This window comes from Glaciihabitans sp. INWT7 (assembly GCF_014217685.1).
Lineage (GTDB): Bacteria > Actinomycetota > Actinomycetes > Actinomycetales > Microbacteriaceae > Lacisediminihabitans.
Genome location: NZ_CP043653.1, coordinates 2380077 through 2437747 on the forward strand (window position 1 = coordinate 2380077; position 57671 = coordinate 2437747).

Sequence of the window (57671 nt, forward strand, 5' to 3'; positions counted from 1 at the left end):
ACGTGACCCGCAACGCCGTGCTGGGCGCCGGGTTCCCCGATCACGTTCCCGCCGTCACCATCGACCGCCAGTGCGGATCGAGCCAGCAGGCGGCGGTGTTCGCCGCCCAGGGCATCATGACCGGCAATTACGACATCGCCATCGCCTGCGGAGTCGAGTCGATGAGCAGCGCGCCGATCGGCTACTCGATCATGGGCGAAGACATCTACGGAGAACAGGTTGCCGCGCGCTACCCCGAGGGTCTCGTCGGGCAGGGGATCTCTGCAGAACTCATCACGAGCAAGTGGGGATTCTCCCGTGCGCAGCTCGACGACTTCTCGGCGCGCTCGCACCAGCTCGCCGCCGAAGCGACTGCCGGCGGCTTCTTCGCCAACGAACTCATCGCCGTCGGCGACGTCACCACCGACGAGACCGTTCGCCCCACCACGACCGCCGAGGGCCTGGCCGGTCTGAAGCCGGCCTTCTACACCGAGCGTTTCGCGGAGCGGTTCCCCGAAATCGGCTGGAACATCACCCCGGGCAACTCCTCGCCGCTCACCGACGCGGCCGCGGCGACGCTCATCATGAGCGAATCGAAGGCGGCAGAGCTCGGGTTGAAGCCCCGCGCCCGCTTCCACAGCTTCGCCGTGACCGGCAGCGATCCCCTGTTCATGCTCACCGGGGTCATCCCTGCGACGGCGAAGGTACTCTCCAAGGCCGGTCTCACCGTCGACGACATCGACGCCTTCGAGGTGAATGAAGCCTTCGCCCCGGTTCCACTGGCCTGGCTCGCCGAGACGGGAGCGGATGCCGCGAAGCTCAACCCCCGCGGGGGTGCGATCGCCCTCGGGCACGCGCTCGGGGCATCCGGTGCACGCCTGCTCGCCACGATGGTGAATCACCTCGAGGCCACCGAGGGCCGTTACGGCCTGCAGGTGATGTGCGAGGGCGGTGGCATGGCGAACGCCACGATCATCGAGCGACTCTAGGCGCGGACACCGCCGAGTCGAACCGCTCGCAGTGCCGCGTACAACTCGGAGGCCTCGGCCGGGCGCGCCACTGAGCGTCCGGTGAGCTCGGCAATGCGGCCGAGACGGTAGAGCACGGTGTTGCGGTGGCAGTGCATCCTTTTGCCTGCATCGGAGGTCGACCCCTCGGCGTCGAACCAGGCTTCGAGGGTGTCGAGCAACACGGCACCATCGGTGCAGTCCGGGCCGAACAGCCGACCGAAGACGCTGTCCCGCAGCTCGGCACCGTAGCCGGGTTGCGCCACGAGGAGCAGGTCGAGGGGGGCCGATCCGTAGCGGTGGATCCCCACGCCCGGGGAGGCGATGCACTCGACAGACATCCGCGCCTGGTCGACGGCACCCGGGGAGGCCGAGAGCTGGGTGAAGGTTCTGCTGACACCGACCCTGGAGGTTGCTGCCGCCGCCACGATGGAAACGGCACGGTCGATCTCCGCGTGCCGCGGCACTCCGACGAGGCCGACGTATTCGCCTTTCCAGGCGGTCCAGGCAGACGAAATCCCGACGGCGCTCAGTCGACCGTGCACTTCCGGCACCGGATCCGCGCCACTGCTGCTGCGCTCGGCCGCGATCACCAGGTAGCGGGCGTGCTCCGGCAGCTCGAGCGCACGGAGCAGCCGACCGACCTCCCCGGGAGTCGCGCTCCCATCGAGCAGGCTCAGCAGCATGACGCTGCGCGCCTGCTCGTCGCGGCGGTCCCGCTCGTCGACGAAGGCCCGGTAGGACTCCGCGGCCGCGCCGGAGAAGAGGTCGATGATTCCCCAGACATCCGAGGAGAGGTGCAGCAGCGTCTCGGCCCGCTGGCTGCCGACCGACCTCGCCATCATCTCGTCCCACAGCTGCAATCCGGCGAGCCGGTACGCGTGAAGGAGACTCGCCATCGGGATGCCGTGCTCGGCTTTGATGCGACCGGCCCGACGAGGAGCGGCAAGCGAGTCCGTCGCGCCGGCGAGAGTGGCGAGCAGTGCGGCGATGTTCTCCCTCACGATCGACTGCAGGAGCTCCCGCGGCATCGGATTCTCGGCGTACTCGTTCTCCCCCGCGATGATCTGGTCGACTACGCCGTCGGTGATCGGCCCGACGGCGTCCACGAGCTCTAGGAAGAAGTCGGCGGATTCGGCGTGCGCCGCCCGGTGCTCCGGCGCGATCACTCGCCGCGCATGCTGATCGATGGACATGGGGGGACTGTAGCGCCGTATTGTGCGAGCGCACAATGGTATTCAGGGAACAGACGGCGTTCGCCTATCGCACTCGGGGGGTTAGTGGGCGATACTGAAATCTCCTTGGTGAGGCGTGGTCGGTTCGACTATGCCCGTGACCAAGACGGCAGCGATCAAAGGAGATTGATGACCACCACAGACCCGACCGTGCCCGCCACGGCCGCTCCCGCCTCCCCGTCACTCGACGCGGAGGTTCGCGCCGAACTGGATGCAGCGGTGAGCCAGCTCGCCGAGGGCGAGTCCCGCTGGGCGAAGATGCCGATCCCGGCTCGCATCGCCCTGCTCGGCAAGGTCCATTCCACCGTCGCCGCCGCCGCAGACCAGTGGGTCGATGCCGCCGTGCGCACCAAGAATCTTGATCCGGACTCGGCCTACGTCGGTGAGGAATGGATCTCCGGACCGTACATCGTGCTCTCCTCACTCCTCGCCCTCCAACACACTCTCGGTGCCATCGCGCAGGGAAAGAGCCCCATCGCGGATGCAAAGCTCGGCAGCGCCCCGGGCGGGCGCGTGAGCGTTCCAGTGCTGCCCGCCAACCCCTACGAGGCGCTGCTGCTCCACGGCTTCAGCGCAGAAGTGTGGATGAAGCCGGGCGATTCCGAGAAGGCGGTGCGCGCCTCGGCCGGTCTCGGAGCCCGCACGCCGACGGAGACCGACGGTGTCGGCCTGGTGCTCGGCGCCGGCAACATCACGTCGATCCCACCGCTGGATGTGCTCTACGAGCTCATCGCCCACAATCGCGTCGCCCTGCTCAAGCTCAACCCGGTGATGGATCGGATGCTCGCGCCGTACTCGGCCGCGTTCAAACCGCTTATCGACCTCGGCCTGCTGCGCATCGTGACCGGTGCCGGAGATGTCGGCGGCTACCTCGCCAACCATCCCGGCATCTCGCACGTGCATATCACCGGCAGCGCAGCGACCCACGATGTGATCGTGTGGGGCACCGGACCGGGTGCGGCCACGCGCCGCGCCGCGGGAACCCCCCTTCTGACGAAACCCATCACGAGCGAGCTGGGTGGCGTCGCGCCGATCATCGTTCTCCCGGGAGCGTGGTCGAAGGCCGACCTCCGGTACCAGGCAGAGCATGTGGTCACTCAGCGGCTGCACAACGGCGGCTACAACTGCATCGCCGGCCAAATCGTGGTGCTCAGCTCGCAATGGCCGCAGCGCAAGGCCTTCCTCGCCGAGCTCCGCAGCGCCCTCGCCCGCACCCCCGACCGTGCCCCGTGGTACCCGGGCAGCGACGTTCGCGTCGGCCAGGCATCCACCTCCTACCCGGCAGCCGAGAAGTTCGGAGCGAGCGGCGGTCGACTCCTCGTCGACATCCACGCCGACGACGACGCCTCGACGCTGCTCACCACCGAATACTTCTCCCCGGTGCTCGGAGTCATCGAACTCCCGGGCACCGGCCAGGCGTTCCTCGACACGGCGGTCGATACGGTGAACCGCGACTTCGTCGGCACGCTCGGGGCCAACATCCTCGGCATGCCGAGCACCATCAAGAGCCTCGGTGCCGGATTCGAGAACGCCCTCGCGAAGCTCGACTACGGAACGATCGCGGTCAACACCTGGACCGCCCTCGGCTTCCTCACGCCGGGAGCCCCCTGGGGCGCATTTCCCGGGCACAGCCTCGACCACGTGCAGAGCGGCATCGGGGTCGTTCACAATGCGCTGCTTCTCTCCGAGACCGAGAAGACGATCGCCCGAGGTCCATTCCGTCCGTTCCCGCGGTCTGCTCTCCACGGTGAGTTCGCCCTGTTCCCGAAACCCCCGTGGTTCGTGACCGCCCGCAGTGCGAAGAAGACGGGGCGTCTGCTGGCCGGATTCGCTGCGGCGCCCTCGTGGCTCAAGATGCCGGCGATATTCATCTCCGCATTCAGAGCCTGACCGGGTAGGTTTTTCGCAACGCTCACCCGCACCATCCACCACACGATCAAAGGAGATTCACGTGGTTTTTCGAGGACCCCTGCCCGATGTCGAGATCCCGAACCTCAGCATCTACGACTTCCTGTTCGCGAGCATCGATGAGGCCGATCTCGACCGCATCGCCATCGTGGATGGCGGGTCCGGAGCGGAGACGAGCTATCGTCAGCTGATCGGCCAGATCGACCTCGTTGCGGGCGCCCTCGCGGCCCGTGGCATCGGACTCGGGGATGTGGTGGCGCTGCACTCCCCCAACGTGCCGGCCTTTGCCGCGGTGTTCCACGGCATCCTGCGGTCGGGAGCCACAGCCACCACCGTCAACGGGCTCTACACCGGGGAGGAGATGGGCACGCAGCTCGTCGACTCGAAGGCGCGATTCCTGTTCACCGTCTCGCCGCTTCTCGCCTCCGCGCGGGACGCGGCATCACGGGCGGGCATCGCCGACAACCAGGTAATCGTGCTGGACGGAGCCGAGGGTTTCGCCTCGCTGCGCGACCTGATGATGGAGAACAATCCGGCGCCGGCCGTGAGCTTCGACCCTGCCGAGCAGATCGCGGTGCTGCCGTACTCCTCCGGCACCACCGGGCGGCCGAAAGGGGTGATCCTCACCGATCGCAACCTGGTGGCGAATGTCGCTCAATCCCTTCCACTGCTCGGGGCGGATGCCGATGCCCGCGTACTCGCGGTGCTTCCGTTCTTCCACATCTACGGCATGACCGTGCTGCTCAACATGGCATTCCGCAGTCGGGCACGACTGGTGACGATGCCGCGATTCGACCTCGCGGAGTTCCTGCGCATCATCCAGGACTTCCGCATCAACTGGGCGTTCATCGCGCCCCCGATCGCGGTGGCTCTGGCGAAGCATCCGCTCATCGACCAGTACGACCTCTCGAGCATGGAGGTCATCGTCTCCGGCGCCGCGCCCTTCGACGGCGCACTCGGCAAGGCGGTGGCGGATCGCCTCGGGTGCCTGGTGCGTCAGGGGTACGGCATGAGCGAAATGAGCCCGGTGTCTCACAGCATCCCGGTGAGCCGGGCGGACATCCCCCTCAGTTCGGTGGGGATCACCCTGCCGAACATCGAGTGCAAGCTCATCGACCCGGCAACAGGTGACGAGATCGAGATGCCCGCTGAAGGCACGAGTGCGCCCGGAGAGTTGCTCTGTCGCGGCCCGAACATCATGCGTGGCTACCTCGGCAACGACGAGGCCACGCGCGCCACCATCGACGACGACGGGTTCCTCCACACGGGTGACATCGCGACGGTGTCGTCAGAGGGCATCGTGTCGATCGTCGACCGGCTGAAGGAACTCATCAAGTACAAGGGCTATCAGGTGGCTCCGGCGGAGCTCGAGGCGCTTCTGCTCACCCACGCCAGCATTGCCGATGCCGCAGTGGTCGGCGCCCACGATGCCGAGGGAGAAGAGGTGCCGAAGGCATTCGTCGTGGTGCAGCCGGGCGCCGAGATCACCTCAGAAGAGGTGATGGCCTTTATCGCCGAGCACGTGGCCCCGCACAAGAAGATCCGCCAGGTTGCTTTCATCGACACGATTCCGAAGTCCACCTCTGGCAAGATCCTGCGCAAGGATCTCCGCAGCCTCGAGGTGCGCGCGTGAGCGCAGACACCGAGTTCGATTTCGTCGTGGTCGGCGCCGGGGCATCCGGGGCGGCATTGGCGGCACGGCTCACCGAAGACGGCACCCGCTCGGTGCTGTTACTCGAGGCCGGCCCCGTCGACAAGAAGACGGAGGTGCACATCCCCGCCGCATTCTCGGCGCTCTTCCGTTCGGAACTGGACTGGAACTACGACACGACCCCCCAGCCGCAGCTCTCCGGTCGCACGATCTACTGGCCGAGAGGCAGGATGCTCGGAGGATCATCGTCGATCAACGCCATGATGTGGGTGCGCGGATTCGCTGCCGACTATGACGGCTGGGCGCAGACCGCCGGGCCGGGATGGTCGTATGCGGCACTGCTGCCGTACTTCCGGAGTGTCGAGCGGGTCGAGGGGAACACGGATCCCGACCAGGGATCCGGGGGTGCCATCAGCATCGAGCACCAGCGCAGCCCTCGGTCGCACACGGCGACCTTCCTGAAGGCCGTCGTGCAGGCGGGGTATTCGCTCGTCGCACCGAACTCCGCGCGGCCGGACGGCTTCAGCCAGACCATGGTGAGCCAGAGGAAAGGCAAGCGATTCTCCAGTGCGGACGGCTACCTGGTGCCCGCGAAGGATCGACCGAATCTCACGGTGCGAACCGGAGCGCAGGCCACCCGGGTGCTGTTCGACGGCACCCGCGCCATCGGCGTGGAGTACGTTCTCGACGGCCTGACCACTCGAGCACTGGCGCGTCACGAGGTGGTGCTCTGCGGCGGGGCGGTGAACACCCCGCAGCTCCTGATGCTTTCGGGGATCGGCGCGAAGTCGCAGCTCGAGAAGCACGGGATCCCGGTGCTGGTCGACTCACCGGAGGTCGGCGAGAATCTGCGCGACCATCTGCTCTCGGGGCTCATCGTCGAGACCTCGGGCGACACCCTCTTCTCCGCGAAGAAGGCACCGGAACTGGTGAACTTCCTCGCCAGGGGGAGGGGCATGCTCACCTCGAATGTCGCGGAGGCGTACGGCTTCGTGCGTTCGGATCCCGCCATGGAACTCCCCGACATCGAGATCATCTTCGCCCCGGTCGCCTTCATCGGCGAAGGTCTCGTCCCCGCCCCGGCCCACGCGATCACCATCGGAGCCATTCTCCTCACGCCCCAGAGCACGGGAACGATCACCCTCGCCTCTGCCGACCCGCTGGAGAAGGCGATCATCGATCCGCGCTACCTCAGTGACGCGGCGGGCAGCGACCGGGCGCGGCTGATCGCCGGCCTCGGAATCTGCGAGGACATCCTGCAGGCGCCCGCACTGAAGACGACCACCGGACCGCACTTCCTTGCTCCGGAGGGAACGGATGCCCTCGAGCGCGCCGAGCGGGACACCGTCGCGCTCGAAACGGCCGCCCACACGCTGTACCACCCGGTCGGCACGGCCCGCATGGGCACGGACGAGGCCTCCGTCGTCGACGAAGAGCTTCGGGTGCGCGGGGTGGAGGGTCTTCGCGTCGCGGACGCCTCGGTGATGCCCGACATCATCCGCGGCCACACCCAGGCCGTGTCGATGGTGATCGGCGAGAAGGCGGCCGACCTGCTGTTGCAGTCAGCGAAGTCGGGTTCGCTGGCTGCGACGTCACTCCGCTGACCCGGCGGCACCCAACACCTCACCTGAAGCGCAGGAGATTCGCCATCGAAAGCGCCTTCCGGCCGCGATCGACGGCATTTCGGGGCGAATCTCCTGCGTTTTCGGCACGGGGGCCCGATACGGAGCGTCCGCGGGTCAGCCGGCGACCCGGCGCACCGCTCGGTCGAGTACCGCGCGCATCGCCACGATCGCGGGCCTCGTGCTACTCGCCTCGCGCACCGAGGTGAAGATAGTGCGCTGCGGATGTTCCGGCAACAGCAGCAGTTGAGCCGAGGTCCCCCGGCCGATCCAGACCAGGTCGGGGAGGAGGGCGACGGCATTCCCCGACTCGACGAGACGGATGTGCGACTGCAGGTCCGCCGTCTCGAACCGCACATCGGGTTCGAACCCGGCGCGGCGACAGGCCTGCTCGGCCCAGTGCCGGGAGGCTGTTCCGCGGGGTTCCATCACCCAGGCGGCATCCGCTGCCCCTTCGATGGAGGCAGGATGCAGCCGCCCGCGGTCGGTCGGCGGCGTGGCGAGGCGGATCGCATCGGTCGTGAGGGTGCGCCGATCGAGTTCCGGATGCCGCGGGGCCGCGTGGCCCGGGTATTGCTCGGCTATCACGAGGTCGAAGTCCCGCGCCCAGGTCTCCCGCAGGGCCGACTCCGGCTCGCGCTGCACCATCTCCACCCGCACCTCGGGATGCTCCGACTCCATGATGGCGAGCGCATCGGGCATGATCGCGAGCGCTGCCGACTGGAAGACCGCCACGCGCACGGTGCCGGTGATCGTCGTGAGGGAGGAGGCGAGCTCGGCTTCGGCACGTTCGAGCGTGCGCAGCACCTCCGCCGTGTGACTCACCAGGATCTCGGCGGCCGGCGTGAGCACCACGCGGCGGCCTGACGATCGCAGCAGCTCGACACCGACATCCTTCTCCAGCTGGCTCAGCTGCTGGGACACCGCGGAGGGGCTGAAATTAAGTGCTTCCGCGACCCCCGCGAGGGTTCCACGGATCTGGAGTTCGCGCAGAAGCCGCAGCCGGCGCACATCCAGCATCGGGTCTCCCATCAATCATTTGCGCTTAAGAATACTCGTCAGAAACGGTCGCTTTACCTAACTGGATGCCGCGATAAATACTGAGATCAGATCACCCCGAAAGGATTCCCGTGACCGACACCGCCACGTCCACCTCTCTCGACGACGCCCTCTCCCCCGAGCTTGCGGAGCGCTGTGTCGCGCTCGTGCGCCGGTGGCTCGAAGAGGGTGCACAGGCGCCGGTCAATGCCTCCGCGCAGCGCCTCGCCGGAGTGCTGAAGGACCCACAGGGGCTCGACTTCACGGTGGGCTTCGTCGACGGTGTCATCCGCCCGGAGGATCTGACGGTCGCGGCGCGCAACCTCGCCGCGCTCGCGCCGCGTGTGCCTGCCTTCCTTCCCGGCTACCTGAGGGCGGCGGTGCGTCTCGGTGGTGTCTTCGCGCCGGTACTACCCGGCATCGTCGTTCCCCTCGCCCGTCGGGTGTTGCGAGGCATGGTCGGCCATCTCATCGTGGATGCCACACCTCGACGTCTCGGCGCGGCGATCGGCTCTCTCCGAGCCGGCGGAGCGAAACTCAACGTCAATCTCCTCGGCGAAGCGGTGCTCGGCGAACGAGAAGCCGCTCGCCGCCTGGCCGGCACCCATGCGCTGCTGGCGCGAGACGACGTCGACTACGTCTCGATCAAGGTCTCTTCCACCGTCGCCCCGCACTCGCCCTGGGCATTCGAGGCGGATGTCGAGCACGTGGTCGCGAGCCTCACCCCGTTGTTCGAACGAGCGGCCTCCTCGACCCCGGCCAAGTTCATCAACCTCGACATGGAGGAATACAAAGATCTCGACCTCACGGTCGCCGTCTTCACCCGCATTCTCGACCAGCCACGCTTTGCCAAGCTCGAGGCGGGAATCGTGCTTCAGGCCTACCTGCCCGACGCGCTCTCCGCGATGGTGACCCTCGCCGACTGGGCCGCGCGGCGCCGCGCCGCCGGGGGCGCTTCGATAAAGGTGCGCCTCGTCAAGGGCGCCAACCTGCCGATGGAGCAGGTCGAGTCGTCGCTTCGCGGTTGGCCGCTCGCCACCTGGTCCACGAAGAAAGACACCGACACCAACTACAAGCGCATCCTCGACTACGCCCTGCGGCCTGACCGAATCGATGCGCTGCACCTCGGCGTCGCCGGCCACAACCTCTTCGACGTGGCCTACGCCTGGCTCCTCGCGGAGCAGCGTGGTGTGCAACACGGCATCGAGTTCGAGATGCTGCTCGGCATGGCCACCGGCCAGGCGGAGGCCGTGAAGAAAGATGTCGGCGGCCTCCTGCTGTACACCCCGGTGGTGCACCCCCAGGAGTTCGACGTCGCGATCGCCTACCTGATCCGCCGACTCGAGGAGGGGGCCAGCCAGGACAACTTCATGTCGGCGGTCTTCGAACTCTCCAGCAACGAGGCGCTGTTCGAGCGGGAGAAGCAACGCTTTCTCGCCTCGCTCGCCCAGCTCGACCGCGGCATCCCGCTTCCTCGCCGCACCCAGGATCGCGCCGTCGCCGAGGTCGCGCCGCGCGACCGCTTCGAGAACACTGCCGACACCGACCCCTCGCTTCCGGCGAACCGCGCCTGGAGTGCCGCAATCATCGCGCGCGTGCCAGGTTCGAGCCTCGGCGTCGAGGCGGTCACATCCTCGTCGATCACCGACGCAGAGGAGCTCGACCGCCTGATCGCACGCACCTCAGCGGCAGGCGCGGCGTGGGGCGCCCGACCGGCGGCGGAGCGTGCCGCCATCCTGCACCGTGCCGGAGACGCTCTCAGTGCTCGACGTGCGGAACTGCTCGAGGTGATGGCGAGTGAAGCCGGCAAGACCATCGACCAGGGCGATCCCGAGGTCAGCGAAGCCATCGACTTCGCCCACTATTACGCCGAACTCGCCCGCGGCCTCGAGACCGTGGATGGCGCGAGCTTCGTGCCCTCGAAGCTGACGGTCGTGACGCCGCCGTGGAACTTCCCGGTCGCCATTCCCGCGGGCTCGACCCTTGCAGCCCTCGCCGCCGGAAGTGCCGTCATCCTCAAACCCGCAGCGCTCTCGGCCCGCTGCGGCGCCGTGCTGGCCGAAGCCCTGTGGGAGGGCGGTGTGCCGCGCGAGGTGCTGCAACTCGTGCAGTTGAGCGAGCGCGATCTCGGCACGAACCTGGTCTCTCATCCGTCGGTCGACCGGGTGATCCTCACCGGCGGCTACGAGACAGCCGAGCTCTTCCGGTCATTCCGCCCCGACCTCCCGCTGCTCGCCGAGACGAGCGGCAAGAACGCGATCATCGTCACGCCGAGCGCGGATCTCGACCTCGCCGTGAAGGATGTCGTCTCGTCTGCCTTCGGTCACGCCGGCCAAAAGTGCTCTGCCGCCTCGCTCGTGATCCTGGTCGGATCGGTCGCCGAATCCGCCCGCTTCACCAATCAGCTTCGTGATGCGGTCGCTTCGCTCAAGGTCGGCTACCCCTCCGACGCGGCAACGCAGATGGGGCCGCTCATCGAGCCCGCCACGGGCAAGCTGCTCGGCGCCCTGACCACTCTCGGTGAGGGAGAAACCTGGATGGTCGAGCCGCGCAAGCTGGACGAGCACGGCCAGCTCTGGACGCCCGGGGTGCGCGGCGGGGTACGGCGCGGGTCCGCGTTCCACCAGACCGAGTACTTCGGTCCGGTGCTCGGCGTGATGACCGCCTCCACGCTGACCGAGGCTATCGCCATGCAGAACGAGACCGACTTCGGTCTCACCGCGGGCATCCACTCTCTCGACTCCACCGAGCTCGCCCTCTGGCTCGACACCGTGCAGGCGGGCAACCTCTATGTGAACCGCGGAATCACCGGGGCCATCGTGCAGCGCCAGCCCTTCGGCGGCTGGAAGAGGTCCTCGGTGGGTGCCGGCACCAAGGCCGGCGGACCGAACTACCTTGTGGGTCTCGGATCCTGGGTCCCGGCGCATCACTCCGCGGCCGGCGAAGCGATCACCCACCCCGCCGTGAAGGCACTCCTCGCGGTCGACGACTCGCTGTCCGGAGCCTTCGGCAGCGATGCCGCGGCCTGGAACACCGTCTTCGGCCTGACCGAGGATGTCTCCGCCCTGGCGGCCGAGCGCAATGTGTTCCGCTATCTCCCTGTGCCGGTGACCATCCGACTGAGCGACGGTGCGCCCCTCAGCGAACTGCTTCGGGTCGTGGGTGCCGGCCTGCTCGCGGGATCTCGCCTGACCGTCTCGAGCTCCGCGACGAGCGAGGCGCTCGCCGACCTCCCGATGGTCGTCGAGGACGACACGGCCTGGCTCTCCCGGCTCCCCTCCCTCGAGACCGGCCGCATCCGCCTCATCGGCGGAGATCCGGTGGCTCTGGCCGTGGCGATCGGCGGCAGGCCGGATGTCGCGGTCTACAGTGGCCCGGTGACGCCAGCCGGTCGCATCGAACTGCTGCCGTTCCTTCGTGAGCAGGCGGTGAGCATCACCGCGCACCGCTTCGGAACCCCCAATCACCTGACAGACTCACTCGTCTGAGTGCTTTTGGCCCTCGTTCGGGGCACAGAGAGTAGGCTCTTCCGAACGGTGCGTGACAGCGCCGCGGGCAATCGCCCGGTCTGGGGGCCGAAATGATTCTTCATGTCGTGAATTCGGTGATGCGCCCATTGATCGCCTTGTGGTTGCGCCAGTCTGTCAACTCCTGGGAGCGTTCTCCTTCGCCCGTCGACTCTCCGACAGTGCACGGAGCCGGCGTGGATCCCGTGCGAGTGCTCCTGAGCGGTACGGGAATTGCTGCGGGCTACGGCACTGTGACGCACGACCTCGCCTTCGCCGGACAGCTCGCCCGTCGGCTCGCGGTACTGAGCGGTCGGGGCGTCGACCTCGAGATTCGCGTGTCCACCACCATGACGGCCAAGGCCTGCGCCGTCACGCTGTCGGAACTCACTCTCGACCGCTTCGACGCGATCGTCCTGGTGGTCGGGGCGGTCGAAGCCTTCGAACTGAGGTAGACCACGTCGTGGCGAAGAGATATCCGGGAACTTCTCGAGATCGTGCGCAGCAGGTCCGCGGCCGGAACTGAGATCTTCATCGTCTCGATGCCGATAATCGGCTCGGCGACACTTTTCCCCCGCACGTTCAATGCCTTCGTGCAGCGCCAGTCTCGTCAATTCACGGCGGTCACCGCGGAACTCGTGTCGGATGACCCACATTCGACTGTCATCGGTCTCGACGACTTCGAGACCCTCCGCTCAACCGGCACGACCGCTGCGGAACGCTGGGCGTCACTTGCCGCCCCGCTCATGAGTGAGGTGCTTCGCAGGCCCGGTGCGGTTCGACATGAAGCCGTGGTGGTCGACGAGAGGGAGCGGCAACTGTCGCTCGACTCCCTGGCTATCCTCGACACCGAACCCGACGAGGCATTCAACCTGATCGCTTCGATCGCCCGCGACCTCTTCGATGTGCCGATGGCCGCGATCACCTTCATCGACGACACCAGGCAGTGGACGAAGTCTGCCGTCGGATTCATCGGCTCCGTCATTCCTCGCCAGGAAGCCTTCTGCAACGTCACGATCGACGAACCACGACACTTCGTGATCGAGGACACGCGAGACGACGCGCGATTCGCCGACGGTCCCCACGTCACCGGGCCGGGCGGCGTGAAATTCTACGCCGGGTACCCGATCGAAGCGCCCGACGGCCACCGCGTCGGCGCCCTCTGCGTGATGGATGATGCACCGCGGCGCTTCAGCGACGCCGAGGCCGCGCTCCTCAGGAACCTCGCCCTGCGCGTGCAGGAACTGCTCTGGGTCGGAGCGCGGCCGTAGTCGCGTTTGTCAGCAATCAGACGTCGTCGTCGACCCAGTCGAAGGTTTTGGTGACGGCTTTTTTCCAGAGGCGGATTTGGCGGTCGCGTTCGTCGGTGTCCATGTTGGGGGTCCAGCGGGAGTCTTCCTGCCAGTTGGCCCGCAACTCGTCGAGGTCGGACCAGAACCCGGTCGCAAGGCCCGCCGCGTACGCGGCTCCGAGGGCGGTGGTTTCCGCGACGACGGGACGCACGACCGGGACTCCGAGGATGTCGGCCTGGAACTGCATGAGCGTGTTGTTCGCGATCATGCCGCCGTCGACTTTCAGCTCGGTCAGGTCCACGCCCGAGTCGGCGTTGACGGCGTCCAATACTTCGCGGGTTTGGAACGCGGTGGCCTCTAACGCGGCGCGGGCGATGTGTCCCTTGTTCACATACCGGGTCATGCCCACCAACGCGCCACGCGCATCGGAACGCCAGTACGGGGCGAACAGGCCCGAGAACGCGGGCACGAAATACACCCCACCGTTATCGTCGACAGTTTTGGCCAGGTCCTCGATCTCGGGGGCCGTTTTGATCAGGCCGAGGTTGTCGCGCAGCCACTGCACCAACGACCCGGTGACGGCGATCGAACCCTCCAACGCGTAGTGCGGTTTCGCATCCCCCAACTTGTATCCGAGGGTGGTCAGCAGTCCGTTCTTGGAATGGACGATCTCCTCCCCGGTGTTGAAGATGAGGAAGTTGCCGGTGCCGTAGGTGTTCTTCGACTCCCCGGCATCGAACGCGGCCTGCCCGAAGGTGGCCGCCTGCTGGTCGCCCAGAATCCCCGCCACCGGAACCTCCCGCAACAGGGACGATTCCGACACCATCCCGTACACCTCGGAAGAGGACCGGATCTCCGGCAGCATCGACACCGGAACCCCGAAGTCGGCCAGGATCGACTCATCCCAGGCCAGGGTCTCCAAATCCATGAACAGGGTCCGCGACGCGTTGGTCACATCGGTGGCATGAACACCACCCTCGATTCCGCCGGTCAAATTCCACAACACCCACGAATCGGTGGTACCGAACAGCAGGTCCCCGGCGTCCGCCTTCTCCCGTGCCCCCTCGACGTTCTCCAAAATCCACACGATCTTCGTGCCAGAGAAATACGTCGCGAGCGGCAGGCCGACCTTCTGCTTGTACCGATCGACATCCCCATCCGCCAACCGATCCACGATCGACTGAGTGCGGGTGTCCTGCCACACGATCGCGTTATACACCGGAACCCCGGTGGTCTTATCCCACACCACCGCAGTCTCCCGCTGGTTCGTGATCCCCACAGCGGTGATGTTATGCCGGGTGATATTCGCCTTCGACAAAGCCTGCCCGATCACCTCACGCGTGTTATCCCAGATCTCCTTCGGATCATGCTCCACCCACCCCGCCCGCGGAAAAATCTGCTCATGCTCCAACTGACCCGACGAAACAATCGAGCCCGAATGATCAAAAATGATGGCGCGAGTACTCGTCGTACCCTGGTCGATCGACAAAATGTAATCAGTCATGAGAAATAACTCCTTTGTTATCGAACGCGGTGTATCGATAGGCAACCCCGAGGGCTGTCGGCGGCAGTCCGCTCGAATGTCGAGGCGGTGTCGAAACCCAATGTAGAACACGAGGGTCTTTCGCCACAGGCCGATGCACAGATGTGCACGACCCGGCTGACAGCGCCGATCAGGGGCGCACGGAACCGGTTTCGGCAAGGCGACGGGCGAGCCCCTCGTCCACGATCAGGTCGGTGATCAGGCCGGCTGCAATAGCTCCCCGCAGGCTGGGGAGCTTGGCTCGGCCCGAAGCGACACACACCCGCCGCGGCACCCGACGGAGTGTATCGAGGTCGGGACCGGTGGCCCGGGAGTTGAGCGCGATGTCGCGGAATGATCCATCCACCCGGTAGAAGACCGTGGCGACGTCGCCGACAACGCGGGCTTCGGTGAGACTGCGATAGTCCTCGGCCTCCAGGTATCCGCCGATATAGACATGGCTCGGCACCTCGGCGAAGGGAGATCCGAGACCGAAGAATACGACATCCATGCGGGCCTGGATGTCGAGCACCCGCTTCGTGCTCCGCTCCCGCCAGAGCGCCTCCTTGGTTCGAGGATCGTCGAAGAACGCCGGCACGGGGAACTGCTGCACCTGAGCCGAGAAAGCTTCGCCGAAGTGTCGGAGAATCTCGCTCGCGTACAGGATGCCCGTGGTCTGGTTGTTGCCCGCACCGTTGAGCTGCACGATGCGCGAGTTGTGAGTCTCCTTGGGAATCAGCTGGTGGCTGACCGCACTCATCGTCGAGCCCCACGCGACACCGAGGGTCATGTTCGAGTCGAAGAACCGATTGAGGATGCGCGCCGCAGACATCGCCACCCGCTCGAGCCGATCGATGCTGCTGGTGTTGTCGGGTACGGGCACGATGTGGGCGGTGAGTCCGAACTTCGATCGCAGTTCCTCTTCGAGCTGCGAAGCACGGCCGAGCGGGGAGCGGATCTGGATGTCCACCAGCCCTGAGGAACGCGCGTGACCGAGAAGCCGGGAAACCGACGAGCGCGAGGTGTGGAGCTCGCTCGCGATCGCCTCCATTGTGAGGTCTTGCAGGTAATACATCTGGGCGGCCTGTAGGGCACTCTCTGATCGTTCATCGAGGCATTCGTCGGGGTGTGGCATGGGTCCTGATCTCGCACATTCGTGCAGCGTCTCTGTGAAATCGTGCTGGGCAGGGAACATCCTACGAAATCGAGCGCTGCACATTTGTGCAACCTTTCGCACGAGGCACAGCGGCCGCCAGCACCTCCCATAAGTTTCTGAGGAGCGCCTGACAACGACCATCCGGCCGCTGGCGCACTACACAGCCTTGAACCCAACAAAGGAGTCTGGATCAATGAATCGCACCCTGGTGAAACGCAACGGGTTTTGGCTCGTGCTTTCCCTCGCGCTCTGCCTCGTGTCTGCCATCGGAGCCTCGCTCGTGCAGACCTCCGGCGGCTCGGTCACCATCAAGAGTATGAGCTGGGAGACAGAATCCGGGCAGACGCTGAGCGCGTTGCTGCTGAAGCCGGCCGCCGCAAGCGCCGATAAGAAGCTGCCGGCGATCGTGCTCGCTCACGGCTGGTGGAACGAGAAGGAGATGCAGGACTCCAACTACGTCGAGCTTGCGCGCCGTGGCTACGTGGTGATGTCGATCGACATGTACGGTCATGGAAGCTCCTCGTCGATGCCTGAAGGCAAGGAGATGGATGCCGCGACCGGAATGTACGATGCGGTGAAGGAGATCTCGCGTCTCCCCTACGTCGACACCTCGCGAATCGGCATCAGCGGTCACTCCAACGGGGCGAGGGCGGCCAACTGGGCCGTCGGTCTCGACAACGCCGCGGATACCCCTCTGATCAAGTCCGTCTATCTCGTCGACAACGACCCGATCTACGCGGACCCGAAGACCGGCACGTACGTGAACTACTACGGCAACCGGGATGTCGGTCTCATGGCCGACCAGTACGACGAGTTCTTCTTCCGTAGCTACGACAAGAACGGAAAAGCCCTCACCACCCCGCGCCAGTACATCACCACGCCCAACGCGCAGTCGTTTCTGCACTTCGGTGCCGACCCGTCCGGCGAAAGCACTCGCAGCTCTTACAAGCAGTACTCCGAAGAAGTCGACGGCCGCCAGGCGATCCGGGTGATCGAGAACCCGGCCCAGACCCACCCGTGGGGACCGATCTCACAGAGCGAGGTCAGGGGGCTGCTCACCTTCTTCGACAAGTCCCTCGGCGCGCCGAACGCGATCGCACCGGGATCGCAGATCTGGCAGGTCAAGGCGGTCTTCAACGCGCTCGGCCTCGTCGGCTTTGGAATCTTCCTGCTGGCCTTCGCTCGCGCGCTGCTCGGCGCCAGACTGTTTGCTGGACTGCGCTACGAGCGACCGGCTGTCCTCGCTCCGAACACTCGCATCGGGCTCCGGTGGTTCTGGGGCGGACTCGTGGTCTCGGCAGTCTTCTCCGCCGTGAGCTACGTGCTGCTCAGCCAGACGACTGCCCTCTCGACGGCCGTATTCGTCGGCGTACCCCCGCTGATCCCCCAGGGGGCGGTGTTCTTCATCGGTCTGTGGGCTGCCATCAACGGCATCGCAGCCCTCGTCATCATGACCGTGTCTTACCAGCTCTTCGGAAAGCGCAACGGCCTCAGCCTGCGTGAATCGGGTGTTCTCCCCGGGTGGCGCAAGTTCTGGCTGGGCATCCTGCTCGGCCTGATCACCGTGGTCGCCGCCTTCGGAATCGTCTTCGTCGTCGGCTACTTCTTCCAGACCGACTTCCGACTCTGGGTGCTCGCCATCCCCCCGTTCACCGTGGACAAGCTCGGAATCGCGCTGATGTACCTGCCGCTGTTCCTGATCTACTTCGTTGCGAACTCCGTGGCGATCAACAGCTTCAACCGCTTCACCATCCGGGGTCGAGAGTGGGGCAACACCGCGGTACTCGCGCTGTTCAACTCCCTCGCCCCGATCATCCTGGTCGCAGCCCAGTACACGGTGTTCGCCATCACCGGGGAGCTCATCCCCGGTTTCGGCGGCATCTTCTCGATCTGGCTCTTCCCGGTCATCGTGATCCTGTTCGTGACGGCGGTCATCGGACGCAAGATCTACCGCGTGACCAACAACCCCTACATCGGCGGATTCATCAGTGCGGCGGTGGTGACGGTGATCTCGGTCACCAACACCCTCACCTACCGCTGACCTTCCCCGCACACCGACACAGGGCCCGGCTTCTCATGAAGTCGGGCCCTGTGTCGTCGGCCTGTGCCGTCGGCCCGTGCCGTCGGCCTGAGTCAGTGGCCGGAGGGCCGGGGTCGGCGCTAGGCGCCCGCAGTCTCCACCAGGTGGATGAGCACTCCCTGCTCGGGGTTCAGCACGGGCATGGGAAGGCCGACCTCGGCGAGGAATCGCCCGGTCGCGGTGAATCCGTCCGGGATCCAGCTGACGTTGCCTCTACTCCCATAGGGCGAGGTCGCGGAGGGGAAGACCACCTTCACCTCGTAGCTCGTGTCGGGGTTCAATCCGGGGAATCCCGCCCGGCCGGGCACCTCGTCGAAGGAAGTGGCAACACTGACAAAGGAGAAGATCGCCTCCGAACCATCCTGGGCGACCGACCCTTGCAGCAGGTAGGCCGGGTCGACGAGGTCGGCATGCACCGCACGGCCGGAGTGGATGAGCGCGCGGTGTTTCTTGTAGAGCGCGACCGCTTCGCCGAGCTCGAACAGGTCCGACTCGTCGAGGGTGCGCACATCCCACTCGATGCCGAAGTGGCCGAACATTGCGGTGATCGCCCGAAACGACAGTGAATGCGTGCGAGCCGTCGTGTGCGAGGTCGTGGGCCCCACGTGGGTTCCCACGAGTTCCGGGGGCAGGATCGCCTCGGTCCAGCGTTGGATCGTCTGCCTCTCGAGAGCATCGTTGCAGTCGGATGCCCAGACCCGATCGGTGCGTTCCAGGATGCCGAGGTCGACCCGAGCGCCGCCGGAGGAACAGCTTTCGATCTCCACCTCTGGATGGGCTCGGCGGAGCGCATCGATCAGCCGGTAGGCGGCGAGAGTCTGCTCGTGAGCCGAGGGCGCACCGTCGTGACCCATCTCCGTGAGATCTCGATTCTGGTCCCACTTGAGGTAGGAGATCGCGTTGTCGGTGAGCAGAGCATCGAGGCGATCGAAGATGTACGCGAACGCATCCGGATTCACCAGGTCGAGTACCTGCTGGTAGCGCCATTCGACCGGGGTACGACCGAGACCGGCACCGCTGACCCAGTCGGGATGCGCACGGATCACATCGGAGTCCTCGTTCACCATCTCCGGCTCGACCCACAGCCCGAACTGCATGCCCCGGGAGCGCACCGCGTCGATCAGCGGGGTGAGGCCCTGAGGCCAGACGTCCTCGTCCACGTACCAGTCGCCGAGCCCTGCCTTGTCGTTTCGACGGTGACGGAACCAGCCGTCGTCGAGTACGAAACGCTCGACGCCCAGAAGCTCCGCCCGGTCAGCGAGCTCGACGAGACTGTCGAGGTTGTGGTCGAAATACACCGCTTCCCAGGTGTTGAGCACCACCGGGCGCACCCCCGAGGGATGCTGCGCGCGCGACCGCAGCCACCGGTGGAAGGTGTCCGTCACTCCGTCGAGCCCACGGGAGGAGAAGGAGGCGTAGGTCCAGGGCGTCTCGTATGATTCACCCGCGGCCAGCACGATCTCCCCGGAGCCCAGCAACTCGGCGTTGCCGATCAGCGCCGGGCCGGTGGGTGTCTTCTCCACTGCCGTGACCCGGTTGCCGCTGAATCCGAAATGCGTGGCCCAGACGGAGCCGGTACGGTTGCCGAAACCGGCAGTCCCCACCGCCGTGAAAAGCGACGAATCGTGGCCCGGGCGGCCGTGGCGGTACTCGCGAAGCCAGGTGCCCTGGCGCAGTGACTGGCGCTGCGGATGCTGCTCCCGGCACCAGCGACCGGTGAGATCCAGAATCTCCGCGGCACCGAGTCCGGTGGGCAGCGTGGTGCTCAGCGACTGCAGGGCATAGTCATCCGTGCCGACGTTCGTGAGGGTGCTGCGGATTCGCAGCATCCCCTCCTGACCGAGATGGAACTCCACGACGAGCGAGAGTCCCGCGGCAGCGTCAGCGAGCGTGATCTCGTGGCCGTCGGGGGCGATCGCGCGGGCTGCGGTAGTGACGAGCGCAGCAGAGAACGCGCGGCCGCCGGGACGGTGGCCCTCGAGGGCGGGTCGGCCGCGCCATCCGCTCGATGCCTGCGGCACGAGATGTTGGGCGTGCGGATCGTCGAGCGCGGAGTGCGCGACCGGACCGGCGGAAAGCACCGCCGGGATCGCCTCGCCCAGGTCGGCTCCCCAGTGAACGATGACCGGAGTCTCACCCGACAGGTCGAGCACGAACGCCGATCCCCCACCCCTCAGGTTGACGATGTCGCTCACGCGATGGCGCCGTCGGTTCGAAGACGTGACGGGTGAGTGAGCATTCTTATCCCTTACTGGCCCCGAGCGTCAGCCCGGCGACGAATTGGCGCTGGAGAGCCAGGTAGATGATCAGGGTGGGGATGACCGTGATGATCGCGCCGGCAGAGAGCAGGTTGTAGTTGGACAGGAACTGGCCCTTGAGGTTGTTCAACCCGGTGGTGAGGGGAAGCATGTCCCCACTCTGAATGAACAGCAGCGGCCAGAAGAAGTCGTTGTAGATGAAGATGACCTCGAGCGTTCCGAGCGCAGCGAGAGCCGGGCGGGTCAATGGCATGATGATCGACCAGTACTGGCGCCAGATCCCGGCACCGTCGACGAAGGCCGCCTCGGTCATGTCCGCGGGCAGCGCCTTCATGTAGTTGGACAGCACGAAGGTGCAGAAGCCCACCTGGAACGCGGTGTTCACCGCGATCACGGCGAAGTACGTATTGAGGAGGCTTCCCGATCCACTCACGCTGTACGGCAGCTCGAAGTGCTTGAACATCTCGAACAGCGGAGCGGCGAGCACCTGCGGGGGGAGCAGGTTGCCGGCGGTGAACATGATGAGCAGCGTGACGTTGAACTTCCAGGTGAAACGGCTCACCGCAAACGCCATCATCGACGCGAAGAAGAGGGTGAGGATCACTGTCGGCACCACGATGATCGCGGAGTTGAAGAGCAGCTTGCTGAAGCCGCCCTGATTCCACGCGGTCACGAAGTTCGCGAAGTTGAAGGATCCGCCGAAGCTGAAATAGCCGTACTTGTCGGTATCCGCCTTCGGGCGCAACGCGGTGAAGATGGCCCAGCCGAGTGGGATGAGCCAGACCACCGCCATGATCATCAGGAAGATGTGCGTGCCGTAGTGGGGGCGCTGCACCGATCCCACTTTGTTCGGCGATCCCGACCGAGCGGGAGCTTTCGGCGGTCGCGTGGTGACTGTAGACATTAGGCGTCCTTCTTGAAGGTACGGCTGAGGTAGATGACGATCGGCACGAGCGAGACCACCAGCAGGATCACGGCGAGAGCCGAGCCCACTCCGATGACCTGCCCCTCGCCGACGAGGTTCTGAATCACCAGTGCGCTGATGAGCTCCAACCCGTTTCGACCACCGTTGATGATGTAGACGATGTCGAAGGCACGCAGCGACTCGATGATCGTGATCACGACGATCACGATGTTGATCGGGCGCATCACCGGGAAGACGATACGGAAGAAGGTCTGCACCGCGTTTGCTCCGTCGAGCGAAGCGGCTTCGCGAAGAGCCGGATCAACGCCCTTGAGGCCCGCCAGATAGAGGATCATCACGTAGCCCGCATGACGCCAGGTGGCCGCGATCAGCGCGGCCCAGATGTTGATGTTCGGGTCACCGAACCAGTCGATGGCTCGAGGGGTTCCAGAAGTACCGAGCAGGAAGTTGAGCAGGCCGTTGTTCTGGGAGTAGAACAGCTGCCAGATGACACCGATCAACACGAGCGAGAGCATTACCGGAGCGAAGAAGATGCTCTGGTAGATCCGCGAACCGCGAATGTTCTGGTCGAGCAGGATGGCGAGCAACAGACCGATGGGTGTGGCGATCACCGCGAGGAAAACCAGCCACAGGACATTGTGTTGCAGAGCCGGTATGAACGGCGGATAGTCCTTGAACACGAAATCGTAGTTCGCCGTGCCGGCAGGTCGGATATCGGAGAACGCCAAGCCATTCCACCGCACGAACGACAGAAGGATGGACAGCACTGTCGGAATCCAGATGAAGACCAGCTGGATAAGAGTGGGGATCGTCACCATGACGGCGAGCACGATCTTGTCTCGACGAGTGAGCAGGCTGTAGCGGCGACGGAGCCGGCCAGGAGCTTTGACGCTCCTGGCCGGCGCGAACGCGCCGATGGGGGTGTCGGCCATTGTGAGTTCTCTTACTGGGCGGCGTAGAGCGCTTTTGCCTGCGCCTCGAGGTTGGCGGTGTCGATCGTGCCGTCCTTCAGGAAGCCCTGGAGCGCGGGGATCATGACGTTGTTCGCCATGGCCGGCAGCGCATCCCGGTCGAAGAACTGGCTGATCGACTTCGCGTTGCCGATGACATCGGCGAGCTTCTTGTTGAAGTCGCTGTAGCCGGAGGTGTCGGCACCCTTTGCCGTCATGAGGTTCGACTTGTCCACGGAGAAGTATGCCTCCTGGCCGGCGGGGGTCCCCATGAACTGCAGGAGCGCCTTTGCGGCCGGGTTGCTTCCACCCTTCTTCGAGAGCATGAGGCCGTCGATCGGAGCCTCGACCGCGGTCGTGCCCTCCTCGGCGATCTCGGGGAACGGGAAGAAGTCGATGTCTGCGAGCACCGTGGCATCCGTGAACTGCTGGGTCACGAATGATCCGAGCAGGTACATTCCAGCCTTGCCCTCGCCGAGCAGCTGCGCGCCCTCTTGCCAGGTGAGGCCGAGCGCGTTCGTCGACTGGTAGGGCAGTAGCTGCTTCCAGTTGTCGAAGACGTCCTTGACCTTCTTCTGGTCCCAGGACTCTTTGTGAGCCGTGAGGTCCATGTGGAACTGGTAGCCGTTGGTGCGCATGTTGATGTAGTCGAACGTGCCCATGGCGGGCCAGCCGTCCTTGTCAGCGAACGCGATCGGCACGAGCCCATCGGCCTGCATCTGCTTGGAGAGCGCGATCAGGTCGTCGAACTTGGCCGGGACCGTGTAGCCCTTGGCTGCCCAGACGCTCTTGCGGTAGAAGAAGCCCCAGGGGTAGTTGTAGTTCGGCACGAAGTACTTCTTGCCGTCGTCAGCGGTGGAAGCCTTGGTGAGGCCCTCGCTGAAGTTGTCGCCGATCTTGTCCCACACGTCGTCGATGGGGGCGGAGAGGCCCTTCGCGGCGTAGTAGCGCATGCGGTAGCCGGCGAACCAGGTGAACGAGTCGTCCGGGCTGCCCTGAAGGTAGGTGTTGATGTTGTTCTGGAAGTCGTTGTGGGCGACCGTGTTGGTCTTGACGGTGTCGCCGGACTTCTTCTGGAAGGCCGCGACGACTGCCGCGTACGCGCGCTTCGGCACGTCATCGGAGGCGCCTGATCCCAGGGTCGTGGTCTTGGATCCGCTGCCGGAGGGGGTGCTGCCGCCGGGGCTACAGGCTGCCAGCATGCTGATCGCTGCCACACCCACTCCGCCCGAGAGCAGTGCGCGCCGGTTGAGCTGGCTGCTGCTGATGTTTCCGAGAACGCTCAACTTGTCTGAGGTCATCGTTATTACTCCTTTGTAATGTGCCGTGCTGTGAAAATCAGGACAGGTACAGACTGGCCCTCGAGACAGACGTTTCGCTAGGGACGATCTTCCTCACGCGCGTCGGGGACCGGTCGGTGCGTCCAATATACGCCCGCGGCGCCCTCTCGTCTACACCAGTAGATTCAACACGCGAAAACACATGTTTCGGTCGCGTAACGATCGACCTGCACCCGCGTGACGATCGACCTGCACCGTCTCGACGATCGGCTAGAGCGGCACGCAGCCGCACGATTGGCGCACGATCAACTCGGCCGTGAATGACCGGTGCTCGGGTTTCGTGCTGGCTGGCCGCCCGAGGGCGGCGATTGCGGCCTCCGCCATCTCGTCGACGGGCTGACGCATCACCGTGAGGGGCGGCCAGCTGAATTCCGACTCCGAAGATCCGTCGAAGGCGACGACGGCCATGGACCCCGGAACATCGATGTGCGCCTCGTGGAGGGCGCGGAGAAGGCCGATCGCCAGCAGGTCGGAGATCGCATAGACCGCGGTCGGAGGGTTCGGATCGGTGAGAAGCTCCATGCCGGACTGGTATCCGCCGTTACGCCCCCACTCCCCCCGCACGACGGGACCGAGCGGGAGGCCGGCGTCTCGAAGCGCGTCCTCCCAGCCCAGTTCACGGGCGGAGGTGGTCAGCCCACCAGGAAGTCCGGAGATCAAACCGATGCGACGATGTCCGTGCCAGATGAGGTGCTCGACGGCGACCCGGGATGCTTCGCGAAAGTCGACCCCGACGCTGGAGAATCCCGCGAGCGGTTCGGAACGGTCGAGCATGACCACCCGAACGTTCGCCTCCCGCGCGCTGTCGAGGTTCGGCTCGTCCTCGGTGCTCCCGAGCAGAAGTCCGTCCACCTGCCTCGCCACCAGCTTCTGCACCTGCAGGTGCTCCTGGCCCTGCACCAGCGCGGAGTTCGTGAAGATCACCGACAGGCCCTTATCGGTCGCGGCCTTCTCGATCGCCCGCGAGAACTCCGCGAAATAGGGGTTCGCGGTGTCCGACAACACCAGCCCGACGAGTTCGCTCACTCCCAGTTTTAGGGCGCGGGCCGCCGCGTTGGGCCGATAACCCAGACTGCTGATCGACTCGAGCACCCGGGCGCGCGTGGCCGGAGCCACGTTTCGCGGCCCCTCGTTCACCACGTAGCTCACGACGGCGGTGCTGACTCCGGCGTGATCCGCCACGTCTTTGCGCGTGATCGAGGGGCGATCCTCCCGCAGTGAGGGCATGGCATCCATTTCGGCGTCGAGTGAGAGCTTTGGCGCTCGACTTGGCCACATACTACCCTCGCCTCGATTCGGCGCTGGCTTAGGGATCGCCCTCCGCCGAGCAGTCGGTGGCACCCAAAAGTAGATTGTGCCCAATCGAACTGTGCACAATGCACTAGGGTGGGGGTCATGACCACCACTGCCGCCTCCGCCCCTCGGCTCGACGAGCAGATCTGCTTCGCGCTGTACAGCGCGTCGCGCGCCCTCACCGCCCGCTACCGGCAACTGCTGGCACCGCTCGGCGTCACCTACCCGCAATACCTCGTGCTGATGGTGCTATGGGAGCGCGACGCCATCACCGTGTCGGAATTGGGCGAGCGCCTCCAGCTGGACTCCGGCACGCTCTCGCCGCTGCTTCGCCGGCTGGAGAGCACCGGGCTGGTGATTCGCACCCGCCGCAGCGACGACGAACGCGCCGTCGAAGTCACCCTCAGCCCGGCCGGGGAGTCGTTGAAGGAACGATCGACCGGAATCTCCGAACAGATCTGTGCTTCCACGGGTCTCGACCTCGAGCACATCGCGGAGCTGCAGTCGCAGGTCACCGCACTGGCCGCGCAGGTGCGCGGCTCCCACTGATCCCCCTCATCCCCACTGATCCCACTGACGGGGCGGGCGGACTCGCCGCTCGCCATCACGAAAGAGAGAAATCAATGCCCACTCGCACCGCACGCACCGCATGGAATGGCAGTTTCGAGACCGGCGGGGGTCAGGTCGAGCTCACCAGCTCCGGCATCGGCACCTACGACGTCTCCTTCCCGAAGCGTTCCTCCGAGGACGCCAACGGATTCACCAGCCCAGAAGAACTCCTCGCTGCCGCGCACTCTGCGTGCTACGCGATGCAGTTCTCCGCGGTGCTCGGTGCTGCCGGGGGCACCATCGAAGCCCTCGATGTGAAGGCGGATGTCTCCCTCGGTGCCGACCCGGCCGGCGGATTCAAGCTGACGGGCATCCACCTCACCGTCCGTGGAGAGGTGACCGGAATCGACAGTGCGACCTTCATCGCCGCCGCGAACGACGCGAAGTCCGGATGCCCCGTGAGCAAAGCCCTCACCGGCGTCGACATCACGCTGGACGCCCAGCTCGAAGAGTAGCCACCGTTCGCGCCGCCGCGGGGCCGCGTCCAGGTCAGTCCGCCACCCTCACCGGTGCGGACCTGACGCGGTACCCGCGTGGGTCGAACGACCCGACTTCGTCACGGAAGGCGAATGCGAAGTCCGGCCAGAGCAGCGTGAGGCGATCGCTTCGGTCATCCACATACCAGCTGCTGCACCCGCCGGTGAGCCAGACCGTGCTGGCGCTCCGCCGGTCGAGGTCGCGCACCCACGCGTCTTCCGCCTCCCTCGAGACTTCCAGAACCTCGCCATTCACGATCTCGAGATGGTCGAGCGCCCCGAGGATGAACGAGATCTGGGTCTCGATCATGTGCACCGCGGAATTGTGGCCGAGGCTCGCATTCGGACCATCGATCACGAAGAGGTTGGGGAACCCCGCCACCGTGGTCGAGGCGTGCGCCACCATCCCCTTACTCCACCGCTCGGACAGCGCGACGCCGTCTCGCCCGATCACCCGGGTCGCGAACGGCGGTCGGGTGCTGTGGAATCCGGTGGCGAGCACCAGCACGTCGAGTTCGTAGGCCGCACCGCTCGCCCCGGTGGCAGTGTTGCCGTCGAGCGACTCGAGTGCCGATGGCTCCAGTTGCACTGCTCCGGACGCGATCGCCGGGTAGAAATCGTCGGAGAGTGCCACCCGCTTGCAGCCGATCTCATAGGCGGGCGTGAGCCGGGCGCGCAGCGCGGGATCGCTCACCTGCGCGGCGAGGTGGCCGAGCGCGACATCCCGAAACGGCTCCACGGCATCCGGCAGGCCGATGCGCTGGGCGAATCCGGCCTCGGCATCCCAGAAGAGCTGCGATCGCAGTCGTTCGATGGCCCCGGGCACCCGTTCGAGCAGACGTTTGTCGGAATCGGAGTACGCCCGGTCAGCCCGCGGCACGATGTAGGCCGGGGTGCGCTGGAACAACACGACGGAGTCCGCGACCCTGGCGACCTGCGGCGCGATCTGGATGGCGGACGCCCCGGTGCCGACCACTCCGACACGCTTTCCGGCGAGGTCGACGCCATGATCCCAGGCCGAGGAGTGGAACACCGGTCCGTCGAAATCGTCGAGCCCGGGGATCTCGGGGATCCGCGGCTCGGAGAGTCGGCCCGCCGCGACGATGAGCACCCGGCAGAGGTACGAACCGGTTGTCGTCTCGAGGTGCCAGCGCGCGGAATCCGCCTCCCAGCGCATCTGAATCACCTCGGTGCGGAACCGAAGGTGAGGCAGAAGGCCCTCCTGGCGCGCGGAATCCTGCAGGTACCGCTGGATCTCCGAGCCGTCGGCGTAGAACTGCCCCCAGTCGGTCTTCGGGCGGAACGAGAACGAGTAGAGGTGCGAGGGGATGTCGCACGCGACACCGGGGTAGGTGTTGTCGCGCCAGGTGCCCCCGACGTCATCCGCCCGTTCGAGGATGAGGAACGACCGCTCGGTCTCGCGCGCGAGCCGGATGCCCATGCCGAGACCGCCGAACCCCGATCCGACGATGATGGTATCGACCTCGACCGTCTCGATCCCGTTCACGGGTGAGCTTCTTCACGCACTGAGCCGGCGCGGAGCCGCGAGGGGTGCGAGACGAAGTCGCGGATCATCGCGAGCACCTCCGCCGGTCGCTCGGCAAGCACCGCGTGTCCGCTGTCGATCTCGGCGTAGCGGGAGTTCGAGAGCGAGGCGAAGACCTCGCGCGCCCGGTCCACGCCGGCGATATCGTCCTGGGTGCAGCCGATCACCAGCGTGGGTGCGGAGATGAGCGGGAGCACCTCCGTGAGGTCGGAGTCTGCGAACAGCGCGATCTGGGCGGCGGTGGCCCGGTCCGCCGGGAACGGCTCGGGGCTGTGCCGCTGCAGGAACGTGGGGCTGTGGGCGGAGAAGATGTCGAGGTCTCGCAACGCCACGTCGCCGGTGGCGTCGAGCTGCTCCCGCAGCGACGCGAGCATCCGGTGCCGACTCGACGCGCTGACGAGAGGAGTCACCAGTACCAGGGAGGCGACCACCGGGTTGTCGGCTGCGAAGGCCGCCGCGACCGTGGCACCCACCGAGAAGCCGATGAGCGACACACGACGGTCGGGCAGCACCGTGTTGAGCACCCCTGACAGCTGGTCGACCAGTCGACCGCGGTGCGCTGGTCCACTGACGTAGTCCAGATCCACCGCCATCACCGGGCGCGTGCGGGCCAGGAGGGGCAGAAGGAACGAGAAGTCTCTCGCGGCGGTGCCCCCGATGCCGGCAAGGAGGACCACCGGGTCGACGGACCGCCCATCGAAGCCGTGCTCGTCGAAATCGTGCTCCTCGAAATCGTGCTCGTCGAAACCGGAGAGGGTGCAGGCGATGTCCACGCCTCCGACGTTGACCGTGCGAAGCGTCGTTCCGGTGCTCATGGCACAGCGCTCGGCAGCGGCGCTTCCGAGCGGGGCTCGAGGGTCAGCATCCGCGCGCCACGACGGGACTGCCGGGCAGGGATGTGCCGCACCGTCGCGTATCCGGTCGTGCGCTGGCGGAGCGGGCGACCGAGTTCTGCCGCGATCGTCTGCACCTCGGCGAGAGAAAGCTCACGATGGGCCTCGGCTCCGGCCGTGCGTGCGAGGGTGCCGCCGAGAAGCAGGCCGCCGAGGTCGTCCGCTCCCCCGCGGAGCACCGCTTCCGCGCCGGCCAGGCCCAGCTTGGTCCAGGCCGCCTGGATGTGGTCGATGCGACCGGTCAGCATCAGCCGGGCGACGGCGTGGAGTGCACGGCTCTGGCGCAGGCTGGGGCCGGCGCCGGCCACCGCCGCCACAGTGGGCGATGCCTCGAGCGGCAGGTACGGCATCGGGATGAACTCGGTGAACCCGCCTGTCTCATCCTGCAGCCGGGCGAGCAGGCGCAGGTGTGCCACCTGGTTTGCCGGCGACTCGATGTGGCCGTAGACCATGGTCGCGGTCGTGCCGAGACCGAGCGAGTGGGCTGTGCTGATCACCTCGATCCAGGACTGCACCGGCGGATCGGTGCTGTCGCTGAGTACGGCACGAATGCGGTCGTCGAGGATGCGTGCCCCGGTGCCGGGGATGCTGTTCGCACCGGCAGCGCGCATCCCCGAGATGAATTCGGCGACACTCTTCCCTAACCGGCCAGCCGCATTCGCGATCTCGACCGGCCTCAGGGAGTGGATGTGCAGGTCGGGCTGGGCCGCGCGGATGGCCCCGATGATCTCGAAGTATGCCCCGTCTTGTCCCTCTGGCACGGCTCCCTGCAGGCAGAGTTCTGTCGCGCCGAGGGCCTTCGCCTCGTCGGCGAGCGCGCGGATCAGGGCGAGATCGAGCGAATCCACCGTCGACCGCTCCGGGTCGTAGAGCGAGAGGTCGAGATTGCGATTGATCACGAAAGACAACTCGTCACCGACAGTGGATGCGCGCAGCGCATCGGCGATGCCGGCGAGACGTTCGAGGTCGGCACCGTCGGCACCGAGAAGGGCGGCATAGTCGGCGTCGGCGAGCGAGTCCGGGGCGAGCTCTGCGGCATCCAGAAGCGCGGTGAGAATGCCACCCTCCCCCTCGGGTTCGGCGACCCAGGGCCGCCCCACTACCGGGGCATCCTCCCGGGCGAGCCCGCTGTTCGGGTCGGTGAGGGCACGCACCGGGGTGCGCAGTCGCGAATCGAGCCAGGTCTCCTCGTCGCGGATGTAGTCCGGATGCGCCGTCAACCGCTCGCGCAACTCGAACCCGCCGTCCCGCGTGAGCCGAGCGAGCGCCTCGAGTTCCGGCCAGGGACGCTCGGGGTTCACGTGGTCCGGGGTCAGCGGACTCACGCCGCCCCAATCGTCGATCCCGGCCCGCAGCAGCAGGCCGAGTTCCTGGGCGTCGGTGAGGTTCGGGGGCGCCTGGATGGTGGCATCCGGTCCCATCACGATGCGTGCGACGGCGACGGCCGCGACATACTCCTGGAGGGCGAGATCCTCCTCGTTCTGCATGGCCGTGCGCGGTTTCGCCCGAAAATTCTGAACGATCGTCTCCTGGATGTGCCCGTGACGTTCGTGCGACCGGCGGATCTCGAAGAGCGCCTCGGCGCGCTCCGCATCGTTCTCACCGATACCGAGCAGCACGCCCGTGGTGAAGGGGATGCGGGAGCGACCCGCATCCTCGAGCACCCGGAGCCGGATGGCCGGATCCTTGTCGGGCGAGCCGTAGTGCACCCCGCCCTTCTCCGACCAGAGGCGGGTCGCCGTGGTCTCGAGCATCATGCCCATGGAGGGCGCGACCGGGCGGAGGCGTTGCAGCTCCGACCACGACATAACTCCCGGGTTGAGGTGGGGAAGGAGGCCTGTCTCTTCCAGCACGAGAATCGCCATGGCCCGGATGTAGTCGAGCGTCGACTCGTAGCCGTGGTCGTCGAGCCACTGGCGCGCGCTCGGCCAGCGGTTCTCGGGCCGGTCGCCGAGCGTGAAGAGCGCTTCCTTGCAGCCCATGGCCGCACCCTGCCTCGCCACCTCGAGGATCTCCTCCGGTGACATGAACACGGGGATGTTGCGCTTGGCGAGACCCCCCGGGGTGTCGACGAAGATGCAGTAGTGACAGCGGTCCTGGCACAGCTGAGTCACCGGGATGAACACCTTTTTGGAATAGGTGATGATTCCGGCGCGGCCCGACCGCGCGAGGCCCTCGTCGCGGAGGCGCGAGGCCACGACCAGCAGCCTCTCCAGGTCGTCACCGCGCGCGCCGAAGAACAGTTCGGCGTCGGGCTGATCCGTGACCTCGGAGTTCTCGAGGCGGAGCAGAGCCGCAGCGAGCTCGGAAGAACGGGAGGGTTGTGGCATGGGAGACCTTCAGAAGAGTGAGGTGTACCAGCGCTCAACAGAACGCACACAGCCCAAATCCAGGCCCGATGATGACTCTCTGCCAGCCTACGCGCCCGGGATGCTCATCGTTTCAATCCCTCTCTCCGCGGGTGCCAGAATTGATCCCGTGCGACGTTCGGTCGATGACCACGATGTGAAGGAAAGACAATGACGCTCTCCCCCGCCTATCTCACGGATCGCTCACCCGGATTCGGTGGACGAACCCCGCGGTCATGGCTGCATTCGGATGCCCCGAGGATCGACCTGACCGGAGAGTGGGCGTTCCGCCTGCTGCCGACGGCGAATCCGGCCGGCGAAGACGCCGACGCCTTCGCACAGCCGGAGACCGATGTGGCCTCGTGGGACCGCATCCCGGTGCCGGCCTCGTGGGTGCTGGTGGACGACGGTCGCTACGGGCGCCCGATCTATACGAACGTTCAGTTCCCCTTTCCCGTCGATCCGCCCTATGTGCCCGACGCGAACCCCACCGGAGACTACCGGCGCAGCATCGAGCTCGACGCTGACTTCGCGAGCGATGCGCGGCTCATCCTGCGATTCGACGGGGTGGAATCCGCATTCCGCGTCTGGTGGAACGGCCATGAGGTCGGGGTCGGCAAGGGCAGTCGCCTCGCCCATGAGTTCGACGTCACAGAATTCGCCACCCCGGGCGAGAACATCCTCGCCGTTCGGGTGCACCAGTGGTCGGATGCCAGCTATGTGGAAGACCAGGACCAGTGGTGGTTGCCCGGTATCTTCCGCGATGTCTCGCTGAGCGCCCTGCCGGTGGCAGGAATCGACGACCTCTGGCTGCGCACCTCGTGGCGGGACGGCAGCGGATGGATCGAACCGGAGGTGCGAGCTCTTCCCGGGGCATACCCCGTGCGGCTGGAGGTGCCGGAGCTCGGCATCGACGTGCAGTGGGCGGATGAGGCCTCTGTGGCGCTGATCGCCGTGGAGAGCGTCGAACCCTGGTCCGCCGAATACCCGCGACTCTACGAGGCGAGCGTCTCGACGGCCGCCGAGAAGATCGGCCTTCGACTGGGTTTCCGCACTGTCGAGATCATCGGCGACCAGCTGCTCGCCAACGGCCGCCGGCTCGTCTTCCACGGCATGAACCGTCACGAGGCCCACCCCGATCGCGGTCGTGTCTTCAACGAGGAACATGCCCGCGAAGACCTCGCGCGCATGAAGCGCTTCAACGTCAACGCGATCCGCACCAGCCACTACCCGCCGCATCCGCGACTGCTCGACCTCGCCGACGAGCTCGGACTCTGGGTGGTGCTGGAGTGCGACCTCGAGACGCACGGCTTCGAAGGCGGTGGCGCCGGCAACGACTGGACCCACGGCGCGGATGCCGTCGCCGAGCGCACCAGCAGGCTCACCGCACGCGACCAGGGTCACTCGAGCACGGGCGCAGGCGCCTGGGCGGCCAACCCGAGTGACGACCCGGCCTGGCGGCGCGCCTATCTCGACCGCATCGAACGCACCGTCGAGCGCGACAAGAACCACGCGAGCGTCATCATGTGGTCACTCGGCAACGAGTCGGGCACGGGAGCCAACCTCGCGGCGATGGCCGCATGGATCCACGATCGTGATGCCAGCCGCCCGGTGCACTACGAGGGTGACTACACGGGCGCGTACACCGATGTCTACTCGCGCATGTACTCCTCGGTGCCCGAAACGGAGTCCATCGGCCGCGACGACACCTCGCTGCTGCTCGGATGCTCCACCGCCGAGTCCGCCCGCCAGCGCACCAAGCCATTCCTGCTCTGCGAATACGTGCACGCGATGGGCAACGGGCCGGGCGCGATCGACCAGTATGAGGACCTCGTCGACCGCTACCCGCGGCTGCACGGCGGATTCGTGTGGGAATGGCGGGACCACGGCATCCGCACCCACACGCCGGACGGTGTCGAGTTCTTCGGCTACGGGGGCGACTTCGGCGAGGTCGTACACGACGGCAACTTCGTGATGGACGGCATGATCCTCTCGGATGACACCCCGATGCCGAGCCTCTACGAGTACGCGGCGGTGGTGGCTCCCTTCCGCTTCACCGTCGCAGCGGACCTCGGCAGTGTCGATATCCGCAGCATGCGGCACTCGGTCGACTCCGCTGATGTCGAATTCGTCTGGCGGCGTGAGCAGGACGGCGTCGAGTCGGCGTCCGGCACCCTCGAGGTGCCGGCGATCGCAGCCGGCGAGACCGCCACGGTAGACCTCCCCCCTGTCGACCCCGGAACGGCCGACGCCGGAACGGATGGCGAGAGCTGGCTGACTTTCGAAGCGCGGCTGCGAGACACCAGCACCTGGGCTGAGGCGGGCCACGTGCTCGCCCTCGGCCAACACGACGTCACCGCACTCACGCTGGCGCCCCGGCAGCGGCTTCCGCGGTGGACTGTCGGCGGCACCTCCGCCGGAGTCACCAGCCTCGGGCCCGCGTCCTTCGAGCACGGCCGACTCACGGCCATCGGAGACCTCGCCGTCGAGGGGCCGGAGCTCACCCTGTTCCGCGCGCCGACCGACAATGAGTTGCGATCCGGCCCGGGAAGCTACGACCTCGCCGACCCCGCCGTTCACGACCGCGGACTGCCCGCACCCGCTCTCGCCGAGATCTGGCACTCCGCCGGGCTCGACCGGCTCACCAGCCGCGTCGTCGAACGAGAGGAAGGCGTCTCCGGCATCCGTGAACTGCGGCGCTGGGCCCCGGCCGCCGGCCGCGAGAGCGTGTACACGGATGTGCGCTGGCAGGCCCTGGATGACTCGCTCCTGCTGACGGTGGAGATCGAGCCGTCGGCGGGCTGGGACATCATCCTGCCGCGCATCGGCATCCGGTTCGCGCTGCCGCTGGAGCTGGACCAGGCGAGCTGGTTCGGCACCGGTCCGCTGGAGTCCTACCCCGACAGTGCGAACGCGGCACGGGTCGGCAGCTTCACGAGCGCGATCCACGATCTCAACGTGCGCTACGCCCGCCCGCAGGAGACCGGTCACCGGCCGGGTCTTCGTCAGCTGGAGCTGAGCGGAGCGGCTGGGCAGCTGAGCGTCGAAGCGATCCCGGACTACCGTGGGCGCCGACCCGGCTTCAGCGTCGCCCGGCACACGGCGCAGGAGGTCTCCGCGGCGGAGCATCCTTACGAGTTGCCGACGCCGACCCGCACCTACCTCTACATCGATGCGGCCCAGAACGGCCTCGGCTCCCGCGCCTGCGGTGTGGACGTCTGGCCCACCCATGCGCTCCGGCCGGAAGCGAGGACCCTGCGGCTCCGTTTCGCACGGAGCTGACCGCGTTCCCGGGCGGTTGACAGGAACCGCATTCGATCGCCCGGAACGCGCGGTTAGCATGGATGGGTAGAGAAATCTGAGGCCGTCCACCATGCCCACCGTCACCGCCCCCGCTTCGCCGCGCATGCTCGCTCCTGCTGAGATCAGCGCCATCCGGGCTGACTTCCCCCTCCTCCAGCGCGAGGTCGACGGGCGTCGGCTCGTCTACCTCGACTCCGGCGCGACATCGCAGAATCCACGGTCGGTCATCGCCGCGGAGCGCGAGTACTACGAGAATGAGAACTCGGCGGTGCACCGCGGCGCGCACACTCTCGCCGCGCTGGCGACGGAGCGATTCGAGGATGCTCGCAGCACGGTGGCCCGCTTCGTCGGTGCGGCCGACGACGAGATCGTCTGGACCTCCAATGCCACCGAAGCGCTGAATCTCGTCGCCTACGCGATCGGCAACGCCACCGCCGGCCGCGGTGGTGCTGAGGCCGAGCGCTTCCGCCTGGCGCCCGGTGACGAGATCCTGGTGACCGAGATGGAGCATCACGCCAACCTGATCCCGTGGCAGGAGCTCGCGGCGCGCACGGCCGCAGTGCTGCGCTTCATCCCCGTGGCCGATGACGGCACGCTGCGGATGGATGCTGCGACTCAGCTCGTCAACTCGCGCACCCGCATCCTCGCCTTCACGCACGTCTCCAATGTGCTCGGCGTCATCAACCCCGTGACGGAACTCGTCGCTCTCGCTCGATCGGTGGGAGCGCTGACCGTGCTCGACGCCTGCCAGTCTGCTCCCCACCTTCCCCTCGACCTGACGGCGCTCGGCGTCGATTTCGCGGCATTCTCGGGCCACAAGATGCTCGGACCCACCGGCATCGGTGTGCTGTTCGGACGCAGCGAGCTGCTCAACGCGCTTCCGCCATTCCTCACCGGAGGGTCGATGATCACCACCGTCACAATGGAGAGCGCCGAGTACCTGCCCTCGCCGCACCGGTTCGAGGCGGGCACCCAGCGGGTCTCGCAGGCCATCGCTCTGGCGAGTGCCGTCGACTACCTCGAGCGGATCGGGATCGACCGTATCGCCGCGCACGAAACCGCTCTCGGGCAGCGCCTGGTCACCGGGCTCGATGCCATCCCCGGCGTCACCGTGCTCGGCCCCGGCGTCGGGCGGGAGCGGGTGGGGCTCGCCAGCTTCGACGTCGCCGGTGTGCATTCCCACGACCTCGGCCAATTCCTGGATGACCGAGGCATCGCGGTCCGCGTCGGTCATCACTGCGCCCAACCGCTTCACCGTCGGCTGGGGATGATCTCCTCCACCCGCGCGAGCGCCTACCTGTACACGACCGAAGACGAGGTCGACGAGTTTCTTGCCGGGCTCTCGGCCGCCATCACCTTCTTCGGAGTCTCCTCATGAGTTCAGCAATGGAATCCCTCTACCAGGAGGTCATCCTCGACCTCTCACGCCGCCCGCACGGTCGCGGCCTCCGGGATGACGCGGCGGCCGAGTCGCACCAGGTCAACCCGACCTGTGGCGACGAGATCACCCTGCAGCTGCACCTCGAGCCGGGCACGGATCGCATCAGCGCCATCCGCTGGGAGGGTCACGGTTGCGCCATCTCGCAGGCGTCTGCCTCGCTCTTCTCCGACCTCGGGCCGGGGCTGACGACGACAGAGCTGAAGGACCGCATCGAACTCTTCCGGGTGGCGATGCGCTCGCGCGGCGAGATCGAACCCGACGAAGAGCTTCTCGGCGACGCGGTCGCCCTCGGCGGGGTGTCGAAGTACGTGGCACGGGTGAAGTGCGCGATGCTGGCGTGGGTCGCCGGCGAGCAGGCGATCATGCTGGCCGACGCGGCCTGAGCTCGCGTCACTGACCCTCTGCGATCTCCCCATCCGATCCGCGCGGTGAGTCCGGGCGCGCTTCGTGATGACGGAGCCCGGGGGTGCGGCGGTGCTCTTTCATCTCCGCCTCGAAGAGGTGTCGGCGACCTCCGGCGAGGAGGGCGCGAGCCTTCTCTTCGACGGACCTGAACTCCCGGTAGTAGCCGTCGTCGTAGTCTTCGACGATCTGGAACGTCCAACGCCCCTCGATCACGTTGCGACCGACCACGGTGCGATCGATGTCGTCGGCGATGTCGCCGTGGCCGGCCTTCCGCAGCATCTCCACCGCTTCGCCCAGGGCGAGATCCGCTTTTCCTGTCAGTCGATGAAAGCCGTACAGCAGCCCGCGGGCGTTCTCGACAGTCTCCAGGGCCTCCGAGAGCTTGCCGAGGGCTTCCACCTCCGCATCCGTCATGCCCGCCGGTCGTCGGTGGCCCGAGTCCGGCCCGTCTTTCTCGCCGGCTCCCTGGTCGCGTGGGGTATCCATGATCGCCTCGGTCCCTCCTTTCGTCGCGGCTGCCGGTGGTTTCTCGTTGCCTGGTCGGAGCGTGCGCCGCGTGCAGCTACTAAAGCCCATCCGACGCTCGGACCGTGGCGTCCTCAAGGCCTTGACCCACGGGGGCGCCCGTCCGATAATCGGCGGCGCGGGCATGGATGTCGGTGCCCTTGCTTCACGACCGGAGAAGTGGACGGACAGGCGGATCCCCACCACCGGGGGCGTGTCTAGGGGGAAGTACCGAAACGCCGCCGGGGCGCCCTACAGCTCTGCCCTGCGTCTCGCTAAGGTCGAACTATGGATGCAGCGGGGCACGACGACATCGAGTACGAGCAGAACGGTCGCCGAGCGATGGTTCGATACACCCCCGAGGACGCGGAGTGGAATATCTTCGCCCCCTCGGGCGTCTACGTCGCCACCTTCGCCGAAAGCCCTTCGACGAAAGCGGGCGATGCCACGGCGCCGCTGTACCAACTCATCACCAACCGCACGTCCCCCCGCGCAACAGAGAGCGACCACCGGTCCGCGGACTGGCGCGGGCTGGTCGAGCGCGCCCTCATCGACTTCGACGGCTTCGCCGGCGCCGACGACCTGATCGGCGAATGAGCAGGCGGACGAGCGGATGAAGCCACGCCGCCTCCGGCTCCCGTTCGCGCGGCTCCTTGAGTCGATCAAGTCGAGCCTGTGGCCGATACCCGTGATAGCTATCGTCGCCGCGATGGGAATTGGACTGCTGCTCCCCTGGCTCGATAGATCGATCGACGCCGTGCTTCCGGATGGGCTAGACGCGGTGGTATTCAACGGCGGTGCCCAGTCGGCTCGATCGGTGCTGTCGTCGATCGCGGGTTCGCTCATCACGGCCACCTCCCTCACCTTCTCCCTCACGGTGGTCTCGCTGCAGTTGGCGAGCAGCCAGGCGTCCCCGCGTGTGCTGAGGCTATTCGCGCAGGACAGCGTCGTGCACGGCACCCTCGCCCTCTTCCTGGGCACATTCGCGTTCACCATCATGACGCTGCGAACCATCCGCGATCCGTCTCTCGGCAGTGCCGCGATCGTTCCGCGCATCGCCGTAACGCTCTCCCTGATGCTCACGCTCGCGAGCGTGCTCATGCTCGTGTTCTTCCTCGCCCATCTCGCCCGGCAGCTACGGGTCGAGACGATGCTCAAGGACATCCATGCCGAGACGGACCGCACGATCGCCCTGGTGAGCGAGGCCAACGAGGCGAACCGGGCCTTTCGCGGCACCGTGCTCCGGCGCGCCCCGAACCAGCCGGTAGTGGCCCGGTCGAGCGGCTTCATCACCCGATACGACCGGAGCGCCGTGGTGGCGATCGCCGAGCGGCACGGGCTGGTGGTTGAGGAGCTGAAACTCGTCGGTGAGAGCAGCATCTCGGGAAGCGCGCTCCTGCGCTACCGGCGGACGCGACAGTCGTCCGGTGACGATGAGGCGATCGAAGACGAACTGCGCGCTGCGTTCAGCATCGACTACGAGCGCACCTCAGCACAGGATGCCGACTACGGCGTTCAGCAGATCGTCGACATCGGGGTGCGCGCCCTGTCCCCGGGCATCAACGATCCGACGACCGCGCTGCACGCCCTCGCCCACCTCGCCGCGCTGCTGTCGGATTGCCTCGCAATGCCGCAGCCGCCGCCCGCGCTGGCGGGCGAGGATGGCGCGTTGCGCGTGCTCACGCGCGCCCGTTCCCGTGCGCAGACCATCGAGGGCACGCTCGGGCAGATGCGCCGCTATGGCGCGGCGGACTTCCCCGTGGTGAAGCGCATGCTCGACCTGCTCGACGACCTGCTGGTGGTGCACCCGGAAAGCGACATCGCGACGGCGGTCGAGACGCAGCTCGACGCGTTGACTGTGGCCGTCGAAAAGTACCGGTTCGGACGCGAGGAGTCTCGCGCGATCGCCACACGCTCAACCGAAGTGCGTCGACACGCCCGCGCTCTCGTGCGGCGGAGGCCGGCGGCCAGAGCGGCAAGGCGTTCCCGCAGCTGAGCGCGAGGATGACGCGGCTATCGAGGGGCGTTTTCCCGTAATGTGCGCACGCGTCGCCACCGGTGCGTGATGATGATGCGGTGATGTCTATCAGGAGGTGCTTGCGATGTCCCTGACACCGACAGCCGTCCACCCGGGTCGCCGGGTGCACTGGCTCGAACTCTTCTTCGACCTGGTGATGGTGGTCTACATCGGCCAGATCGCCCAAGTCATGCACGGTGATCCCGGGTGGCTGAATGCAGCCGTTTTCGTCGCGTTTCTGGGCGCGGCCTGGTGGGCATGGGTGAACGCGACGGTCACGATGAACCTGTTCGGTGCGCGCATCACCCGCTCCACCTGGGCGGCGGTGACGATCGCGATGATCGCGATCGGTGTGATGGCGGCGGCTGTGCCTGAGGCGCTCGGTGATCGCGCCGCCGCTTTTGCTGTCGGCAATGCCGTGATCCGGCTGGTCTGGGTGCAGCCCTGGTTCTCGAAGCGCCGAACGATCGGTGTGCCGTGGTGGCGGCCAGTGCTCTACAGCGTGGTTCCCGCCTCCTTGTGGGTCGTCTCGATCTGGGTCGCACCACCGTGGCAGTATGCGCTGTGGGCGGTTGCCGTGGCCATCGAGATCGCGCTGCTAAGCTTCCTCAGCGGGCAGCAAGCCTGGCTGCGCACGGCTCTCGACATCGATCACCTGGTCGAACGTGTCGGTCTGCTGGTGGTGATCGTGTTCGGCGAGTCGATCCTGACCATCATCTCGGAGCTGGATGGACACTGGACAGTCGTGTCGGGCCTGGCGGCCGTCCTGGGGTTCGCCTCCGTCTCGCTGCTTGCCTGGATCTACTTCGGCCATGCCACCTCCGCCGTCGAGCGCGGCCTACGAGCACTGCTCCAACGCGGGAGCATCACCGGGCTGCGGGACACGGTGATGTACCTCCCGTTTCTCCTCGTGGCTGGCATCACCCTGTTCGCCACGGCCCTCGGCACGGCCGTGGCCGAGGCCGGACACCCTCTCCCGGCCGGCGCCGTAGTCAGCCTCAGCGCCGGCATCAGTCTCTTCTTCCTCGCCAGCACGGCCGAGTCGCTGCGCTATGGGGCTCCCTGGCGCCAAGTCGTGCTCTGGGGTCCAGCGGGCATCCTGCTGCCCTGGGGATTGGCACCCCTCTCGAACGTCATCCCTGCCGAAGGAGTGGTCGCGTGCTCGACTGCGGTCATCGCCATAGTGCTGGCACTCACCGAGATCAACGTCTGGCGCCTCCGGGCGCTGCCCGAACGGACGAAGGGTGCGGCGCTTCCACCGATGAAGTCACCGAGCCGAGTGAAGAGCGATCTATCGATGGATGTCGGGCTCATAAACGAAAAAAGCCCCGGAGAACCGGGGCTGTGAGGACCTGCTAAAGCTGGGGTACCTGGACTCGAACCAAGAACAAAAGAATGGCTCTGGCCCGGTGGCACCGCAGCGACTGTCCGACAAAAACCTCCGTCTTCGTGCGGTTTTCATGGCTTCAGTCTACCGACTGCTACCGGCCAATCTGGTTGCGTTGGCAGGGTTTTTGGTTACCTACCCGGTTACCTTCAAGTAGTCGCAGGTCACGTCCCGTGGAGTGGTGGAGTTTCTCGAACACCGTGCGGGTCAGTTATTTCAGTTTAGGCGGCAGTCAGTTCGGGGAGGATCACCGCCTCGTCGATGGGCTCGGCCGGGGTGTTCATGGACTTCAGTTCGAGCATTGAGGCTTCTGAGAAGTAGCGTCGTTCGCCGGCTTCCCATTCGTCGTGTTGCTCAATCAGGACCGAGCCGGCCAGGCGCAGCAGGGCGGCAGGGTTGGGGAAAACACCGACGACGTCGGTGCGGCGTTTGATCTCTTTGTTGACTCGCTCGAGCGGGTTTGTGGACCAGATCTGACGCCAATGCCGAGTTGGGAACCCGGCGAACGCGAGGAGGTCGCCCTGCGCGTCGCTAAGCATCGCAGCGACCTTCGGATGGGAACGGGTCAGCATCGTGGCGACTTCACCGAATTGCTTCTGGACGTGCACGCTATCGGGTTGGGCGAAGATCGTGCGGATAACAGAGGCCACCATTTCCCCGGAAGCTTTCGGGACCACCGCAAGAACGTTGCGCATGAAGTGAACCCGGCATCTCTGCCAGGCAGCGCCTTGGAACACTGTCCCGATGGCTTTCTTCAACCCGGTGTGAGCGTCTGAGATGACAAGCTTCACTCCGGCAAGCCCGCGGGTTCGCAGGGAGCGCAGGAACTCAGTCCAGAACGCTTCGTTCTCCGTGTCTCCAACGTCGAAACCGAGCACTTCCCGCCGGCCATCGGCGGCGACCCCGAACGCGACAACGACCGTCTGGGAGACGATCCGGTGATTGACGCGGGCTTTGCAGTAAGTGGCGTCGAGGAACACATACGGGTAGTCCACCGCGGTCAGGGTCCGGTCGCGAAACTGGGCGACTTCAGCATCGAGGCCCGCGCAGATCCTCGACACTTCTGACTTGGAAACCCCGGACTGGGCGCCGAGTGCTTTGACGAGATCATCAACTTTCCTGGTCGAGACACCGTGCAGGTAGGCCTCCATCACGACCGCGAACAATGCTTGGTCGACCCTCCGGCGGCGCTCCAACAAGGCGGGGAAGAACGAGCCCGCACGCAGCTTCGGAATCTTCAGATCGAGATCCCGGGACTGCCCCGAGTTCAGTTGACTCGGTGGGTTAGTGGTTTCACGCGGCGTTGAGGGCCATGTTTATTGTCTCAAACTCGATCGGGGTGAGTTTGCCGAGGCGGCGTTGCCGACGCTTGCGATGGTAGGTTCGCTCGATCCAGACCACGATCGCGAGGCGTAGCTCTTCCCTCGTGGCCCATCGTTGCCGGTCGAGGACGTTCTTTTGCAGGAGGGCGAAGAAGGACTCCATCGCGGCGTTGTCGCCGCATGCGCCGACGCGGCCCATCGACCCGGTGATGGCGTTGTTCTTCAACACCCGCACGAAGGCGTTGGAGCGGAATTGAGAGCCGCGGTCGGAGTGCAGAATCGTGCCGGCGATGTCGCGTTGCCCGATTGCGTTGCGGGCCGCAGCGACCGCCAGGGATGCTTTCATTCGGGAGTCGATGGAGTAGCCGACGATCTTGTTCGACCACACGTCCTTGATCGCGCAGAGGTAGATTTTGCCTTCGTCGGTGCGATGCTCGGTGATGTCCGTCAACCACAGCTGGTTAGGGCGTGTCGCGGTGAAGTTCCGCTGGACATGGTCGTCATGCACGGGCGGGCCGGCTTTGCCCCTCAGGCCGCGTTTCTTCGCGAACACGGACCAGAGCCGCTGCTGGGAGCAGAGCCGCCAAACCCGGTTCTCGCCCGCCTTCAGGCCAGCCTGGTTGAGTTCGTCGCTGATGAACCGGTAGCCGAACGCGGGGTCGTCCCGGTGGGCGTCCCACGCCGCGTTGGTCAGGTGAGCGTCGTCCCAATCACGTTGCGAGACGGGGTTTCGGAGCCACTGATAGAAGGCTTGTTTGGAGAAGCGCAATACCCGGCAGGTCACCGTGACGGGGACTCCGTCGACGGCCAGTTCGCGGACCAGCGGGTACATCATTTTGGGTTGACATCCCGGGAGAGGTAGGCGACGGCGCGGCGCATTACCTCGGCTTCCTGCTCCAGCAGCCGGATCCGTTTCCGCGCCTCCCGCAGCTCAGCCGACTCCTTCTCCGTCACGCCAGGCTTCACCCCCTCTTCGACGTCGGCTTTCTTCAGCCAGTACGCCAGACACGACTCCGAAATTCCGAAGTCCTTCGCGATCTGGTTCAGCGGGGCTTCGTGCTTGCGAGCGACCGCGACAACATCGCGGCGGAACTCGGGCGGGTAGGGCTTGGGCATGGTGACATCCTTCCAGCGGAGACGAATCTCCACAGGTCAAGAGTCAACCAAACCGGGGGCAGTCCCGTCCTCTCGCTGTATGCCCACGGGTTAACGACCGGGGAGATCAGTGCGCACTTCGCGCAGATCTATGACGCCCAGGTATCGAAGGAGACGATCTCCAGGATCACCGACAAGGTGTCGGAGGAGATGAACGAATGGTCTCACCGTCCGCTGGACGGCGTCTACGCGGCGATCTTCATCGATGCCATCGTGGTGAAGATTCGTGACGGGCAAGTAGCCAACAGGCCCATCTATGCGGCGATCGGGGTGAGCCTGGAGGGTGAGAAGGAGGTTCTGGGCTTGTGGGCTGGAACCGGGGGTGAGGGGGCGAAGTTCTGGATGAGTGTCCTGACGGACATCAAGAACCGGGGCGTGACGGACACCTTCTTCCTCGTCTGCGACGGGCTGAAAGGCCTGCCAGATGTTGTCTCAAATGTGTGGCCGTTGACGACGGTGCAGACCTGCATCATCCATCTGATCCGCAACACCTTCAAACTCGCGTCGAAGAAAGACTGGGACGCCCTCAAACGGGATGTGAAGCCGATCTATACGGCACCGAACCCGACGGCCGCGCGGACGGCGCTCGAGGAGCTGACCCAGAAATGGGGCAAACGATACGGTGCCATCACCAGATTGTGGGAGTCCGCGTGGGAGGAGTTCATCCCGTTCCTGGACTACGACGAAGAAATTCGCCGCGTGATCTGCAGCACCAACGCGATCGAATCCCTGAACGCCCGATACCGGCGGGCGGTGCGAGCACGCGGTCATTTCCCCACCGAGCAGGCCGCGCTGAAGTGCCTGTATCTTGTCACCAGATCACTCGACCCGACAGGCGCGGGACGAGCCCGATGGACGATGCGCTGGAAGCCCGCGCTGAACGCGTTCGCCATCACCTTCCAAGACCGCTGGCCGGCCGCGGAAACCTACTAAATGAAAACCGCCGGAAACACCGTTAACGAGACAGACCCTCGGACTGCCGTGCCCGTGCCCGATCTGGGGCAGCCCAATATCGGGTTGGAACACGAAACCCGCGTCGGGCTTGCCAGTGGAGAAGTAGTTGTTCTGCACTCTAGAGAGCATGCGGGCAGATTGCGTGATGGAGAAAATTCCCACCACCAGGAGGAACGCTCCAGAAATGATGAGCGCGATGGACACGGCCAGTGGATTGCTTCCGAGTCCAAAAAGCCCCTGTGGCCACAGCAAAAGTGATCCACCAACGCACAAAAGGCCAACTAGCAGCCCGATCCGCGCCAACGTTCGTTTACGCAACCTCACATCATCGGCTGCGGCAAGGAGGGCGGCAGCCGACTCGGCCTTCTCTCCACTTTGTACCGGATTTCCCCTCATGTGGTCACTATATGCGGGGAAGCATCCCCCTGTAAGAAAATTGGAACAGACGACCCCATGCCCGGGTAATGGAATTCCAGGGTGCGGTAATCGTGCGTTCCGGCGTTCCGGCGTTCCGGCGTTCCCGCGTTTGGCGCACTCATAACTTGCGCGCGCCCGTAACCGGAACGTCTACCGGTCGGTCGGAGCCGCAACGACGATCGATCGGCACAATCGGTCATAAGGGGTTCTGCCGGTGCCGATGAATAACGACACTACGTACGCGATGGGAAGAATATAGGCGGTCACAGTTAAGGCCCACACCGAAATCGGGACAACTCCAATGCGGGTCTGTCAGATTTCTTGTGTAACTGGTCATCGGCTAGTTGAGTCCTAGGCGGTCGCCGTAGGTCATTGCGAGGGTGTTAAGAATAGCTTTCCACCCGTTGATCTCGCCTGTCGGATTGGCCCGGTTGTGGCGTCGTTCGATGATCGCGAGATACATCACTTTCAGTGCGGATTGTTCGTTGGGGAAGTGGCCGCGACGCCTGGTCGCGGCTCTGAATCTCGCGTTCAACGACTCGATCCCGTTTGTCGTATAGATGAGCTTCCTGATCTCTAACGGGTAGTCGAGAAACGGGGTGAACTCACCCCACGACCGCCGCCACATCGCGATCATCGCCGGGTAGATGGGTTCCCATTCCTTCGCAAACTCGTCGAAGCGTTGCTCTGCCGCCTTCACCGTCGGCGCCTGGTAGACCTGCTTCAACCTCTCCGCGATCGGTTTCCAATACTTCCTGGACGCGAACCGCAGGCTGTTGCGCACCAAATGCACGACACAGGTTTGAACGGTCGCCATCGGCCAGGTCGCGAGGATCGAGTCCGGCAGGCCCTTCAGCCCGTCACAACAGACGAACAGGACATCGGCGACGCCGCGGTTCTTCAGCTCGGTGAGCATGTTCATCCATTGCTTCGATCCCTCACCACCGGTCGGTCCAACCCACATGCCCAGCACGTCGCGGTGGCCATCGAGGTCGATTCCGAGCGCCACATACACGGGTCGGTTGCCGACCTGCCCATCCCGAACCTTCATCACGATCGCGTCGATGAGGATCACTGGATACACCGGATCCAGGGGCCTTGCCTGCCACACCTCCATGTCGGCCACGACCCGGTCGGTGACTTTCGACACCAGCTCCCGGGAGATATCTTGCCCATACACGTCGGAGAGGTGGGCCTGGATATCGCCGGTCGTGAGCCCTTTCGCATAAAGCGAGACGACGGCCTCATCGAAGCCCGCGATGCGACGCTGATATTTCGGCACGATCGCCGGCTCGAAAGTTCCCTGCCGATCCCTCGGAATCTGGACCGTCACTTCACCGATCTCGGTCCGCAACGTTTTCGGCGTCGACCCGTTCCTCGAGTTCTGCCCGTTGCGGCCGTCGAAGTCGTGCTTGTCATAACCCAGATGGTCAGACATCTCGACCTCAAGAGCTGTCTGCAACACCTGCCGGGTCAACCCCGTCAGGAGCCCATTCGGCCCAGTCAACTCGATGCCCTGCCCCTTAGCCGACTCGACGAGCTCCGCCGCTAACGCGGCGAAATCGGTCTCCGCCGGCAACGGCCGGCCCGTCTCAGGATCAAAGCGAAGATGCTTCTGAATATCTCTGCTCATGCGTCATTGTTCCCATCCCACAGCTCCCAGCCGCGGATGTCACGCCGAACCAATTACACAAGATTTCTTACAGACCCTGACGTGGGCGAGACGGTGTTCCGGCAAGACCAAGTCGCGTAGCGCGACTTCCGGGTGCGTCGCTGTGACCAGTTAAGCGAGGTCACCGCGTGGTTGAGCGATGGAGGTGACATTTCGCTAAACAGCGCCACGCGAAGATTCAACGGCGATCTTCAGGTCGCTAGCGAGATGATGATGGCCTTGGCGTGCCGCCTGAGCGGCAACCTGAATAACCACGGAGTAGACCGATTGATCGTCGCTAGCGGCGTGGCTGCGAACGAGCACTTCGATATGTTCGCCCGACCCAGCCATCGCCCACCTCCGCCACTCCCACCAGCATTCACCATGGTCGAGCCTGGGATTCCCATAGAGCTGCGACTCTGCTTCAGCTCGCCGATCGTGCGTCACTGCATCGTGTCTGCGGCCACGGACGTCCCTCCGCTCCGTCGCTAATGCACAGGCCGGGATGCCGCATGGGGGACTCGGGAGGTTTGACGCTTCATTGAGCAGGTCACCATGCCAAGTCGTGGGCCGCGATATAAAATAGCGTTCGGGATCATTCGGGAACCTCCTTGGCAAACACCTGCTCCAGGATGTCGGCGGGGTCTGTCTCGTTAACGGTGTTTCCGGCGGTTTTCATTTAGTAGGTTTCCGCGGCCGGCCAGCGGTCTTGGAAGGTGATGGCGAACGCGTTCAGCGCGGGCTTCCAGCGCATCGTCCATCGGGCTCGTCCCGCGCCTGTCGGGTCGAGTGATCTGGTGACAAGATACAGGCACTTCAGCGCGGCCTGCTCGGTGGGGAAATGACCGCGTGCTCGCACCGCCCGCCGGTATCGGGCGTTCAGGGATTCGATCGCGTTGGTGCTGCAGATCACGCGGCGAATTTCTTCGTCGTAGTCCAGGAACGGGATGAACTCCTCCCACGCGGACTCCCACAATCTGGTGATGGCACCGTATCGTTTGCCCCATTTCTGGGTCAGCTCCTCGAGCGCCGTCCGCGCGGCCGTCGGGTTCGGTGCCGTATAGATCGGCTTCACATCCCGTTTGAGGGCGTCCCAGTCTTTCTTCGACGCGAGTTTGAAGGTGTTGCGGATCAGATGGATGATGCAGGTCTGCACCGTCGTCAACGGCCACACATTTGAGACAACATCTGGCAGGCCTTTCAGCCCGTCGCAGACGAGGAAGAAGGTGTCCGTCACGCCCCGGTTCTTGATGTCCGTCAGGACACTCATCCAGAACTTCGCCCCCTCACCCCCGGTTCCAGCCCACAAGCCCAGAACCTCCTTCTCACCCTCCAGGCTCACCCCGATCGCCGCATAGATGGGCCTGTTGGCTACTTGCCCGTCACGAATCTTCACCACGATGGCATCGATGAAGATCGCCGCGTAGACGCCGTCCAGCGGACGGTGAGACCATTCGTTCATCTCCTCCGACACCTTGTCGGTGATCCTGGAGATCGTCTCCTTCGATACCTGGGCGTCATAGATCTGCGCGAAGTGCGCACTGATCTCCCCGGTCGTTAACCCGTGGGCATACAGCGAGAGGACCATCTCGTCGACCCCGGTCAGGCGCCGTTGGCGTTTCCGCACAATGACGGGCTCAAAAGTTCCGTCCCGATCCCTCGGCACATCGATTTGGACATGCCCGGTCGCCTCGGTCAACACCGTCTTGGGTCTTGTTCCGTTGCGAACGTTCGAGGACTCACGTTCGGGCTCTGCCCGGTTCTTGTCGTGACCGAGGTGTTCGGTCATTTCCTCATTCAACGCCGTTTCCAGCACGGTCTTGGTGAATTGCTTCAGCAACCCGTCGGGCCCGGTCAGGGACAAGCCCTGCTCCCTCGCCAGACGCACCAGCTCGACCGCCGCAGCCTCCTCAGCAGACGGCTCAGATTTCTTCGATTTCACATCATCAAGTGTCGTCATCATCACGGCACCTTCCCCGCTGAAACTTCGTTCAGCGCGTCAGGCCGGAAACACCGTTTAATACACAGTCCCTGTCGGCGCTGGTTGGGTTGACCATCTCGTTGCGTCGGATGTAGTGCTGCATCGTGATCCGGGGATCCGTGTGGCCGAGCAGTTCTGCGGCGAGATCGATCGAGCTGTTGGCGTTAATAGCTGTAGCCACGGTCCTTCGAAACAGGTGCGGGCTCACTCCGTTGATGCCCGCCAAGGCAAGCACACGACGCAATTTGGTGCTCACGTTGTTTGGTGTCAACGGTGTCTGGTTTCGGCTCGGGAAGACCAAAGCGTCCGGTGTTCGGTCGGCGAGAACAGCGAGCCGTTTGCGGACCGCCTCAGCAGTGAACGAAGGCATCACGATGGTGCGCCGCGATTTGTCGGTCTTCGGGTGGTCTTGCCGTTTCGGTGGTGCGCCCCGATGGCAGACGATGGTGCCAGCGATACGCAGCGTGGGGCGGGCAGAGGCGACATCGATGTCGCACCGGCGGATCGCGAGAACCTCGCCAATGCGCGCGGACGTGCCGAGCATGACTTCAATGATCGCGCCAAGTTGGCCGTCCGGTTTCGGGCCCGACGGGTTCAGTCCGGTTTCCCAGTAGCGGATGGCGTCGCGAATGGCGTTGACGTCCTCCGGGGTGAGCGCCGTTGGGTCTGTGTGCGGCTTGGTGATACGGGAGATGGACTCCATTGGGCTGCGAGGCAGGATTTCATGGCGGACGGCCAGGTTGAATGCTTGGCGGAGGACATTGCGGGACTGCTTGGCTCGGTTGTAGCTGAACTGGCGTTGCTGCTTGATGAACAGGTCGCAGCGGGCCACCCCAATTTCCCGCAGGGTCAGGTTGGCGAAATGCGGCAGGACAAGGTGCTCCATGTTCCACCGGTAGAGCTGCTGAGTGCCAGGTGCGAGGTCTGGGTTCATGTCCACGTCGGCGAGCCAGTACTCGGCGAGTTGCTTGAAGCTGCTGTCTGCGGTGAGGTCCGCTGTTCCGGGTTGGTAGACGGCCCGCTCGGAGAGCTTCTCCTTGAGTGCGAGTTCGGCCGTCTTCTGGGTGGCGCCGGAGGCTTGGACCTGGCGGGTCTGCCCGTCCCAGTCCCGGTATCGGGCCCTGGCGAGAATGTGCCCGGAGGCCAGCGGCCGATAGCTGAAGTCGCCGAACGTCTCGATCGGCAGGCGTGGTCTAGACATTCGCGCTCACCTCCCGTGCGACGCACGTCCCGATGGGGAAGACTCGCGTTGCTCCTCGACCCACGTCCTGACATCTGCCACGGCGAACATGATGTGTTTCCCGAACCGGTAGCCCACAGGGCCTTTCCGATTGACCCGCCAGTCGTACACCGTCGACACCGGTACGCCCAAGTACTCCGCGAGAGTGCGGACGTCGATCATCGGCTCCAGCCCGGGCTGGGATGACGGGTGCGAGGAGATTTCCATGCCCGTGAGGTGCGCGCAGCGAACCAGGCGATTCGGAGCTATCCGGAGACATCCCGGAACAACCGAGCCGTGCCCGCCGAAATGGCGGGGTAAACGGAGTAAAAGGGTGAATAAACGGTGACGTGTTCAAATTCCACCTACGCAAAGAGGCCGGAAATCCGTAGATTTCCGGCCTCATCTTGTTGCGGGGACAGGATTTGAACCTGCGACCTCTGGGTTATGAGCCCAGCGAGCTACCGAACTGCTCCACCCCGCGGCACGTAGAAAAGCTTACCACGCGGATGGAGTTCGGTTTACTTCTCCAGCGCGAAGACGCTGTTCAGCGCCGTCACCAGCGCGGCATCCGCGGTGGCGTAGGCGGCCAGGTCTCCCGACTTGAGCGCCGAAGCACGAGCCGTGAGAGCGGTCTGCACGTCGGCGAGAGCGGCCTTGAGCGCCGCGCTCGACACGCCGTTGCCGGTGCCGGGATCGGTGGTGCCCGTGCCGGGATCCGGCGTCGGTGTTGGAGTCGGCGTCACGCCGCCGTCACCCGCGCTCGCCCCGGAGTCTCCCCCGAACAGCGAGTTGAGGGCGGCGTCCAGAGTGTCTTCGAACGCCACCTTGTCACCGAACGACACCAGGATCTTCCGCAGGATCGGGTAGCTCGTCTCCGCGTTCGACTTCACGTAGACCGGCTGCACGTAGAGCAGCCCGCCACCGACCGGCACCGTCAGCAGGTTACCGAGATCGACCGTGGTGTTTCCGCGCTGGAGCAGCGCGAGCTGGTTGGCCACGTCCGTGTCGGTGTTGAAGTTGCTCTGCACCTGACCGGGTCCGGGCACCGAGTTCTGCTTGGGCAGCGCCAGCAGCGTGAGCTTGCCATAGCCGTTGGCCACTTTTCCCTTGGTGTTGCCGGCGTCGGCATTGGCCGCGAGGTAGCCGGTGAGGATGTTGCTCGTGCCTGCCCCCTTCGAGCTCGGGATGTAGGTGGAGTAGAGCGAGAAAGCCGACTCGGAAGCGCCCGGAAGCTTCATCGTGAGGTAGTACGGCGGCTGAAGTCGAGCCGTGGCGGCGGCCTTCGTGGGGTCGTTCGGCGTGATCCACGCGTCGCTCGATGAGTAGAACGTGTTCGGGTCGGTCACGTGGTAGGTGCCGAGGATCTCGCGCTGCACCTTGAACAGGTCCGCCGGGTACCGCACGTGGCTCATCAGGTCGGAGGAGATCGCGCTGATCGGCTTCACCGTCGACGGGAAGATCTTCTGCCAGGTCTTCAGGATCGGGTCCTTATCATCCCAGTCGTAGAGCGTCACCTTGCCGCTGTAGGCATCGACTGTCGCCTTCACCGAGTTGCGGATGTAGTTGATGTCGTCAAGGGCGAGCTGCGGCGTCGGCGTGTAGGTGTCGGCGATGGCACTGCTGAGCTGCTGGATAGCGGAGTACGGGTAGCTGGCGCTCGTCGTGTAGCCGTCGACGATCCACTGCACCCGACCGTCGACGACGGCAGGATACGGATCGCTGTCTAGCGTGAGGTACGGCGCCGCCTTCTGAATGCGGTCTACGGGGTTTCGCGTGTAGAGGATCTGCGATTCGTCGTTCACGCCGTTGGAGAGGAAGATCTGCTCCGACTGGAACTTGATGGCGTAGATCAGCTTCTTGAACACGTTGTCGAGCTTCGGCCCGCCGTTGCCCGAAAAGGTCGTGGTGGCGTTCTGGTTGGCGTTTGCGTCCCCCGCCGGATAGTCGAGCTCGACCTTGCTTCCGCCCTTCGGCCCGCCGACGATCGAGTAGGTCGGCGATTCCTCGCCGAAGTAGATGCGCGGTTCGAACTTGCCGAGGTCGCCGGAGACGGGGATGCCCGACTCGAGGAACACAGGCAGGCCGTCGCTCGAGCGCTGGTTGCCGTAAGCCGCGACGACGCCGTAGCCGTGGGTGTAGACGAGGGTGTTGTTGTACCAGCTCGGAGCGGCATTGGTGTTGGACTGGTTGAGTTCACGCACGGCGATCACGGTGTCCTGCGACTTGCCGTTGATCGTGTAGCGGTCGACGTCCAGGTACTTGTTGAACTGGTAGTACTGCTTGATGCGCTCGAGCTGGCCGAAGGCATCCGAGATGAGGGCTGGATCGATGATGCGGATCGAGGCCGTCGTCTCGGCATCGTTGCGCAGCGCGCCCTGCTGGGCGTCGGTCTTGGCCGAGTAGGCCTCTTCCTGCACGCTGGCGACTCCGTAGGCATCCCTCGTCGCATTGATGTTTCTTTGAATGTATGGCGCTTCGAGCGTGCGCACATTCGGCTCGACCTGGAACTTCTGCACGACCCAGGGGTAGACCGATCCGATGAGCAGACCGCTGACGAGCAGGAGAGCCGTGCCGATGAGCGGAAAGCGCCAGCGGCCGATGACCGCGGTGATGACGAACAGGATTGCGACGACGGCGGCGATCCCGGCGAGGATCTGGCGGCCGGGGATGACCGCGGTCGCATCGGCGAACGACGCACCCTCGAAGAGCGTGCTCGAGGTCTTCGTGCTGAGGGTGGCGTACTGGTCGAGCCAGATGCTGATGGCCTGGATGGCGAGGTAGACCGCGCCGGTGACGGCCAGCTGGATCCTGGCGGTGCGGGAGATGCGCACCTCGCGTCCGTTGAACCGCAGCGCCCCGTAGAGGTAGCTGGTGGCGATGGCGGCGATCGCGGAGATGAGCACGACTGCCGAGGCGAAGGCGGCGACCGCCTGGTAGAACGGCAGCGCGAAGAGGTAGAACGAGATGTCGAGCTTGAACTGCGGATCGACCTTGTCCGAGGGCACACCGTTGATCCACTCGAGCGCCAGCTGCCAGCGGGAGGAGGTCGCGACCCCGGCGAAGAGTCCGAGCACCGCGGGGATGCCCCACATCGCGAGGCGGCGAAGAGGCTCGATCACCTGCTGGTAGCGGTCGAGTTGCGCGTTGAGCTTGGCGTAGACCGGTCGACCGCGGAAGGCGATCTCGATGCTCACCAGCACCGGGATGCCCATGGCGAAGAATCCGATGAAGAACATGACGGTGCTGGCCACCCACTGCGTGGTGAGCACCTTCAGGAAGCCGAGCTGTTCGAACCACAGCCAGTCGGTGTAGAGGCTCGCGAAGATGAAGAAGAGGATGACGAGGACCGCGACGACGGCGAGGGTGATCAAGAGGGTCACTCTCGATCGCGATGCCGGTCGGCGTTCTTCGGTGGGGGTAGACGTCACGAATCTGCTCCTGGCTTATGGCGAATGCGGTGCGTGCCCATCTTAAGGGCTTGGTCTGGGAGGGTGCTCCGGCGTTACTTCGCCGGGCAGCTGAGCAGCCCGCCCGTACTGGAGCCTGCCTTGATCGCCTTCAGTGCGGCGAGGGAGTCGTCGAGCGTCTTCACCGCGAGAACCCGGATGCCGCTGGGGATGTGCCCGGTCACCTCGTCGCAGTTGGAGTAGGGGGCGAGAAACCAGGTGGCGCCTGCGGCGCGCGCCCCGTAGAGCTTTTGGCGGATGCCTCCGATCGGACCGACCACGCCGTCACCGTCGATCGTGCCCGTGCCCGCGACCTTTGCTCCGCCGTTGAGCGTTCCCGGCGTCAATTTGTCGATGATGCCGAGAGCGAACATCTGGCCGGCGCTCGGACCTCCCACGTTCTCGAGCTGGATCTTCACATCGAATGGATAGCTGTAGACGATGGCCGGGAAGATGCCGACGATCGGCACGGAGTCGGATCCGCCGCTCATCTCCGGCGTCACCTTCACGGTCTTCTGCACTCCCCCGCGCTCGATGGCGATGTTCACGGGGGTGCCGGCGCCGGACTTGGCGATGATCGCGCGCAGGCCGAGAACGCTGTCGGTGGCCTGGCCGTCGACACTCACTATCGTGTCGCCTTTCTGCAGAATGCCCGTCGACGGCGACTTGGGCGAGAGTCCGCCCACGGTGAGGGAGGCGGGCAGGGTGTAGCCGAGATGGGTGAGGGCCGCAGCCACGGCATCCTTCTGGGAGTTCTGCATGTCGACTGTCGCCTGCGCGTTCGACTGCTCGACCGAGGTGCCCACCGGGTAGACGGCGTCCACTGGCAGCACGGCCTTGCTCGAGTCGAGATAGGCCTGGGCCACCTCGAACCAGCTCGGCGGCTGCTCGCGGCTTCCGGCGATGTTCACCGTCAGCATGTCGAGCGCCCCGGCGGTCGCGTAGGTCTTCTGGCCCGGGATCTCGATCATGGGCACCTGCTTGCTGCCGTTGGCGACCGTGTCGAGGGTGTTGAAGACCGGTCCCGGTTGCTCGATCACGTAGGGCGCCGGAACCAGGGTGAACGCGAGGGTGCCGAACACAGCCGCTCCGAGCAGGATCCAGCCCAGAACGGTGATGCGGCGTCGGGCCGGAGATCGCCCCGGGCTCTGCCGGTCGTCGATGAACAGTGCCACCGGGGTCCTTTCTGTGGAGCTGTTCGCCACGGGCGCAGAGCAGCCTGACGCGACGAACTCGATACACACACCGCAAGCAGTGCGCAGCGGCTAGCGTAGTTGCCATGCCTGAAGATTCGGCCCAGAACCCGGAAGACGAATTCCGCGACATGCTGAGCCAGTTCCTCTCCGGAAACGGAGACATCGATCCCGCGCGCCTCGCCAGTGCAGCGGGGCTGCCGAACGACCCGGAGATGATCCGCAACCTCATCGGTCAACTGCAGAGCGCGATGCAGTCGAGCGGTGACGGGATCAACTGGGATCTCGCGCTCGAGCAGGCGAAGACCCTCGCCGCGAAAGACGTCGTGGCGACCACGCCCGCCGATCGCTCCTCGCTCGAGCAGGCCTTCCACGTCGCGGCGCTCTGGCTCGACGAGGCTACCTACGTCTCCGAACTCACCTCAACCCCGCGGCTGATGTCGCGCACCGAGTGGATCAGCGCCACCATGCCGATCTGGACGCAACTGGCCGAACCGGTGGCGCTCAGCATCGCCAACTCGCTCACCCAGGTGCTGCGCGACCAGGCGCCGGAAGAGATGTTCGGCATGATCGAGGGCGCATCCAAGTTGATGCGCAACGTCGGCGGCACTCTCTTCGCGATGCAGCTCGGCCAGGTCGTCGGCCAGCTCGCCGGCGAGGTGGTCTCCGGGGGCGACATCGGCATCCCCCTTCTCGGCGCGCTGACGGATTCCGACCAGCAGGCCGCGATCCTGCCGCAGAACGTCGCCGCTTTCGGTGCCGGTCTCGACATCGAGCGTGACCAGGTGCAGCTCTATCTCGCGGTGCGAGAACTCGCCCACGCCCGGCTGTTCCGTCACGCGAAATGGCTGCGGCTGCAGCTGATGACGTCGATCACCGAGTTCGCCCAAGGCATCCGTATCGACACCGATCGCCTCGAGCAGCTCGCCGCGGACTTCGACCCCTCCAACCCGGAAGAGTTGCGCGAAGCGATGGTGAGCGGAGCGCTCATCCCGCCGAAGTCCGAGTCGCAGCTCGCGGCCCTCGGGCGTCTCGAGACCGTGCTCGCCCTCATCGAGGGTTGGGTGGATGTCGTGACCGCCCAGGCCACCGCCCGCCTGCCGAAATCCGACGCCATTGCCGAGACCGTGCGCCGGAGGCGCGCCGCCGGCGGTCCGGCTGAATCCGCGTTCTCTACCCTCGTGGGGCTGGAGCTGCGACCTCGCCGCCTGCGCGAGGCTGCGGCGATGTGGCAGAAGATCACCGACGAGGTCGGTGACGAGAAGCGCGACTCACTCTGGTCACACCCCGACCTCCTTCCCGGTTCGGAAGACATCGACGACCCGAGCTCGCTCATCGCGAGGCTCTCCGGACCGGACGCCTCCGCCGACGACATCGACCAGGCGATCGAAGACCTGCTCAACGACGACCGCGACGATCGCCCGCACGAGGCCGACGACGGCAGCGCCGAGGACCCGAAGCACTGACCGTCGGAAACCTGTGGATGGCGCGCGATGCCGCCCCGCCGTTCGGGGCACCATTGCGTGCATGGTCCTCAGACTCGATCCCCGCCTCCCGCTGATCTGGCGAACCCCCCAGAGCCTTCAGCTCGGGCTCGACCATCCCCGCGTCGTTCTCGAGGCGGTCTCTTCTGCCGACGAGAGGGTGATCGCGGCGCTCGTCACGGGCGTGAGCCCCACCGGAGCGCGCATGATCGGCCGATCGGCGGGCCTGGACGACCCGGCCTTCGACAGCCTGATGCGCAGACTCGCGCCGGCGCTCGAACACCCGGCGCCGAGGGCGGGGCCAGCGTCGGCAGTGGTCAGCGGCGACGGAGAGACCTCGCGGCGGATCCGAACCGTGCTCGAGGCGTCAGGGATGGCTCTGATCCCCGATGAGCCGGACGCCGAGCCGGAGATCGCCGTGATCGTGGCCCACTTCGTGATCGAACCGGAGGACCACGGCAGGTGGTTGCGCCGCGACATCCCCCACCTTGCGGTGGTGATCGGCGACGAGACGGTGCGCATCGGTCCGATCATCCGACCGGGAGCCGGACCGTGTCTCCACTGCCTGGAACGCCATCACACCGACGCCGACCCGGCCTGGCCGGCGATGGCCTCGCAACTCTGGCATCGGCGCAGCGGTCTCGACTCATCCCTCGTCGCCCGGGAGGTCGCCACTACTGTCGCGCGCCTCGTGCTCGCGCAGCGGGTCGTGCACCGCATCGAACCGCTGACATCGATCGAGATCGACGCGGCGACCGGCGACCGGATGCTGTGGGAGTGGCACAGTCATCCCGACTGCGGCTGCGCCTCGCTCACCGCCTGAGCCGGTCTCGGCACGACCCGTCGGGCCACCACCACCGCCCCGATGGCGAACAGCACCGCGATGGCGAAGCTGCCGGCGAAGGCGACGGAGCCGCCCCCGTCGGAGGATCCCGCCCGGTCCAGTGCCCCGAAGACGACCCCGGTGAGCGCGAGGGCGATGGCGGCGCCGAGCGAGTCAGAGATGGACAGCGCCGAGCTGTTGAATCCCTGCTCCGCGGTGCGGGAGAGGCCAAGGGTCATGACGCTGGTGCGCGGATAGACGAGCCCCATGCCTCCTCCACCCACCACCCAGCCCAGGATGATCACGGCCGGATTCAGCTGGAGGGCCGCCGAGGCGAAGGCGACCGCCACCGCGGCGAGCACCAGCCACATGCCGACGCTCATCCCCGTCGCCGGGCGCAGGCGATCGCCGAGGTGACCCTGCAGCCACGACGTGCCCGACCAGGCCAGCGCCGATCCGGTGAGCGCGAGCCCGGCGAAGGTGGGCGAGAAGTCGTATTGCCGCACGAGGAGGTATGGCAGGTAGACCTCGGCACCGAGGAACGAGGCAGAGGCGAGGCCGCGAAGCAGGATGACCGTCGGCAGCCCGCGGCGCGCGGTGAGAGTTCCGCGCGGCAGGAGCGGGCGTACCGCCAGTACCGCAACCACCAGCGCCGCGAGCGGAACCACAACGGCGGCGAGCCCGCCGATGTCCACCGACAGGTTGACCGCGAGCACCGCGACCGCCGCGAGCACGGCCCAGCCGATGCGACCGGGATTCCACGCGGCCGTGCCGGGCTCCGGCGGCTGAAGCCGCAGCATCCGTGTCGCGGGAGTGAGCATGACCACGGCGACGACCACGAGCCCCACGACCCCGAGGAACACCCAGTGCCAACTCCAGAGCTGGGCGACGAGGCCGGCGATGAACGGCCCGATGAGCGAGGGAACGATCCAGGCCGCGGCGAAGCTGGCGAAGATGCGCGGCATCAGCTCCGGCGGATACAGGCGGGCCACGACCACGTAGAGGGCGACGGTCATCGCCCCGCTCCCGAATCCCTGAACGAAGCGACCCGCGACGAAGACTCCGATCGTCGGCGCGCTTCCGGCCACGAGGAGACCGAGGCCGAAGAGCGCGGCGGACACGTAGAGCGGCAGCACCGGACCCGAACGATCGCACCAGTTGCCGGCGATCACCATGCCGATCACGGCAGTGGCGAGTGGGCCGGCGAAGGCGAGGGCGTAGAGGCTCGCCCCATCGAGATCCCGGCTGATCACCGGCATGATCGTGGTCACCGCGAGGGATTCGAAGGCCGCGAGGAAGACGAGCGCGCTGCTGCCGACGGTCACCCAGAGGTAGCGGGCGCCGAAGATGCCGCCTCTTACGGCACGCCCGGTCCCCGCGACGCCGCTCATGCGAGTCCGGCGAGAAAGCGGGACGGGCGGCGGTCGGGTCCGCGGCCGGACGAGCCGGACGACCACGACAGGTGCAGTCGGCGGCGGGCTCGCGTGATGCCGACATAGAGCAGCCGCCGCTCCTCTTCGACTGCTCGTTCCGTCTTCGCGTAGGTGATCGGCAGATAGCCGTCGCTGAGCCCGACGAGATACACCGTGTCCCACTCCAGCCCCTTGGCGGAGTGGAGCGTCGCGAGGGTGACCGCGGCCATCGTCGGCTCGTGCTGACTGGCGGCGCGCTCGAAGAGCTCGTCGACGAAGGACCGCAGCGAAGTGCCCTCGGCGGATGCCTCGGCCAGTCCCATCAACGCGTTCAGGGATTCCCAGCGATCCCGCACCGCACCGCGCACCTCGGGGGCGTCCTGGGTCCAGCCCAGGGATCGCAGCACGTCGCTCACCGTCTTGAAGAGGGGCTCACGCGTCGCTCCGACCACAGCGCCCTTCAGCATCATCAGCGCCTGCTTCACCTCCTGCTGTTCGAAGAAGCGGGTTCCGCCACGCAATTGGTAACTCACCCCCGCATCGGCGAGTGCCGCCTCGAGCGGTGCCGACTGCACGTTGATGCGGAACAGGATGGCGATGTCCTGCGGACGGGCCCCACCCGCGATCGCCGCGGCCACCTGATCCGCTATCGCCCGGGCCTCGGCCACCTCGCTCGGATAGCTCGTGACCGTCGGCGCGGCCTTCGCCGCCGCCTCCGGGGTGCCGGTCGCTGCTCGAAGCGCCAATGCTCCGGGACGCCCGCGCATCAGCTGGTTCGCCAAGCCCACGATGGGCGGGCTCGATCGATAGTTCTGTTCGAGTCTCACGACAGCGGCCTCGCGAAACCGAGTGGGGAATCCGAGCAGGAAGTCGGCGGAGGCGCCGGCAAAGGAGTAGATCGTCTGGCTCGCGTCGCCGAC

40 protein-coding genes, 1 tRNA gene and 2 pseudogenes (2 of these 43 cut by a window edge) are annotated in these 57671 nt (G+C 65.7%); 19 read left to right on the forward strand and 24 right to left on the reverse strand.

Translation table 11 applies throughout. The features are described 5' to 3' along the window. Positions 1-968, forward strand: partial view of a thiolase family protein gene (locus F1C58_RS11565; RefSeq protein ID WP_185201255.1) — the 3' portion only. It extends 202 nt beyond the left edge of the window; the window shows 968 of its 1170 coding nt (coding positions 203-1170); its start codon lies off the left edge, out of view; its stop codon occupies positions 966-968. On the opposite strand, the gene F1C58_RS11570 is transcribed toward F1C58_RS11565, so the two are convergent. Next, the gene (locus F1C58_RS11570; RefSeq protein WP_185201256.1) at positions 965-2182 is read right to left on the reverse strand and encodes a CdaR family transcriptional regulator; all 1218 of its coding nucleotides are present in this window, start codon (positions 2180-2182) and stop codon (positions 965-967) included. The genes F1C58_RS11565 and F1C58_RS11570 overlap by 4 nt on opposite strands. 168 nt (positions 2183-2350) lie before the next feature. On the opposite strand from F1C58_RS11570, the gene F1C58_RS11575 reads away from it, so the two are divergent. From F1C58_RS11575 to F1C58_RS11585, 3 genes are all read left to right on the forward strand, one after another. Beyond that, positions 2351-4111, forward strand: a complete 1761-nt coding sequence (locus tag F1C58_RS11575; protein WP_185201257.1) for an aldehyde dehydrogenase family protein — start codon at positions 2351-2353, stop codon at positions 4109-4111. Between the two features lie 61 nt (positions 4112-4172). Next, on the forward strand, positions 4173-5762 hold the full coding sequence (locus tag F1C58_RS11580) for an AMP-binding protein (RefSeq protein WP_185201258.1): 1590 nt from the start codon (positions 4173-4175) through the stop codon (positions 5760-5762). Then, positions 5759-7384, forward strand: coding sequence for a GMC family oxidoreductase (locus F1C58_RS11585; protein WP_185201259.1), 1626 nt, complete (start codon positions 5759-5761; stop codon positions 7382-7384). The genes F1C58_RS11580 and F1C58_RS11585 overlap by 4 nt, the downstream gene beginning before the upstream one ends. Before the next feature lie 135 nt (positions 7385-7519). On the opposite strand, the gene F1C58_RS11590 is transcribed toward F1C58_RS11585, so the two are convergent. Then, on the reverse strand, positions 7520-8422 hold the full coding sequence (locus tag F1C58_RS11590) for a LysR substrate-binding domain-containing protein (protein ID WP_185201260.1): 903 nt from the start codon (positions 8420-8422) through the stop codon (positions 7520-7522). Between the two features lie 110 nt (positions 8423-8532). On the opposite strand from F1C58_RS11590, the gene F1C58_RS11595 reads away from it, so the two are divergent. The 3 genes from F1C58_RS11595 (at position 8533) to F1C58_RS11605 (ending at position 13217) form a co-directional block, all read left to right on the forward strand. Further along, a complete protein-coding gene (locus F1C58_RS11595; RefSeq protein WP_255461081.1) occupies positions 8533-11928 on the forward strand; it encodes a bifunctional proline dehydrogenase/L-glutamate gamma-semialdehyde dehydrogenase in 3396 nt (1131 codons plus the stop codon). A 119-nt stretch (positions 11929-12047) separates the two neighbouring features. Then, a complete protein-coding gene (locus tag F1C58_RS11600) occupies positions 12048-12401 on the forward strand; it encodes a hypothetical protein (protein ID WP_219731968.1) in 354 nt (117 codons plus the stop codon). 42 nt (positions 12402-12443) lie between these two features. Continuing rightward, on the forward strand, positions 12444-13217 hold the full coding sequence (locus F1C58_RS11605) for a GAF domain-containing protein (protein ID WP_185201262.1): 774 nt from the start codon (positions 12444-12446) through the stop codon (positions 13215-13217). A gap of 16 nt (positions 13218-13233) precedes the next feature. Here the strand turns inward: F1C58_RS11605 and glpK are convergent, their stop codons facing one another. Together glpK and F1C58_RS11615 are read right to left on the reverse strand one after the other, a co-directional pair. Next, a complete protein-coding gene (glpK, locus tag F1C58_RS11610) occupies positions 13234-14742 on the reverse strand; it encodes a glycerol kinase GlpK (protein ID WP_185204122.1) in 1509 nt (502 codons plus the stop codon). A 169-nt stretch (positions 14743-14911) separates the two neighbouring features. Beyond that, positions 14912-15895, reverse strand: a complete 984-nt coding sequence (locus tag F1C58_RS11615) for a sugar-binding transcriptional regulator (RefSeq protein WP_185201263.1) — start codon at positions 15893-15895, stop codon at positions 14912-14914. A 214-nt stretch (positions 15896-16109) separates the two neighbouring features. Between F1C58_RS11615 and F1C58_RS11620 the strand changes: the two genes are divergently transcribed. Continuing rightward, the gene (locus F1C58_RS11620) at positions 16110-17957 is read left to right on the forward strand and encodes a CocE/NonD family hydrolase (RefSeq protein ID WP_185201264.1); all 1848 of its coding nucleotides are present in this window, start codon (positions 16110-16112) and stop codon (positions 17955-17957) included. Between the two features lie 119 nt (positions 17958-18076). On the opposite strand, the gene F1C58_RS11625 is transcribed toward F1C58_RS11620, so the two are convergent. The 5 genes from F1C58_RS11625 to F1C58_RS11645 form a co-directional block, all read right to left on the reverse strand. Next, positions 18077-20191 (reverse strand): alpha-galactosidase, encoded by a 2115-nt coding sequence (locus F1C58_RS11625; protein WP_370543654.1) that lies wholly within the window; start codon positions 20189-20191, stop codon positions 18077-18079. 46 nt (positions 20192-20237) lie between these two features. Further along, positions 20238-21158 carry a carbohydrate ABC transporter permease gene (locus F1C58_RS11630; protein WP_185201265.1) on the reverse strand — a complete coding sequence of 307 codons (921 nt, stop codon included), beginning with the start codon at positions 21156-21158 and terminating at the stop codon, positions 20238-20240. Then, positions 21158-22111: a carbohydrate ABC transporter permease gene (locus tag F1C58_RS11635; protein WP_185201266.1), complete on the reverse strand. Its 954-nt coding sequence runs from the start codon at positions 22109-22111 to the stop codon at positions 21158-21160. Before F1C58_RS11635 ends, F1C58_RS11630 begins: the two co-directional genes overlap by 1 nt. A gap of 11 nt (positions 22112-22122) precedes the next feature. Next, the gene (locus F1C58_RS11640; protein ID WP_185201267.1) at positions 22123-23430 is read right to left on the reverse strand and encodes an ABC transporter substrate-binding protein; all 1308 of its coding nucleotides are present in this window, start codon (positions 23428-23430) and stop codon (positions 22123-22125) included. Positions 23431-23679: 249 nt separating this feature from the next. Then, entirely contained in the window at positions 23680-24696 is a 1017-nt protein-coding gene (locus F1C58_RS11645; protein ID WP_255461082.1) for a LacI family DNA-binding transcriptional regulator, read from the reverse strand. 168 nt (positions 24697-24864) lie between these two features. On the opposite strand from F1C58_RS11645, the gene F1C58_RS11650 reads away from it, so the two are divergent. Then, the gene (locus F1C58_RS11650; RefSeq protein ID WP_185201269.1) at positions 24865-25311 is read left to right on the forward strand and encodes a MarR family winged helix-turn-helix transcriptional regulator; all 447 of its coding nucleotides are present in this window, start codon (positions 24865-24867) and stop codon (positions 25309-25311) included. A 74-nt stretch (positions 25312-25385) separates the two neighbouring features. Next, entirely contained in the window at positions 25386-25826 is a 441-nt protein-coding gene (locus F1C58_RS11655; RefSeq protein WP_185201270.1) for an OsmC family peroxiredoxin, read from the forward strand. 34 nt (positions 25827-25860) lie between these two features. Here F1C58_RS11655 and F1C58_RS11660 read toward each other — a convergent pair whose 3' ends face one another. Genes F1C58_RS11660 through cofG form a run of 3 tightly spaced genes read right to left on the reverse strand, consistent with a single transcriptional unit; the run spans position 25861 to position 30616 of the window. Next, on the reverse strand, positions 25861-27354 hold the full coding sequence (locus F1C58_RS11660) for an NAD(P)/FAD-dependent oxidoreductase (protein ID WP_255461083.1): 1494 nt from the start codon (positions 27352-27354) through the stop codon (positions 25861-25863). Continuing rightward, positions 27351-28208 carry an alpha/beta fold hydrolase gene (locus F1C58_RS11665; RefSeq protein WP_185201271.1) on the reverse strand — a complete coding sequence of 286 codons (858 nt, stop codon included), beginning with the start codon at positions 28206-28208 and terminating at the stop codon, positions 27351-27353. Before F1C58_RS11665 ends, F1C58_RS11660 begins: the two co-directional genes overlap by 4 nt. Continuing rightward, positions 28205-30616, reverse strand: a complete 2412-nt coding sequence (cofG, locus tag F1C58_RS11670; RefSeq protein ID WP_185201272.1) for a 7,8-didemethyl-8-hydroxy-5-deazariboflavin synthase CofG — start codon at positions 30614-30616, stop codon at positions 28205-28207. The genes F1C58_RS11665 and cofG overlap by 4 nt, the downstream gene beginning before the upstream one ends. A 189-nt stretch (positions 30617-30805) precedes the next feature. Here cofG and F1C58_RS11675 point away from each other — a divergent pair, with 189 nt between their 5' ends. The 3 genes from F1C58_RS11675 to sufU all read left to right on the forward strand — a co-directional run bounded on the left by F1C58_RS11675 (position 30806) and on the right by sufU (position 35761). Further along, on the forward strand, positions 30806-33916 hold the full coding sequence (locus tag F1C58_RS11675) for a glycoside hydrolase family 2 TIM barrel-domain containing protein (RefSeq protein ID WP_185201273.1): 3111 nt from the start codon (positions 30806-30808) through the stop codon (positions 33914-33916). A 91-nt stretch (positions 33917-34007) separates the two neighbouring features. Continuing rightward, a complete protein-coding gene (locus F1C58_RS11680) occupies positions 34008-35315 on the forward strand; it encodes an aminotransferase class V-fold PLP-dependent enzyme (RefSeq protein WP_185201274.1) in 1308 nt (435 codons plus the stop codon). Between the two features lie 8 nt (positions 35316-35323). Beyond that, positions 35324-35761: a Fe-S cluster assembly sulfur transfer protein SufU gene (gene sufU, locus F1C58_RS11685; RefSeq protein WP_255461084.1), complete on the forward strand. Its 438-nt coding sequence runs from the start codon at positions 35324-35326 to the stop codon at positions 35759-35761. Positions 35762-35768: 7 nt separating this feature from the next. On the opposite strand, the gene F1C58_RS11690 is transcribed toward sufU, so the two are convergent. Further along, a complete protein-coding gene (locus F1C58_RS11690) occupies positions 35769-36269 on the reverse strand; it encodes a hypothetical protein (RefSeq protein WP_185201276.1) in 501 nt (166 codons plus the stop codon). 306 nt (positions 36270-36575) lie between these two features. Here F1C58_RS11690 and F1C58_RS11695 point away from each other — a divergent pair, with 306 nt between their 5' ends. From F1C58_RS11695 to F1C58_RS11705, 3 genes are all read left to right on the forward strand, one after another. After that, positions 36576-36884 (forward strand): hypothetical protein, encoded by a 309-nt coding sequence (locus F1C58_RS11695; protein ID WP_185201277.1) that lies wholly within the window; start codon positions 36576-36578, stop codon positions 36882-36884. Positions 36885-36996: 112 nt separating this feature from the next. Then, positions 36997-38283 (forward strand): DUF2254 domain-containing protein, encoded by a 1287-nt coding sequence (locus tag F1C58_RS11700; protein WP_370543655.1) that lies wholly within the window; start codon positions 36997-36999, stop codon positions 38281-38283. 106 nt (positions 38284-38389) lie between these two features. After that, positions 38390-39652: a low temperature requirement protein A gene (locus F1C58_RS11705; RefSeq protein ID WP_185201279.1), complete on the forward strand. Its 1263-nt coding sequence runs from the start codon at positions 38390-38392 to the stop codon at positions 39650-39652. 260 nt (positions 39653-39912) lie between these two features. Here the strand turns inward: F1C58_RS11705 and F1C58_RS11710 are convergent. Next, a pseudogene (locus F1C58_RS11710) lies at positions 39913-40947 on the reverse strand (IS256 family transposase); the annotation flags it as partial. 37 nt (positions 40948-40984) lie between these two features. Next, a protein-coding gene (locus F1C58_RS11715; protein WP_185200817.1) for an IS3 family transposase occupies positions 40985-42129 on the reverse strand; the annotation gives its coding sequence in 2 pieces (ribosomal slippage) (positions 40985-41850 and positions 41850-42129; 1146 coding nt in all). 66 nt (positions 42130-42195) lie between these two features. Here F1C58_RS11715 and F1C58_RS11720 point away from each other — a divergent pair. Next, a pseudogene (locus tag F1C58_RS11720) lies at positions 42196-43101 on the forward strand (IS256 family transposase); the annotation flags it as partial. A 778-nt stretch (positions 43102-43879) separates the two neighbouring features. Here F1C58_RS11720 and F1C58_RS11725 read toward each other — a convergent pair. The 7 genes from F1C58_RS11725 to F1C58_RS11755 form a co-directional block, all read right to left on the reverse strand. Then, positions 43880-45172 carry an IS256 family transposase gene (locus F1C58_RS11725; RefSeq protein WP_185201280.1) on the reverse strand — a complete coding sequence of 431 codons (1293 nt, stop codon included), beginning with the start codon at positions 45170-45172 and terminating at the stop codon, positions 43880-43882. Positions 45173-45869: 697 nt separating this feature from the next. Then, a complete protein-coding gene (locus tag F1C58_RS11730) occupies positions 45870-47153 on the reverse strand; it encodes an IS256 family transposase (RefSeq protein ID WP_185201281.1) in 1284 nt (427 codons plus the stop codon). A 28-nt stretch (positions 47154-47181) separates the two neighbouring features. Continuing rightward, positions 47182-48372 (reverse strand): site-specific integrase, encoded by a 1191-nt coding sequence (locus tag F1C58_RS11735; protein ID WP_185201282.1) that lies wholly within the window; start codon positions 48370-48372, stop codon positions 47182-47184. Between the two features lie 6 nt (positions 48373-48378). Continuing rightward, on the reverse strand, positions 48379-48618 hold the full coding sequence (locus F1C58_RS11740; RefSeq protein ID WP_185201283.1) for a helix-turn-helix domain-containing protein: 240 nt from the start codon (positions 48616-48618) through the stop codon (positions 48379-48381). A 182-nt stretch (positions 48619-48800) separates the two neighbouring features. Next, a tRNA-Met gene (locus tag F1C58_RS11745) sits at positions 48801-48874 on the reverse strand. A gap of 37 nt (positions 48875-48911) precedes the next feature. Further along, positions 48912-51821: a UPF0182 family protein gene (locus F1C58_RS11750; RefSeq protein ID WP_255461086.1), complete on the reverse strand. Its 2910-nt coding sequence runs from the start codon at positions 51819-51821 to the stop codon at positions 48912-48914. A 74-nt stretch (positions 51822-51895) separates the two neighbouring features. Next, positions 51896-53014, reverse strand: a complete 1119-nt coding sequence (locus F1C58_RS11755; protein WP_185201284.1) for a PDZ domain-containing protein — start codon at positions 53012-53014, stop codon at positions 51896-51898. Between the two features lie 104 nt (positions 53015-53118). Here F1C58_RS11755 and F1C58_RS11760 point away from each other — a divergent pair, with 104 nt between their 5' ends. Together F1C58_RS11760 and F1C58_RS11765 are read left to right on the forward strand one after the other, a co-directional pair. Then, positions 53119-54498 (forward strand): zinc-dependent metalloprotease, encoded by a 1380-nt coding sequence (locus tag F1C58_RS11760; protein WP_185201285.1) that lies wholly within the window; start codon positions 53119-53121, stop codon positions 54496-54498. Positions 54499-54559: 61 nt separating this feature from the next. Further along, on the forward strand, positions 54560-55339 hold the full coding sequence (locus F1C58_RS11765; protein WP_185201286.1) for a hypothetical protein: 780 nt from the start codon (positions 54560-54562) through the stop codon (positions 55337-55339). On the opposite strand, the gene F1C58_RS11770 is transcribed toward F1C58_RS11765, so the two are convergent. Next, complete coding sequence (locus F1C58_RS11770) at positions 55303-56730, reverse strand: MFS transporter (RefSeq protein ID WP_185201287.1); 1428 nt, start codon at positions 56728-56730, stop codon at positions 55303-55305. The two genes, F1C58_RS11765 and F1C58_RS11770, sit on opposite strands and share 37 nt — an antisense overlap. After that, positions 56727-57671 carry the 3' portion of an ATP-dependent helicase gene (locus tag F1C58_RS11775; protein ID WP_185201288.1) on the reverse strand. Its footprint extends 747 nt past the window's final position, so 945 of the gene's 1692 nt are visible here — the last part of the coding sequence; its start codon lies off the right edge, out of view; the stop codon is at positions 56727-56729. The genes F1C58_RS11770 and F1C58_RS11775 overlap by 4 nt, the downstream gene beginning before the upstream one ends.

What these genes read in the sequence shown, in the direction of transcription:
- F1C58_RS11615 (WP_185201263.1), bottom strand. Translation starts at nt 15,895, where the DNA reads ATGCCACACCCCGACGAATGCCTCGATGAACGATCAGAGAGTGCCCTA.
- F1C58_RS11600 (WP_219731968.1), top strand. Translation starts at nt 12,048, where the DNA reads ATGCGCCCATTGATCGCCTTGTGGTTGCGCCAGTCTGTCAACTCCTGG.
- F1C58_RS11665 (WP_185201271.1), bottom strand. Translation starts at nt 28,208, where the DNA reads ATGAGCACCGGAACGACGCTTCGCACGGTCAACGTCGGAGGCGTGGAC.
- F1C58_RS11725 (WP_185201280.1), bottom strand. Translation starts at nt 45,172, where the DNA reads ATGAGCAGAGATATTCAGAAGCATCTTCGCTTTGATCCTGAGACGGGC.
- F1C58_RS11650 (WP_185201269.1), top strand. Translation starts at nt 24,865, where the DNA reads ATGACCACCACTGCCGCCTCCGCCCCTCGGCTCGACGAGCAGATCTGC.
- F1C58_RS11705 (WP_185201279.1), top strand. Translation starts at nt 38,390, where the DNA reads ATGTCCCTGACACCGACAGCCGTCCACCCGGGTCGCCGGGTGCACTGG.
- F1C58_RS11735 (WP_185201282.1), bottom strand. Translation starts at nt 48,372, where the DNA reads ATGTCTAGACCACGCCTGCCGATCGAGACGTTCGGCGACTTCAGCTAT.
- F1C58_RS11690 (WP_185201276.1), bottom strand. Translation starts at nt 36,269, where the DNA reads ATGGATACCCCACGCGACCAGGGAGCCGGCGAGAAAGACGGGCCGGAC.
- F1C58_RS11770 (WP_185201287.1), bottom strand. Translation starts at nt 56,730, where the DNA reads ATGAGCGGCGTCGCGGGGACCGGGCGTGCCGTAAGAGGCGGCATCTTC.
- F1C58_RS11570 (WP_185201256.1), bottom strand. Translation starts at nt 2,182, where the DNA reads ATGTCCATCGATCAGCATGCGCGGCGAGTGATCGCGCCGGAGCACCGG.
- F1C58_RS11765 (WP_185201286.1), top strand. Translation starts at nt 54,560, where the DNA reads ATGGTCCTCAGACTCGATCCCCGCCTCCCGCTGATCTGGCGAACCCCC.
- F1C58_RS11640 (WP_185201267.1), bottom strand. Translation starts at nt 23,430, where the DNA reads ATGACCTCAGACAAGTTGAGCGTTCTCGGAAACATCAGCAGCAGCCAG.
- F1C58_RS11630 (WP_185201265.1), bottom strand. Translation starts at nt 21,158, where the DNA reads ATGTCTACAGTCACCACGCGACCGCCGAAAGCTCCCGCTCGGTCGGGA.
- F1C58_RS11680 (WP_185201274.1), top strand. Translation starts at nt 34,008, where the DNA reads ATGCCCACCGTCACCGCCCCCGCTTCGCCGCGCATGCTCGCTCCTGCT.
- F1C58_RS11730 (WP_185201281.1), bottom strand. Translation starts at nt 47,153, where the DNA reads ATGATGACGACACTTGATGATGTGAAATCGAAGAAATCTGAGCCGTCT.
- F1C58_RS11695 (WP_185201277.1), top strand. Translation starts at nt 36,576, where the DNA reads ATGGATGCAGCGGGGCACGACGACATCGAGTACGAGCAGAACGGTCGC.
- cofG (WP_185201272.1), bottom strand. Translation starts at nt 30,616, where the DNA reads ATGCCACAACCCTCCCGTTCTTCCGAGCTCGCTGCGGCTCTGCTCCGC.
- F1C58_RS11655 (WP_185201270.1), top strand. Translation starts at nt 25,386, where the DNA reads ATGCCCACTCGCACCGCACGCACCGCATGGAATGGCAGTTTCGAGACC.
- F1C58_RS11590 (WP_185201260.1), bottom strand. Translation starts at nt 8,422, where the DNA reads ATGCTGGATGTGCGCCGGCTGCGGCTTCTGCGCGAACTCCAGATCCGT.
- F1C58_RS11635 (WP_185201266.1), bottom strand. Translation starts at nt 22,111, where the DNA reads ATGGCCGACACCCCCATCGGCGCGTTCGCGCCGGCCAGGAGCGTCAAA.
- F1C58_RS11645 (WP_255461082.1), bottom strand. Translation starts at nt 24,696, where the DNA reads ATGCCCTCACTGCGGGAGGATCGCCCCTCGATCACGCGCAAAGACGTG.
- F1C58_RS11675 (WP_185201273.1), top strand. Translation starts at nt 30,806, where the DNA reads ATGACGCTCTCCCCCGCCTATCTCACGGATCGCTCACCCGGATTCGGT.
- F1C58_RS11760 (WP_185201285.1), top strand. Translation starts at nt 53,119, where the DNA reads ATGCCTGAAGATTCGGCCCAGAACCCGGAAGACGAATTCCGCGACATG.
- F1C58_RS11620 (WP_185201264.1), top strand. Translation starts at nt 16,110, where the DNA reads ATGAATCGCACCCTGGTGAAACGCAACGGGTTTTGGCTCGTGCTTTCC.
- F1C58_RS11700 (WP_370543655.1), top strand. Translation starts at nt 36,997, where the DNA reads ATGGGAATTGGACTGCTGCTCCCCTGGCTCGATAGATCGATCGACGCC.
- glpK (WP_185204122.1), bottom strand. Translation starts at nt 14,742, where the DNA reads ATGACTGATTACATTTTGTCGATCGACCAGGGTACGACGAGTACTCGC.
- F1C58_RS11740 (WP_185201283.1), bottom strand. Translation starts at nt 48,618, where the DNA reads ATGGAAATCTCCTCGCACCCGTCATCCCAGCCCGGGCTGGAGCCGATG.
- sufU (WP_255461084.1), top strand. Translation starts at nt 35,324, where the DNA reads ATGGAATCCCTCTACCAGGAGGTCATCCTCGACCTCTCACGCCGCCCG.
- F1C58_RS11575 (WP_185201257.1), top strand. Translation starts at nt 2,351, where the DNA reads ATGACCACCACAGACCCGACCGTGCCCGCCACGGCCGCTCCCGCCTCC.